The following is a 56,063-nucleotide window of genomic DNA, read 5'->3' on the forward strand; positions in this document are numbered from 1 at the left end:
TAAGAGGGCTCCGCGTTCGCCGCCTGAGGCTGAGGCTGCTCGGGGGCGATGAACTCGCCACGGTTCGCGTCGCCCGCCGGACTGTTGCCGCGCTGCACCGGATATCGGGTGACCGGATGTCCAGTGGCCTTCGGTGGTGCCGAGCCGCAAGGCGGTCAGTTTCTTCACGCCTGCCGACGGTCCTCCACGCCGGCGAGGGAGTGGGTACCCGGCGGAGAGAACGCAATGCTTCCCCTCTCAGGCCGGTCGGCCTGAGGGCGAAGATGATGCCGACGATCTCCCGGTTGGTTCAGGTGCCGGTCGACGGTGAGGCACTCGGCGGCGATCTCGTGGTGCCGACGTCGGCCCGGGCGGTCGTCCTGTTCGGCGCCGGAACCGGCGCGGCCGCGGCGCTGGTGGCCGCCGCGCACCGGCCGGCACGCGTACTCACCGTCGTCTCCCGGGGCGGGCGGCCGGACGGCTGTGCGGGGACGCATTGGCCTGCCGGGGTTGATGCCGACCCGCGGGCCTCAACGCTCCCTCCCCGTCGACGCCGATAAGAGCCCGCGGGCACCGGAGAGGCCGCGGGTACCGGAGAGGCCGCGGGTACCCGGGGACGCTGACGATGCGGGTCAGCTTCGTCGGTCGTTCGCGTACGTCGGTGAGACCCGGCTTTCTACCGGGTACTCGGCGGATTCGACGGCGTGTACCGCGTGTCCCGCACAGCAGTCGCGTACGCCGACCTGCGCGCACCCCGTACGGAAAGGACGTGAGTACCGTGCAGCACGACGAACTCATCGGGAAGGTACAGGCACTCGCCCAGCTCCCGGATCGAGGCTCCGCCGAGCACACGACCCGGGCCGTGCTCACCACGCTCGCCGAGCGCGTACCGCCGGGGCTCGCCGACCACTTGGCCGCGCAGCTGTCACCGGGGCTCGCCGAGTCCATCACAGCGACAACCGATGAGGCCGAGAGGGCCGGCGCGGGCCACGGCCATGCCGAACGCTTCGACCTGACCGCATTCGCGGGCCGCGTCGCCGCACGCGTCGGCACCACCGAGGAAGCCGCCATTCAGCAGTCCGCCTCCGTCCTGGAGGTCCTCGATGCGGCCGTCACCCCCGAGATAATGGAGAAGGTGGCGGCAGCACTACCGGCGGACATTCGCGAACTGCTCCCCATCAGCCGAGCCGACGATTCAGGAACCTGACGCCGCTCGGGCCGCCCTCCAGCCGGCGGTTCAACCGGGCCCGCGGCTCTTGCAAAGAACGGACTTGCACGCACACAGCACAGTACGGAGTGGGGGTGGCCCTCGGTGGGAGCCCGTGGAGGGCCTGGAGGCCGTGGAGGGCTACCGGCCTCCGGACGACGAGACGGTGATGGCCGCCGAAGGATGGACCGCGCCGACGGCTGAACCGCGCGACATCGGCGAGGCCTCGTTCGGACCGGCCCAGCCCTTGGCCGAGACCGTTCACGGACCGGACGACCGCGTCCGGATCACGGACACCTCGGCCTACCCGTGGCGCGCGACCTGATCCCTGCCCGTCACGGCCGCCGACAACTCCCGCTGGACAGGCAGCGGATGGTTCATCGGGCCGCACACGCTCGTGACCGCCGGCCACGTGCTGTACATCAAGGACAGCGGCGTGCCGGGACGTGACGGCCGGGTCAAGAGCATCCAGGTCATGCCCGGCCGCAACGGCACCACGCCGCCGTTCGATTCCGTCACGAGCACCAATTGCCGTTCGGTACTTGGCTGGACGAACTCCGGAGACGAGAACTACGACTACGGCGCGATCGTCATCCCTACCGAACTCGGCTCCATCACCGGCTGGTTCGGCTTCGGGGCATGGCCGGACGCCGACCTGCTGAAGACCACCGGCAACATCGCCGGCTACCCGGGCGACAAGCCCCCGAGCACCCTCTGGTACGACAGCCGGGGCATCAGCGCGGTGAACCCGCTGAAGGTGCACATCGACATCGACACCGCCGGCGGCCAGAGCGGCAGCGCCGTCTACCGCATCATCAACGGAAGCCGCTACGCCTTCGCCGTCCACGCCTACGGCGGAGCGACGACGAACTCCGGAACCAGGATCACCACCCAGGTCTATGACAACCTGGTGGCCTGGAAGGCATGACTCCGGCAGACACCTGGAGACGACGACCGTGCCACGCGGCGACGACACCATCTGCCTGATCACGGGAGTAGTCCGCGACGCGAGCGGCGCACCGGTCCCGGACGCCCGCGTCTACCTGACCGCGGGCCCGGGACCGTACCCCGACATCGCCGCCCTCACCGACACCGCCGGCACCTTCACCCTCTCGGTCCGCACCGAGAGCGACTACACCCTCCAGTGCAGGATCCCGGGCCTGCTCCAGTCCTACTCATACGCCGCGGCGACGATCCGCGCGACGACCCCGGCTTTGCCCGCTCGAGACCGTCGGCGAATGGGCCGACATGCGCCTGCAACGCATCGACCAACTCGGTGGCGCCCGTAGCCGCGCCGTGCAGTTCGTCATCGACGAGAGTGCCCTGTACCGGCCTATCGGCGGTCACGCGGTACTCGTCGACCAGCTCGAGCACCTGCTCACCGTGGCCGCCCTGCGGCCGTCCTTCACGGTGCAGGTCCTGCCGCAGGGCATCAAGGCCCACCCCGGGCTCGCCGCCTCCACCCTGTACCGGGCGGCTGGCCAACGGGCGGTGTTCGTCGAGTCGTTGACGTCCTCGGAGATCACGACCCGGCCGGACGATGTTGCCGCCTACAGTTCGGCATGGGACAGGTTGCTGAGCCTGGCGTTGCCGCCTGATCGGTCCCTCGATCTGATCGACGCTACGAGGGAGACGCTGTGCCGGAGACCCTGGGCGAGTCCTTGATCTGGACGAAGTCCACGTACACGGGCACTGCCTCGTGCGTGGAGTGGGCGTGGCCCGCGGCGGGCGTCCTGGTGAGGGACTCCAAGTGGCCAGCAGGCGCCCGTGTGCGGCTCACTGAGGGCAGCTGGCAGGGCTTCGTCGACTGGGTGAAGACTGCAGGTTGAACGACAGAAGGCCCCCGCCTCGACTGGCCGAGGACGGGGGCCTTTCGCATGTTCGCCGTGGCGCGCCCGCGGGTCGAGGCAGGACGGTCATACACTCCGCGGCATGGAGGGATGGAATTTCTGGTGGGGCATCGCGGCGTTCTTCCTCGGCGGTCTGGCGACGCAGCTGAATGGATGGCTCGCGTACAAGCGGCAGCGCACTGAGAGAGCCGAGGACGCTGCGGAGGCTGCCAAGCAGCGGCGCGATGAGTTCGAGCTGCAGCACCTGATCGAAACCAATCAGAAGCTCCACGACTACAGGGAGCTGTTCCTGAACTTCACCACTGCAGTCCGCAGGGAGCGTGAGGCTCATGAGCAGGGGCGGCCCACGCCGGACGATGACCTCACCGCAGCGAACGAGGCGCTCGAAGCCTCCGAGAGCGCCCTACACGGCCACGTCGGCTTCATCCTCGATGACACGGTGCGGGATTTAGTCCGGCAGGCAATGACAGCTATTGACCTCGCCATGGCCGACGCGCTGACGGCAGACGAGGTCAACTTCGGAACCGTAGGGTCGGCTGTCAACGAGGCCTTTGATGCCCTGAGCAGGCGCGTCCGAAGCCTGTACGCCGGCCAACCAGGACCGCGCTGAGGCCCCTTGCACGGTCACCGCGACCGAGCAGGGGGCCCTTTCGTGTTTGTAGGGCCATCACATGGCAAGGGCCCTGCCCCATACCCTGGCAGTGGTGAGCTGTACAGGAGAGGGGCAAGGCCCGTGACGTCTTCAGATGCTACCCCGGACCCGTTCGCCGAACCGGTGGCGTTCGGACAGAGAATGCAGATCCTCCGCCAGCGACGCGGCATGAGCCGCCCCGTCCTCGCCGGCCTACTCGGCAAGTCCCCGTCGTGGGTCAAGCAAGTCGAGGCCGGACAGATCCAGGTACCGAAACTGCCCGTGATCCTGCGCATCGCGGAAGCCCTCCGCGTCCGCGACCTCGCCGACCTCACCGGCGACCAGTCCATGCACGTCGACCTGTTCATCGGCCCCCGCCACTCCTGCCTGCCCGCCGTCCGCGCAGCCGTCGACGCCTTCCCGCTCACCGTCGACTGGCAGGCGCCTCCGGCCGAGCACCTGCAGCACAGGCTGGCCCGAGCATGGGCCGCCCGCCATGAGGCACCAAACCACCGTGAAGTCGTGGGCCGGCTGCTGCCGGATCTGATCCGGGACGCTCAACTCGCGGTCCGTCAGGCAGAAACGGGCGCCGAGCGACGCACTGCCCAAGCCGTGCTCTCCGAGGTGTACAGCCTCAGTCAGTTCTTCGTGGCCTACCAGCCCGACTCGGCGCTGCTGTGGCGTGTCGCCGAGCGCGGCATGGTGGCCGCCCAGGACAGCGAGGACCCGCACGCCATCGGCGTAGCCGCGTGGCTGACCGCGCAGGCCCACCGCGACAGCGGCCCGAACCACTTCGACGCGGCGGACGCCGTCACACGGGAAGCCCTGCGCTACCTCGAACCCCTGCTCCCCGACGCCGACGAGAAGGTGTTGGCGATCGCCGGAGCCCTGCAGTTCGAGGCCGGCTACACGGCGGCCCGCCGCGGCGAGAACGGCACGGCGTGGGGCTGGTGGGAGAAGGCGGAGAAGACCGCGAAGAAGATGCCCGCCGCCTACTTCCATCCGGTCACCAGCTTCGGGCAGGCCATCATGGGCGCCCACGCCGTCACCGTGGCGGTCGAGCTGCACCAGGGCGGGGAGTCCGTGCGGCAGGCAGCGAAGGCGGACAAGAGCGTCATCAAGTCGCGGCCCCGTCGCGCCCGGCACCGCATCGAAGAGGCCCGCGGATACCAGCTCGACGGGCAGCCCGACGTGGCGCTCGCGACGCTGGACAAGGCGCACGAGGCCGCGCCGGAGACCATCAAGTACAACGGGTACGCCCGCCGGATCGTGCTGGAGGAGACCGAGTCGAAGCGGCCGGAGCGCAGGCGTCGCGCCTCTGAACTCGCGGTGAAGCTGGGTCTGTTGGCCGCGTAGCCGTCGCACATGTGAGCGAGGGGCAGGATTCCTGCCCCTTCCCAACTCCCGGCGCTCCTACCGTCAGTGACACAACGATCACTGAAGTCGGGGAGCGCGTATGGCCAGCGGCAGGACAACCCAGGAACCGCCGGCAGCCACAGCACCGCCGGACATTGAGACGATGCGCGAGACCGCCGATCGTCTGCTCGGCCCGGACGCTGGCGCGGATGCCCTCCCGCCGACTGCCGACGAAGTGGACACGCTCACCCGCACAATGCGCGGCCAGCTCGAGCTACTCATGCCCGACGTCGAACGCGCAGTCGGGGGTCGACCCAAGAACGTGGCGCAGTACTGCGCACTGGCGTGCGTTGGCGAGGCCCGGGGAAAACTGAGCACTGAACCGGGCCCTGGAACATCCAGGGCGGTCGCCTACGCGCGGCGCCTGGCCCGCGTCCTGAACGCCCTGTGTGACCACTACGAGCGACTCGACGCCGAGCACGGGTGACGCGGACCCCCGCCCGTCCTCGTACCCCGTGAGCTCTGAGGGCGGGCGGGATCAAACCCACGTCAGGCTCCCTTCACGCGGTCGCCGCGCCCGTCCCGATGGCGGGCGACGTGGGACCCCGGCCGGGCATGTCCACCGGTCGAGGCCAGCGCCTCACCGTCGATGGCGGGGCGACGCGATCCGGCTGACGTTGTAGTAGTAGACGAGGTCATCGTGGCTAATCAGGATCGTTCCTCCCTTCCTTTCCTGACTGTGTGGGTATTCGGCGGCAATCCTCCGGCGGACCGTGTCGACGCTGCAGTGGAGCAGCCAGGCGGCTTCACGGAGGCTGAAGTACGGGGCGTTGAGGTCCGCCGGTCTGGTGGGGGTCCGGGGGGACTGCTTGATCGCCGGCATTCCTAAGCGCCTCCGCAATGGGTTGCCGGTAGACGTCTGGGGATGCGGGGCTCCGGGGGGCGCGCATCCTGGGCGCGCTCCGGGTCGGGCGCTATGGCCGCTGGTACTGGTCTTCGAGGTAGGCGTCGAGGTCGGCGATGCGGTAGGCGATGTGCCGGCCGATCTTGAAGCCGGTGGGGCCTTTCCCTAGCAGGCGCCACTTCCGTAGCGTCGTGAGCTTTAGGCCGAGGTAAGGGGCGGAGCCCTCGATCCGCAGGCAGCCCGCAGGCGCCTTCTGCTTGATGCGCGTTCGGATAGGCACTGGGCTACTCGCTTCTACGTGGTCCTGTGGGGCGCGGCTCGGCCGGGCGGGAGTCGTGGGCGCGCTCTTCGTCGTCGGCGTCGAGCGCGGTCTTCTTGTGCGCGTCAATGTCGGCTATCGCGTAGACGAGCCGGCCGCGGTAGCGCTTGGCCTTGGGGCCCTTGTCGAGCTGGCGGTAGTTCCAGAGCGTCCGGCGGCTGAGGCCGAGCCTGCGGGCTGCTTCGTCGCTCCAGACATAGCCGTCGGGCGGCGGCGGGGGGCCTTCCTTCGGGAGGCGGGGCATCGGGTCATTCCTTCAGGTCTTGGCGCCGCGTGAAGGGCTGGACCGTGAACTGCTCCGAGACGGCCCGGATGTTGATCCCGGAGAACCAGATCTTGTTGCCGTTGTTCACGTGGGGGATCTCGCGGGAAAAAGCCATCAGGCTGAGCTTGCGAGCGCTGAAGGGGAGCCAGATCTCAGCCTCGGTGGGCTGGAAGTGGAAGAGCTCTCCCTCGGGGGTGCCGGGGGTAGGGATGCCGTCCCGGACCGGAGGAAGCTTGCGGGGGCCACGGCTACTCCCGTCGATGAACACGCTGGAGTGGCTCAGGCGGCCGGCTTTCATGGATCTGCTGCGCGTCCGGGGCGGGGCCCGTCTGGATGGCCACGCCAGGCGGCCTTCCGGCCGACATTCGAGGACCACGGGCCATCGCTGCGGCCGGAGCGCTTCTGCTTCTGGCGGTCCTTGTAGAGGGTTTCGATGGTCCGGCCGCTGAGGCGGGATGCCTCGATGGCCTGCATGACGAGCCGCGCTCGGGCCGGCCGCCTTCGATCCTCCTCGACCAGGTCGAGGAGGTCATCGTGGCCACCCTGGAGTCGGTCCCGGGCCAGGACACACCGTTTTGCGATGAACCGGGCCCGCCAGCGGTCCACGGTCGACCTGTCGATACCGAGGTCGGCCGCGGCCTGCTGGTTCGTCCCGCCTTCCGCGCAACGCAGCACGATCTTGGCTCGCAACGCGAGGAACTGGGCGGTCTTCGCCCGCCGCGCCCACTGCGTCAACTGCCTGCGCTCAGCATCGTCGAGGACCAGGTCGGCCTTCGGCCGGCCAATCCAGCCGGCGTCCTCAAGCCCCGCCATCCGCTCCGCGGCGAAAGCCCGACGCCACTTGCCCACCGTCTTGGCCTGGACACCGACGACTCGCGCCACACCCGCGTTTGACATGCCGTCAGCGCACGCCAGGATGATGCGGGCCTTCTCGGCCGAGCGCCGGTGCGGTAATTGCGTCCGGCGCACCAACTCAGCGCGCTCAGCCTCGGACAGCGTGATCTCCACAGCAGAAGGCCCGGGATACGACATGCCAACAGGGTAGTAACTAATCCTCAGGATTTCTGGCGCATCACACTAGTAGGAGGATCGAGGACGCCAGGCACCGATTGGCATCCGCATCGATGGCGCCGCCGGAAGGCCCTGATGAGCGTCCTTGAGTTCATCGCCTCGCTGAAGTGGCCTCTCACTGTCGTGGTCCTCGCGTTGCTGGCCGCTCGAATGCTGACGCGCACCCCCGAGCTCAACAAAGATGCCCGGAGGATGTTCGGCAACAAAAACGTCCGCCTCAATATTGCTGGCCAAGAGATCGAGATGACGCACGCAGCAGTGAATGATTCTGTAGCCGCTGCCGCTCAAACCGATCAAGACCTGATTCAGCGGGCAGGTGCCATGCCGCCTGAAGACCAGCGAAACATCGTGCAGATACGCAGAGAAGCAATCGAGGATGTGATGCGCGGCGGCGCTCAATGGGGCTGGGATGCCGCCAAGGCAGGCTTTGAGGAGCCCCCCAAGTTGAAGATCAAATGGACGGCGGAGGGCGAACCTAAGATTGTCCTAGCCTCTGTGCTCGATGCAGGCTTGGAGTCAAGGTTCGCCCACCTAGCGATTAAAGCGCTGACTTGGGGTTCCCAGTCGCCAGCTCCAGCAGCAGTTCGATCTCCGCCGACAAGCGAAGAAGCCGATTCGCCATGAGGAGGCTGGCAGGCCTCATCCGGTTCATCGGTGATGATCTTTACGGGGTAGGCGTCGTTGCCGGTGTGGCGTGAGGCGGCGATGTATTTGCACGACACCCCCGCCGTCGTTGTGGCTGCGGGGGCGCAGTTTTACCTGCGAGCTTTGGTCCCTTCGAAGATGACGAGGAAGGGAGATATGAAGCCCGAGGCTTCAATGGGAGTTACGTGGCCGAGAATGACGAGCGTGACGCCAGCGAGAAGCGCTGCGCAGTACATGAGCACGTTGGCTGGAGGACTCGGCCCTTGGATGGGCGGTTCATCTTTGGGCATACTCCTATGGACTCCTGACTCTCGTTGAGGGCTGGTGGTGTCGGAGGGGCATCCGCGTCGTTTTCGCAGGCGCTGCGGGTGCCCTCCCCTTTGGGAGTCTCTTTCCGCGCTAGAGGAACGCTACTCGTCAAGTGGTCGAGAACAACCACACCCAGATCAGATATGCTCGGAAATGAAAAGATAACGAAAGGCCCGGTGAGGTCGATATGGCGGCCCGCGTCACCTCGCGGGCGTACTCAGGCGTCTGCTGGAGCCCCGGGACCACGGAGTTCTCCAGCGTGCGCATCGCGCTGGCCTGCGACTCCGGGCTGTCGAAGAACAGATATGCGGATACATCCCGGCCGGGGCGCCTCCTCACCAACAAGGGTCACAGGATGGCCACACGGGCAATACGGCCCTCCGGCACAGCGCATGATGCTGCATCACATCAGCACCACCAGGGGGAATTATGCGCACAGCGATAAGGGCCGGGGTCGTCGCGGGGCTGCTACTGCTTACCGCCTGCGGCAAGTCCGAAGCGGAGATCCAAGCTGACTGCGAGAAGGCTCTGGACAAGACCTCGACCAAGACCAACCGGCCCGACGCCTGTAAGGAACTCAGCCAAGAGGACTACGACACCCTCCTGATGGCCTGGGTCATGCAGACCCCGGACGATCGCCTGGCCGAGGGAGGAGCCACGGCCCGCGTCGGCACACCCAGTCCGGTGGAACTCCGGGTGGCGTGACCGCTGCTATGCGGCAGGCCGTGGAGCGGTCCGTCACGCGAGCGGGGTCCGAGGGCCGGCGTGCCCGGCGTGGGGGTCCGCCGGGCCGATGGCGCGCTGCCCCTCGGGTGAGGTCGCACAGGCGTCGAGGGACGGCATGCTGTGGCTCGGGCAGACGGCGGCCATGTAGCAGATGTGCGCGAGGAGTTCGGGAACAGCGTTGGCGACCCTGCCGACCAAGAGGCCGCCCATGCTGTGCCCGACAAGCGCCACAGGACCGCCGAGCCGTGCTGCCCGGCGTGCGGCGTTGTTGACGCGCCGCTCGAAGTCGAAGACCCCACGAGTCCACGCCGCGGAAAGCGATCCGGGCGACGCGTGACCGTGCTGAACCGCTCGCCATGGTGGACCTGCGCAATAGGCATGTCCCTTGCTCCGCAACACATTTCCCTCGCCCCACAGCAGCGGTCGGCTCAAACGTCCGTCGAGTTCCGGCCCGATGCGGTGTTCTGGATCACGGGTTCCGGATTGAGTGTGCGGCAGGGGTAATTTCCGTACCTCATCGTGACGACCGAACCGCAGATGCGAGGATGAGGCCCGTCATGATCGTTGGGTGGTGTTCCCGCACGGTTCGGGCCGCGGTGTTCGCGGCCGTCTGCGTGCTGCTCGCCGCCCTGGGCCACGTGATGATGTCCGGCAGCCGGGTGCCCTGGTGGGCGCTGGCGGCCGGTGCCGTGGTGACGGGTACGGCGGGTTGGTGCCTGGCCGACCGAGAGCGTGGGCTTCCGCTGATCGTGTCCGTCGTGGTCGCCGCACAGACAGCGCTCCACTCGGCGTTCTCCCTGGCGCAGTCCGGCGCGCCCTCATCGGTTTGGGGGGCAGCGGCGTCAGTGTCTGGGGACATGGCCTCGATGGACATGGGTTCCACGGGCCGCGGCATGGGTTCCATGATGATGAGCACCGTGCCGACGGATTCCATGGACATGGGGCGCATGGACCACACCGGCCACGCCACGGGTAGTACATCGTCGTTCGGGATGCTGTGCGCCCACCTGCTGGCCGCGTTGTTGTGCGGCCTGTGGCTCGCGTACGGGGAGCGCGCCGCCTTCCGCATTCTGCGGGCCGTGGCCGGCTGGCTGGCCTCGCCGCTGCGGCTGTTGTTGCATGCCTTGCCCGCGCCTGCGCACCGTCCCCGCATCCGCGTGCGCCGCCGCTCGGACCGGATTCCGCGGCGACTCCTGCTCGTCCATGTGATCACTTCGCGGGGGCCGCCCGTGGGGACCGCTGTCGTCTGACGACAGCCGGCATCCCGAGGCAGCCCCTGCGCGCCTCGGGTTTCGGCCGTACCTGCTCGTACGGCCGTACCCCACTCGCCGGACCGCCCCGCTCACGCGCGGGTGCCGGATCCAGGATGACCTGAGAAGGACACCAGGTGACCACTCCTGCCCTGCCCACCTCACGCGAGAAGACGGCGTCGGCCGACGACATGACAACGGCCTGGGCACTCGCCGCCCGCGGTGGTGACCCGGAGGCCGTCGAGCAGTTTGTCCGCGCCCTGCACCGTGACGTCGTGCGCTACGTAGCCCATCTTTCCGCGGACCCTCAGGCCGCCGATGACCTGGCCCAGGACACGTTCCTGCGGGCGCTCGGCAGCCTGCACCGGTTCGAGGGCCGTTGCTCGGCCCGGGCGTGGCTGCTGGCCATCGCACGGTGTGCGGTGATCGACAGCTTCCGGTACGCCGCCGCCCGGCCGCGGCTGTCCGATGCGGAGGACTGGCAGTTGGCGGTCGAGCGCGCTCAGCCGCACGACCTGCCCGGCTTCGACGACGGCATCGCGCTCCTCGACCTGCTGGCGGCGCTGCCCGACGAACGCCGTGAGGCGTTCACCCTGACCCAGCTGCTGGGCCTGCCGTACGCGGAGGCGGCCGAACTCAGCGACTGCCCCGTCGGCACCGTCCGCTCCCGCGTGGCCCGCGCCCGCATGACCCTTCTGGGCCTGCTGGCCGAGGCCGAGGAGCCCTGCCCGGATCGGGGAGTGACGGAGCAGGTCGGCCGAGGCCGCTCGGCGGCGGCCGCCCTGGCTGCCTGAGGCGAGGGGCTGGGGACCACCGGCCGGGCCCAGCCCTCATCACCGTCGACCGGGAGATCCGCTCCAAGCGGTCTTGGTTGAGTTCGGCGCGGTACCACGGCGCGGTACCGCGCCGCGTAAGGGGGGCGGGGCTGTGACATATGCGGCTCCGCCGCGAGGGGGGTACCCCGCTCATGGGGTCCCCCTCGAGCGAAGCCGAGCGTGGGGGAGAAGTCGAGAGTGGGGGAGCGACCAGCCCCCCCCACCGGCCCGCGCACGCGGCGGAGCCGCCTGTCGACACAGCATCACCGTTCTTCCAGCGGAGCGCTTGGCACGACTCCTCCAGGTAAGCGCGCGCCGGCGCACCGGCGCGCGCGAACCAGTCGGCGAGTACGGCGATCTCGTCCGGCGTGCAGTCCGTGAAGAGCTCGGAGAGGAGCCCGTGGTACGGCCCGTGAACGGCGGGCACTCGCTCGGCAGCGGCCGGGACGGCTGCGACGCGCACCCGGCGCCGGTCCGCGGGACCCGCCTGCCGGGTCACGAACCCGCCGCGCTCCAGGTGGTTGAGGATGCCGGCCACCGCCCCTGTCGTGACGTGTGCGCGCTCGGCCAGGTCGCCTCCGGTGACCGGTGAGTCCCGGCCTCCAGGATGTACGCGAAGCAGATGAGGTCCGTGACGCTCAGAGCCAGGTTCCGGGCGAACTCCTGCCGGCCGACGATGCTCGTCGCGATGAGGTCGTCCATCGCACTGAACGCGTCCGAGGCGGAGGCTGCGGGGCGGGGCTTGCCCTCCATTCCGGTGTGCCGACGGCGGCTTCTGGCGGCTTTGCCATTCCTTTGCAACCCGGCCTGCCGCTGTCTCGTCTCTCCGCTCGATCCATAACGCAGCCCGTCGGCTCATCGCGCGGGCGAACCGATGAAGGAGAGCGATTCATGCGCCGGACTGTCCTCAGTGCCATGGCACTCGGGTTCACCGCTGTACTGGCGGGCACGGTGCCCGCGTTCGCCGACGGGGCAACCCCAACCCCCGTCCCGGCCACCAAGGCTCCGGTTCCGAGCGCCTCACTGCCCCCGGCCGACTCCGTAGCCCCGACCTCGGTTCCGAGCGCCGAGCCGACCCTGGCGCCGACCGAGGGAGAGGTCTCCGTCGTGCCCAGTGGCGCGCCGGACACGGGTGTGGCGCCGGAGTCGGCGCAGTCCGGAGCGGAGGGCGGGCTGATCGGCGGGGGTGCTGCCGCGGTGCTCGTCGGTGGCGGCGCGGCGGTCTATCTCGTACGGCGTCGGCGGGCGACCGGGGCATGACCTTGCCCTCCAGGCGCGCCTTCGCCACAGCGGCGATGGCCTCTTTGCTCGTGGGCTGCGGTGGTGGCCACCAGGCCGGCCGGGCCACGACCGCAACCCCCCGGAGCAGCCCACCGTCTCCGCGGCCCTCCGCGAAGGCGGTGCGTGCCCTCGGGCGTTCGGTCCCGGTCAGGTTGCAGATCCCGGCCATCGAGGTCGACACTCCGGTCCTGCGGCTGGGGCTGGCCTCGGACGGGAGCGTGCAGGTGCCTCCGATCACGGCGGACGACCGGGCGGGCTGGTACCAGCACTCGCCGACGCCGGGTCAGATCGGCCCGTCGGTGATCCTCGGCCATGTCAGTGTCGGCGCTTACGGGGACGGCGTCTTCCGTCATCTCGCGCGGTTGCGCCGAGGTCAGCGGATCGTGGCGCGCCTGGAGAACGGCACAGGGGCGGTGTTCACCGTCAACGCTGTACGGACGGTCGCCCAGGCGGACTTCCCGACGGACGCGGTCTACGGAGACGTGGGCCGTCCGGAGCTGCGGCTCATCACGTGCGGTGGCCCCCGCACCGGTGACGGGTACCGCGACAGCGTGATCGTCTTCGCCGCGCTGAGCTCGGCGAGTCCCTGACCCGCCAACCCGCCCCCGGATCCTGGGCCGATGGAACCGAATGCCGACGGCCCGGGATCCTTCTTTACTGAGGCATCCGAGTGCCCTCACGACCATGGAGAGCGTTGAAACGGTCCCGCGAGCAGGCAGCGTCCGAGCTGTTCGCCGCCCTCTACCCGCGCCTGGCCGGCTGGTGCCGCCGTCTCGTCGACGACGACGAGACGGCACACGAGATCGCCTCGGAGGCGTTCACCCGGCTCTGGGCCCGCTGGACATCTGTCGCGGAGCCCCAAGGCTTCCTCTACGTCACCGCGGCCAACCTGGTGCGGGACCACTGGCGCAAACTCGAGCGCGAACGCAGAGCCGTGCACCGTGCCACCGCCGAAGTCGCCGTCCGCCCGCAGACCGAACAGGCCGACCCTTCGGTACGCCTGCTCGTGCAGTCGCTGCCGGAACGACTGCGCGTCCCGATCCTGCTGCACTACTACGCTGACATGCCGATCCGGGAGGTGTCCGTGCTGACCGGGCGCAAGGAAGGAACCATCAAGGCCGACCTCCACGCGGCCCGAGAACTGTTGCGCGCCCATCTGAGGAGGAGCCTTGATCACACACTCTGACGAGGGTCCGGACTTCGACCCCGAGGACCCGCTGGCCATCATCCTGCGGCCCACCTCCGACTATCTCGGCCCACCCCCTGGCCAGTACGAGGCGATCCGCCGGGGTGCGGCCCGCCGCCGTCTGCTGCGCGCCGCGGCCGGCGTCGGCGTGTCATGCGCCGTCGCCGCCCTCGTCGCGCTGCCGCTCCGCCTGGCGACACCGGAGACACCCGCGTCCCCGACGGTCCCCCTCGCCCCGCCACCAGCGAGCAGTCCTCCCACCACGCCCACCCCGTCGGCGTCGCCCGTGCCCGCCAGCACCCTCCCCACCGAGGCGCCCGGGACCGACAGTCCCCGCGACCCGACCAGCACGGCCGCTCCCCTCCCCGGCGTGCCGTCGGCAACACCGACTTCGCCATCCCTCGAGCCGTCTGCGGTTCCGACCGGGGCCGACGCCACGCCCGACAGCATCGCCCGGCCATAGGTCACGGTCTGCGCTGTCGCGGTTGTACGCATGTGCCGAGTGAGGTCCGTGACGCCGAGAGTCGTGACGCCGAAGGCACCGTGACGCACCGGCCGCGGTCGACGGAGGATGATGGCTGGTATGCGTATCCGTATCGACGCCGTTGACCTGCCGGGCCTCACCTGCTCGGTCCCCGCGGGCGGCGGTGTTTCCGTGTACGGCAACGTCCACGTCGCCGTACAGCGCCGTGACCGTCCCGCTGAGCTCCTCGAGCCGCAGCCCGGCGATGCCGCGTCCGCGTCTTGGACCCTGGAGTGCACCGCGGTGACCTCGCTGACGGGCACCGACGTGAAGGGACCGTACGTACAGGACCGTCTGGGGCGCCGCTTCATCTATCTGTCGTGGGGCACGGTCGACGAGTCGGGCGTCTTCACGATGTTCCGTCGCGCCAAGCTCTTGCTCGATGTCGTCCCTTCCGAGGTGCTCGCCGCAGCCGCGCGGGAGGGCTGGCTGCTCGGACGTCTCGGTCTTACGGACGCGTCCGGCGGTCCCCTGTGCGCACGGGTCGAGCCGCCGCACATCACTTGGAGCGCCGGAGTCGCCGCCTAGAAGGGCTGTCACCAGGCGCAGCAGCCGGATGGCCCCGCTCACGACGGCTGCCATGCCGCTGCCGGACGCGCGATTTTGTGAACCACGCAGGCGCTGAGGCCGACGGCGGCCATGCCGTCGGCCTCAGCTGGGGCTACTGCTAATTCAGGTTCGGTGCTTGTGTGCTGAACCGGGTCGTCGTTGCGTTGCTGCTGACGCGGTGCAAGCCGGCCTTCTCCAGCACGCGGATCGAGGCCGGGTTCGACAGTTCGGCATCGGCGTACACGCTATGGGTGTCCGGCGAGGTCAGGGCGAACTCCACGAGGGCCTGGGTGGCTTCGGGAGCGTAGCCGCGGCCTCGCCGTGATGCCACGATGCCGTAGCCGATTTCGAGGGATCCGTCGCTCGGCGGCCAGAGCAGGCTGATGCTGCCGACCACCAGGCCGCTCGCCCGCTCGACGATCTGCCGGTGGCCGTACGCGCCCCCGGCATCCGGCCCTTGGGCGATGACGCCGACGATGACCCGGTCACCCTCGGCGGGGAAGTCCTCAGCCCAGTGCACCAGCCGCCGGTCGTTGAGGGCGGCGTCGAGATCGTCGGTGGGCCACTGCCGCAGTACAAGGCGGTCAGTGTTGAGGTCCGTACCGGACAGGAAAAAAGTAGATGACACGCGACGCTCCTGGTCGTTTCAAGACGACCGGGCCGCTCAGTGTACTTGCGCGGCCCGGACAAGGGCAGGCTGATGAAGCGCCTGGCGGCCCATATTCATCAACCCCCCTTGTCGCAGTGGTAGTCACGCAGATCGGCTGCCAGTGCAACCTATCAATCGCCGGCCGGCAGCAGGGCCTGATCCGGCTTCTTGCCCGTCAGTCCCTGCGCCAGAGCGGCGTCCCGCGTGGTTCTGCTCAGTTCTTGCGGGCGGTCACCAGCGCGAAGGAGAGGAACGCCCCGTTGTCTGCGATGAGCATGTCGATCACGGCCTGGTTCGTCCTGCGGCCGTCCGGCTGGTGCTCGGCGCAGGCCTGGGCCCACAACAGCCAGTCCCGCCAGGCGTCCTGCTGCAGCCGTGCGGACGTGATCGTCACCAGCTCGGTGATCTCCCACTGGAAGCGCCACCACTCGGCCGTATGCCAGGCGATCGCTTCCCAGCCGACCACCTCCTTGATGTGGGGCGGGATGGCGCCGAGCTCGCGGACCTCCTGGGTCATGGCGGGAGTGGCCATGCTCAGTTGTCCGCCCGGACGCAGGAACCGCACCAGGTAGGGCAGGTAGCTGTCCGCCGTGCCGAAGTACTCGAACGCGTCGACGCTCACGATGGCGTCGAAGCTCTCCTCCTCGAACGGCAGACCGTGCGCCTCCGCCCGCACGGCCTCCACCCGGTCGTCGACACCCGCCTTGGCGAAGACGGCTTGCGCTTCCTCGGGGGCGATCCACCAGTCGGCAGCGACGACCTGGGCCCCGTACTCGCGGGCCAGGAACACCGACGTGGCACCCTTGCCGGAACCGAGGTCAAGAATCCGCATTCCCGGGCGCAGGTCAAGGTCCCGGGCAAGGTCCTCCAGCAGCCACAACGGGTTCGGCCCCATGTCAAGGTCGAGCAACCAGGCGGGGTCGTAGCCGGAGGAACGCGGATAGCGGTCCGGACGGATGAGATCACTTAAGGCAGGCACGAACACGGAGCCAAGCCGATCACCCGCGCATGCACAACCCGTTTCCGGTGCAGTTCCTCTTGAGCGGAGATCAGGAGCGGTTGACATGAGCCTCACCGACATCATTGACCGGGTACGGACACACGACTGACCGGGTACGGACCCACGTCGGATGCTGACTCACGCCGCGCGCTCGCCCGAGGTGTAGGCACCAGAGGGTGGGTGGCGACACGGCGTGAGTGGCGGCCCGGCGCGGTCCCACGCCTGGCGACCGTGATTTCGCTCCGCAGTTGCCATGCGTCAGTTGTGATTCGGCAGTTGTGATGCGTCCGAGCGCGCATTTTCTCGCAGGGGCACCCTGTCGGTCCCGGTCAAGGGAGGGGTCGGAAGTGCCTCTCCAGTGCCCAGGCGGCGATCTGTCGGCCGATGACGTTGCCGACCTGGTCGGCCGTTCTGGTGTGGATGCCGCCCCAGACGCGGGAGTCGACGACGTCACGGTTGTACTCGTGGGCGTACCGGTAGTACCGGGGCGCGGAGCCGCCCTCGGAGGTGACATGGAGGTCGACGTGGGAGGTGCCGAAGAGTCCGGTGAGGGTGCGCATCAGCGCACCACCCGTGGTGGCGTGGCCGCTGAGGTAGTCGGGGTGCGCGGGAGTGGTGAGCAACGGTTCCCAGTGTCGGTCCGCTGTGGTCATGGGGTTGTTGTCGGTGTGCGCCAGCCGGATGGCGGTGACGGGTCGCCAGGTTGCGTAGTGGAGTTTGGCGTCCCAGGAGGCGATGACGGCGTCCATCTGGGTCGTGTTCGCCGCGGCGTACAGGCGTGCGGTGTCGGCGACGTCCAGACCGTGCCGGGCGGCGTAGTCACCGAAAGCCTCTTGCAAGTCGATGGTGGCGAAGAACCGTGCTGTGTCGGTCTGTTCGGGTGTCCTGAGGGAGCTGGTCCGCCCGCCGTAGGCCTTGAGCTCGTTGAGGTCCTTCGCGTAGCGGGTGGAGGTGAGCGCGGGCGGCGGGCCGGGCCGGAACTGGTCGGAGGATTCCAGCAGCATCGGCCGGACCTTGGCGACCCAGGCGGTGCCGAACGGCTCGTATCCGGGAGGGGTCGGCCTCCAGACGCCGGGGCGTGGCCGCGCGGGAAAGGGCACCGACGCGCCGACGCCGTCACCGTGGCGGAGACGGATGACGTGCGCGGCGGCGCGCTTGCCGAATGCCACCCCCTCGTCCTCGGCCCTGCCGTCCGGGATCTTCGCCAGGGTATGCGCGAGGGCGGCGTCCAGCCGGAGTCCCGCTCCTGGGAAGTAGTGGCTCAGCAGATGGTGTGCCGCCGAGGCGGCCGCCGCCTCGGAAGAGGCCGGCCGGGGCGCCCGTGCCTGCCATTTGTACGGGGTGTAGCGGCCCTCGATTCCGACCACCGCGTTGTAGACGGCAGTCGAGACGCGGGCGTCCCAGATCAACGCCTCAGGCGGGGTGGGCCGGGCCTCGGCGGCGACGGTGGACGCCGCCGTACGCATCCACTCGATGACGACCGCCGTTCCCGCGGGCAGATCCCGCTTCGCCGCCGTTCCCGCATGGAGATCCGGCTTCGCCGCCGTTGCCCCGCCCGTCCGTCCCGCCCCGGCGGCGTGGGGACTTGCCAGCGCAAGCGTGAGCAAGCCGCAGGTCAGGCCTGCGACCACCGTTCGTGCCCCGAACCAGACGCGCGGATTTCGCACGTGGACTCCTCTCGGCCGATGCCATACCGGGAGAACCATGACCGCCAGGCGCGTCCGGCGGCGCCTGTTCGGCGGCAGGTTGACCCGTCCGAGCGACGGCTGCCACACGTACGGCTTGCCGGGGGCAGGAGTGATGGCGCACCGAACTCGGGCGTGTCGGCAGCGTGCAGCGCCGACAGCTCACGCCCGAGCCGGACCGTTGACCGGCGCTCACCTCGAGTTGAGCCGGTCGCGGCCGCGCCGACCGGGCCGGACCGGGAACACGAGGGGTCTCCGTAGGCGAGCGACCATCCGGTGCCGTGGAGTCCGTGCCTGTCCGCTGCGGAGTGGAGTAGACCGCCGAGTGAGGCCCACGTCATGGTCATGTGCTCTTCAGGAAGGTGCCTGCCCGCCCCTAGTGTGGCCGCCGGACAAGGTGGCCGGACTGCCCGCCGCGTGCCTTACGCGTGCGGGAACTGGACGACACGTGGCAGGGCAGAGGCGTCGCCGACACGATGGTGTACGTCACCGGCAGGCTGAAGGGATCGGACATGTTCCGCAAGGTGCTGGTCGCCAACCGTGGAGAGATCGCCATTCGCGCGTTCCGTGCCGGCTATGAGCTGGGTGCGCGAACCGTCGCGGTCTTTCCCCACGAGGACCGCAACTCGTTGCACCGCATGAAAGCCGACGAGGCCTACGAGATCGGCGAGCCGGGACATCCGGTGCGGGCCTACCTGTCCGTGGAGGAGATCGTCCGGGCGGCCCGCCTGGCCGGCGCGGACGCGGTCTACCCGGGCTACGGCTTCCTGTCCGAGAACCCCGAACTCGCACGCGCGTGCGAGGAGGCGGGCATCACGTTCGTCGGTCCGGGCGCCCAGGTCCTGGAACTGACCGGGAACAAGGCGCGTGCCGTGGCGGCCGCCCGCGCGGCCGGTGTGCCGGTGCTCGGCTCCTCCGAGCCCTCCAGCGACGTGGACGAACTGGTCCGCGCTGCCGAGGACATCGGGTTTCCCTTGTTCGTCAAGGCCGTGGCCGGCGGCGGTGGGCGCGGTATGCGGCGGGTGGACAACCCGGCGGTGCTGCGCGAGTCCATCGACGCGGCGGCCCGTGAGGCCGCGTCCGCGTTCGGGGATCCGACCGTCTTTCTCGAGAAGGCCGTGGTCGAACCCCGGCACATCGAGGTGCAGATCCTCGCCGACGGGCAGGGAAACGTCATTCACCTCTTCGAACGCGACTGCTCGTTGCAGCGCCGCCACCAGAAGGTGATCGAGCTGGCGCCCGCGCCGAATCTCCACCCGGATCTGAGGGAGCGGATGTGTGCCGACGCGGTGCGGTTCGCCGAGCAGATCGGCTACCGCAACGCGGGGACCGTGGAGTTCCTGCTCGACCGGGACGGCAATCACGTCTTCATCGAGATGAACCCGCGCATCCAGGTCGAGCACACCGTGACCGAGGAGGTCACGGATGTCGATCTCGTACAGGCGCAGTTGCGGATCGCCGCGGGGGAGACGCTGGCCGACCTCGGGCTTTCGCAGGAGTCCGTGGTGCTGCGTGGTGCCGCCCTGCAGTGCCGGATCACCACCGAGGACCCCGCGAACGGCTTCCGCCCGGACACCGGCAGGATCAGCGCGTACCGCTCACCGGGCGGCTCGGGCATCCGTCTCGACGGCGGTACCACCCACGCCGGTACGGAGATCAGTGCGCACTTCGATTCGATGCTGGTCAAACTCACCTGCCGCGGAAGGGATTTCACGACCGCGGTCAACCGGGCCCGGCGGGCCGTGGCCGAGTTCCGCATCCGTGGTGTGGCGACGAACATCCCGTTCCTGCAGGCCGTGCTGGACGATCCGGACTTCCAGGCCGGGCAGGTCACCACGTCGTTCATCGAGCGACGGCCCCATCTGCTCACCGCACGCCACTCCGCCGACCGGGGCACCAAACTGCTCACCTACCTGGCCGACGTCACGGTGAACCGGCCGCACGGTGAGCGGCCCGAGCTGATCGACCCCACCACCAAACTGCCGCGGACCGGCGAGACGGAGCCGCCCGCCGGCTCGAAGCAGCAGCTCACCGCACTCGGCCCGGAGGGTTTCGCACGCCGGCTGCGCGAGTCGCCGACGATCGGCGTCACCGACACCACGTTCCGGGACGCCCATCAGTCGCTGCTCGCCACCCGGGTGCGTACCAAGGACCTGCTCGCCGTCGCCCCGGTGGTGGCGCGGACGTTGCCGCAGTTGCTGTCCCTGGAGTGCTGGGGTGGCGCCACGTACGACGTCGCGCTGCGCTTTCTCGCCGAGGACCCCTGGGAACGGCTGGCCGCTCTGCGTGAGGCCGTACCGAACATCTGCCTGCAGATGCTGCTGCGGGGCCGCAACACCGTGGGCTACACGCCGTATCCGACCGAGGTGACCGACGCGTTCGTGCAGGAGGCCGCGGCCACCGGCATCGACATCTTCCGGATCTTCGACGCGCTGAACGACGTGGGGCAGATGCGGCCCGCCATCGACGCCGTACGCGAGACGGGAACGGCGATCGCCGAGGTCGCCCTGTGCTACACGGCCGACCTCTCCGACCCCGCCGAGCGCCTGTACACCCTGGACTACTACCTCCGCCTGGCCGAGCAGATCGTGGACGCGGGCGCCCATGTCCTGGCCGTCAAGGACATGGCCGGGCTGCTGCGTGCGCCGGCCGCCGCGACGCTCGTATCCGCGCTGCGCCGCGAGTTCGACCTGCCGGTGCACCTGCACACCCACGACACCGCGGGAGGACAGCTCGCCACCTACCTCGCGGCGATCCAGGCGGGCGCGGACGCGGTGGACGGCGCGGTGGCGTCCATGGCGGGCACCACCTCCCAGCCGTCGCTGTCGGCGATCGTGGCCGCCACCGACCACTCCGAGCGGCCCACGGAGCTGGACCTCCTGGCCGTCGGGGACCTGGAACCGTACTGGGAGAGCGTCCGCAAGATCTACGCCCCCTTCGAGGCGGGCCTCGCCTCGCCGACCGGGCGCGTCTACCACCACGAGATTCCCGGTGGACAGCTCTCCAACCTGCGGTCCCAGGCCATCGCGCTGGGCCTCGGCAACCGCTTCGAGGACATCGAGGCGATGTACGCGGCCGCCGACAGGATGCTCGGCCGCCTGGTCAAGGTCACTCCGTCGTCCAAGGTGGTCGGTGACCTCGCCCTGCACCTGGTCGGCGCGGGCGTGCCGCCCGAGGACTTCGAGGCGGCCCCGAACTCGTTCGACATCCCCGACTCCGTCGTCGGCTTCCTGCGCGGAGAGCTGGGCACCCCGCCGGGCGGCTGGCCCGAGCCCTTTCGCAGCAAGGCACTCCAGGGACGCGCAGACCCCAAGCCCGCGCAGGAACTGACGGCGCAGGACCGCACCGGGCTGGACAAGGACCGACGCGCGACGCTCAACCGTCTGCTGTTCCCCGGGCCGACGCGCGACTACGAGACACACCGTCAGAACTTCGGCGACACCAGCGTGCTGGACAGCAAGGCTTTCTTCTACGGGCTGCGCCCCGGGAAGGAGTACGCCGTCGACCTCGAACCCGGTGTACGGCTCCTCATCGAGCTGGAGGCCATCGGCGAGGCCGACGAACGCGGAATGCGTACCGTGATGTCCGCCCTGAACGGCCAACTGCGGCCGATCCAGGTACGCGACACCGCGGTGGCCTCCGACGTACCGGCCACGGAGAAGGCCGACCGGTCCAACGCCGGGCATGTCGCCGCGCCCTTCGCCGGAGTGGTGACCCTCTCGGTCGCCGAGGGCGACGACGTCGAGGCCGGTGTCACGGTGGCCACCATCGAGGCGATGAAGATGGAGGCCGCGATCACCGCCCCGAAGGCCGGGAAGGTGTCCCGACTGGCCATCAACCGGATCCAGCAGGTGGAGGGTGGCGATCTCCTCGTCGAGATCGGCTGAGCCAGACCCCTGCGGGCGGCACGTGGGGCGAGGAGACATCGCCTTTCTCCTGCGAGCCGGACCTCGCAGGAGGAAGGAGGAGGCAGGTCAGCAGGTGGAGTTGGTCTGGGTGAGCAGGCCCAGGCGGTAGGGGAGTTGGGAGTAGTCGCCGCCGGCTGAGGGGTTCAGGCCCTGGTACAGGAACTGCAGTCGGCAGGGGTTGATGGTCATGGTCTGGTCGTTTCCGCTGCGGATCAGCTCGCCGTGGCTGATGTCCTGCGTCCAGGCGCCGGAGGGGAAGGTGACGTTGGTGCTGCGGGCGAACGGGTTGGCCTCGGTCGCGGCGAGCGGCTGCCACTGGCCGTTGAGACCCTCGGCGGTGAAGGAGCGGTAGTAACGCCTGCCGTTGCTGCCGATGGCCTCCATCACCAGGAGGTAGGTGTTGGTTCCTTGCACGCGGTAGACGGCCTGGCCTTCGAACAGCGCGAACTTGGAGTCCTGCAGGACGACCTTGGTGTTGCGGAAGCCGTTCGGGAACTCACCCACGGTCGTCTCCGCCCGGTACAGGCGGCCGTCGTCGTTGGCCGAGAAGAGGTAACACATGGCGCTGTCGCAGATGACCCAGTAGTCGAGCGAACCGCCGGACAGCGGGTTCTGGAAGTTCTTGGGCGCCGACCAGCTACGGGGATTGGCCGGGTCGCTTGAGGTCGAATACGAGGGCAGGCCGGTCTGGTAGACGAGGTACCACTGGTTCTTCGGCGCGAAGTAGAACACCTGGGGCGCGGCTCGGTAGCCGGTGCCGATGTTGGGGTTGGTGTCGAGGTAGGTGATCGGAGCCGAGGAAGCCTGCGACCAGTCGGTGAAGCTGGTGTAGGCCATGCTCCAGGCACCCGACGTGTTCGCGGTCGTCATGTAGACGTGCCACTTGCCGCCTGCCTGGATCACCGACGGGTCCTTGACGGAGACGACGGGATGGGTCGCGTCGGGCTTGGGGGCGATCAGCTGCCCGGTGGAGGACCACTGGAAGCTGCTCGGCAGCGGCGCGGCTGCCGAATCCGATGCGGGTGCCGAGGGCATGGAGAGCAGCACCATCGCCAGACCCAGCACGAGGGTCAGGACTGCCTGTCGGGTGCCGCTCGGACGTAAGTGCAAGTGCAGGCGTTGTGCGAGTGGACGCATGCCAAGCTCCAGGAGTCGGCCGGGGGCTCTCCGCGCGCACGCCGTTCTACGCGATTGTGGAACCGGCACGGTGACGCCGTGGGGGAGAGCCTTACCGGTACGGACGGTGCGGGTGCGGGTGCGGGTGCCGTCGTGCGTGGCTGAGCAGTGTGCATGACTAACGCTGCGAATGTTCGAAATATCGAATCTCGACCGGGAAGCCGGACGTCAAGGATGATAGGAGACCCTCAGTACACGTCAATACCTCGCGTACCATCCGGCGATCTGACACCAGACGTGGCCACTGATCTCGCCGTCTGGCTGACTGTCGCTGTCGCGCCTGGTTGTCGCCGCCAAATGTGAAGGCTTACCTGCGGTATTCAGCCGAGCTGTTTTATGGCTGCGCCGTGGTTGTTTCCTCAATGAGGTGTGTGGCTGCACAATCGGCGGCGTATTTAGCGTCATTTGTGCGCGTCCAGCCCGCCGTCGCCGGGCACGATCACCCCCGGGGGCGGATGTCGGAATTCGGATAGCTTCCGTCGCCGGTCGCGTCGAATTAGTGGAGCTGTATCGCCTGACCGCCATCCTGCGAACGCTGCGCTCACTCCTCATTCCACCGGCCCCTCTGCGACAACACGCTTTCCGTGACCATCCTGCGTGTTCTGCTGCCGTTCCCGGTCGCGGGGATCGTGGTCGCCCCCGCGTCGTCGGTGGCGCTCGATCACGCCATCGCGGTGTGCGCCGCATTGCGGGCCGTTGCCCTCGGCCTGGCCTTCTTGAGGCTGCGTACCGACCCGGTCGTGCGCGCTCCCGGCAACTCCGCCCAGGTAGTGGGCTGATGGCGAAGCCGCCCCTCGGGGGTCAGGAATCAGGTACCCAAGTGCTGCGGAACTCAAGGAGCGTCGGGCATCTTCAACCCGTCCACGGACACAAGTCGCGCCCCCGCCTCGGCCGATGAGCTACCGTGCGGTAGGGTTCCCCACCATTTCGTAGTCACCGAGCGACCATGCGCCGGTACGGGGAGTGTTGGAGGGCGGTAGGGCGATGGGTACTCACCTGAGCGACGGCGGGTTCGCGGATCTGGACGACACGCGGTTGGAGGAAATGACCTGCGAACCGCTGCTGACCCGGGACTACGAGACGCGGCCCTCGCTCGTCTACGAGCGGTTGAGGCAGCGGCACGGCCCGGTCGCGCCGGTCGACCTGCTCGGAGTGCCGGCCTGGCTGGTGCTGGGTTACCGCGAAGCGCTTGAGGTGCTGCAGGACGACGAGCGGTGGCCGAAGGGGCTGGAGAACTGGCGGGCCCGCTCCGAGGGCAGAGTACCGGCGGACTGGCCACTGGGGCCGTCGCTGGAGGTCAACCACATCCTGATTCAGGGCGGTTCCGGACACGGGCCGTTGCGCAGGGCGTGGGAGGTGGCACTCAAGCCGTTCCAGGACCCTCGCCACCCCCAGGCGAAGCGGCTGAAGGCCGCCGTCACCGCCTACGCCGATGATCTGATCACCCTCGTGGGGCAGGGCGGCAGCACGGGCGTCGCGGACCTGTCCGCGCAGTTCTCGCGACCGCTGCCGCTGATGGTGGCCAGCCATCTGCTCGGCTTCCCCGGTTCGCAGGGCGACGACGCTCTCATGGACATGTGGCGGGTGCTCGACGCGGGTCCGGACGCGGAACCCGCCCTGGAGCGGCTGCTGGTGACACTGGCCGATCTGGCAGCGTTGAAGATGGAGAAGCCGGGCAACGACTTCCCCTCGTACCTGCTGGCCGCCCACCCGAATCTCTCGCTCGACGAGTTGGCCCGCGAGCTGTTCATGCTGCTCGGCATGACGTCCGACCACGTCGGCATCCTCATATCCAACACCGTGGTCGAGGTCATCTCGGGCGAGGACGGCGTACGTGCCAGTCTGTCCGCGGGGATGCTCAGGGAGACCATGAACCGGGTGGTCATGCGCAAGCCGCCCCTGGTGAACTTCGTGCCGCGGTTCGCGGCCGAGGACACCGAGCTCGGGAACTTCACGATCCGTGCGGGCGACCCGGTGTGGGTCTCCTCCGCCGCCGCACACGCGGACCCTGTCTTCGCCGACCATGTGGCGTCGAACTCCACGATCAGCACCCGGGCGCACCTTTCCTGGGGTGCGGGGCGCCGCCAGTGCCCGGACCCGGCGCGTGAACTCGCGTCGACGGTCGCGGCGGTGGGTGTGGGCCGGCTCTTCGAGCGGTTCTCCCACCTGGACCTCGCGCTTCCGGTCGACCAACTGCCGTGGCGCTCTTCCCCGTTCATGCGCGGGCTGCGATCTCTGCCCGTACGGTACGAACTCGCGTCAACGCCCGAACCGCCGGCGGTGTACGCCCCTGGACCGCTGACGCCCGGGCCCGAGCCGGTGGTGCCGGACCCGTCCGCTCGTCAACGCTCATCGCTGTGGCGGTACCTGACGGGCCTGATCCGCGCCGGCCGCTGACCTCCGTACGACGCGGTTGGACGACCTCGGTGCGGTTGGACGGCCACGGTTTCGAGGGCCCGGTGGTCGGTGTCCATCACGAGGTGCGGCGGTGGTACCGGCAGCGACAGGCGGCTGAGTGCCATGCGTTGCCGTTGCCGTTGCTGCTGCCCTGCCCGGCGGTCTGCCGCCGGCGAGGTGGTGTCCGGGCGCAGTCGATGCCGGGCCGGTCCTGAGCGACCCTGGGGACTTCAGGTACGCCCCGACGCCCCCCCGGCCCGCACGCCGCCCGGCGGACCTCTCGCCAGAACGCGTCGACCGGCCTCGTGGTCGCGGAACAGGTTCGTCTCGTCCTCCCGTGTTGAGCCATGCCGTCTTCCTCGCTGTGCCGACCGGACCGGTCGCCCTCCGTGGTGGCGGCGCGTTCGGGCGTTTGGCCGCCGTGGGCAGGGCCACCCGGAGGGCAGCAGGAGGGGGGCCGTGCCCGGCCAGGAGGCGACATGGGATCAGCCAACATCTTCGTGCTGGGGCTCGATGAGCGGAACCTGAAGACGCTGCGGGACGTGCCGCACGCCGAGGAGTATCGGTTCCACCCGCTGCTGAGCCGGGAAGAGCTGCAGGGAGGCGAGACCCCGGTGCCCGAGCTGCTCGAGAAGGCGGAGCGGGAGCTCGAGGGGGCCTCGGGAAGAATCGACGCGATCATCGGGTACTGGGACTTCCCGGTGAGCACCATCATGCCGATTCTGTGCCGTCGTTTCGGATTGCCGTCCGCCGACCTCGAAGCGGTGGTGAAGTGCGAGCACAAGTACTGGAGCAGGCTCGAGCAGCAGAAGGTGACCGACGCGCACCCCCGGTTCGCGCTGCTCGACCTCGATGAGCCCGTCCGGCCGCCGGAAGGCCTGCGCTATCCGATGTGGATCAAGCCGGTCAAGTCGTACGCCTCCCAGCTCGCCTTCCGGGTGACGGACGACGCCCAGTTCCAAGCGGCGGCGGAGGAGATCCGGGAGGGCATCGGCCGGATAGGCAAGGCATTCGAGTACATTCTCCGGCGGCTCGACCTGCCGCCCGAGATCGCCGCGGCCGGTGGCGGGGCGTGCCTGGTGGAGGAGGCGCTCTCAGGGGCGCAGGTCACCGTGGAGGGATACTCCCAGGCGGGGAACATCAGGATCTACGGGGTGGTGGATTCCATCACCTATCCCGACAGCTCCAGCTTCCTGCGGTATCAGTATCCGTCTACTCTGCCGCCGCACATTCTGCGCCGGCTGGAGGACGTCTCCCAACGGGTGATCGCGCAGATCGGGCTGGACAACTCGACGTTCTGCATCGAGTACTTCTGCCGGCCCGAAGATGGCACCGTCAGCCTTCTGGAGATCAATCCACGGCATTCGCAGTCGCATGCCGAGTTGTTCGAGCAGGTCGACGGTTTCCCGAACCACCACTGCATGATCAGCCTCGCGCTCGGCCGGGACCCTCGCCTGCCCCAGCGACGGGGCCCGTACAAGGTCGCGGCCAAATGGTTCCTGCGCCGCTTCCAGGACGGACGGGTCCGGCACCGAGCCAAGGACGCGGACATCGACCGCCTGCGGCACACGATCCCTGGAGTGGTGGATGTGGTCCCGGTGGTCGACGCGGGCATGCGGCTGTCCGAGTCGCCACAGACCCACAACAGCTACAGCTACGAGCTCGCCCACATCTACGTCGCGGCCGACGACGAACAGGAACTGCGGCAGAAGTACGACCGCTGTGTGGCAGCGCTGGACTTCTGCGTCGAGACCTCCGAGACCCCGGAGACCACCGAGCACGACGAATGAGGAACGAGGAACGAGGAATGAGGAGGTGAGTTGTGCGATGCGTGAGGTGACCTCACTGCCGTATGCGATCAGGGAGGAAGAGCACCTGTGGATTCCGCTGTCCGACGGCACTCGGCTCTCGGCACGCATCTGGCGCCCGGTCCGCTCGGACGACGAACCGGTGCCCGCGATCCTGGAGTACATCCCGTACCGCAAGCGGGACTTCACCGCGGTCCGTGACTCCATCCACCACCCCTACATGGCAGGCCACGGATACGCCTGCGCACGCGTCGATCTGCGCGGCAGCGGTGAATCCGAAGGGGTGCTCACCGACGAATACCTGGAACAGGAGCACGTCGATGCCGAGGAAGTCCTCGCCTGGCTCGCCGACCAGTCGTGGTGCGACGGGCGGACAGGGATGATGGGCATCTCCTGGGGCGGCTTCAACGCCTTGCAGGTCGCGGCCCGACAGCCACCGAGCCTGCGCGCGATCGTCATCGCCTCCTTCACCGATGACCGCTACGCCGACGACATGCATTTCATGGGCGGCTGCATGCTGTCGGACAACCTGTCGGAGGCGTCCACCATGTTCGCCCACACCTCATGTCCGCCCGACCCGGCGGTGGTGGGCGAACGCTGGCGGGACATGTGGCTGCAGCGCCTGGAGGGCAGCGGTCTGTGGCTGCACGAGTGGCTGAAGCACCAGCGCCGGGACGAGTACTGGCGGCACGGCTCGGTGTGCGAGAACTACCAGAACGTGCAGTGCCCCGTGTTCGCCGTCAGTGGGTGGGCCGACGGGTACTCCAATACGGTGTTCCGGCTGATGGAGCACCTGGATGTACCGCGCAAGGGTCTGATCGGACCGTGGTCGCACAAGTACCCGCATCTGGGGGAGCCGGGACCGGCGATCGGGTTCCTGCAGGAAGTGGTGCGCTGGTGGGACCGCTGGCTGAAGAAAATCGACAACGGTGCGTCCGAGGAGCCGATGCTGCGCGTCTGGATGCAGGAGAGCATGCCTCCCTTCACCGCGTACGAGGAGCGTCCGGGCCGTTGGGTCGGGGAGCTCTCGTGGCCGTCCCCGCACATCCGTAGGGAAGAGTTCCCGCTGGCCCAGTACCGCATCTGCCGGCGGGGGGAGCAGGTCGACGAGCAGGAACTGACCGTCGAGTCGCCGCTGTCGGTGGGGCAGTTCGCCGGAAAGTGGTGCTCCTACGCGGCTCCGCCCGACCTGCCCTACGACCAGCGGGAGGAGGACGGCGGTTCCTTGGTCTTCAACACCGACGTGCTGCCCGAGCGGTGCGAGATCCTCGGTGGGCCTGTCGCGGAGCTGGACCTCGCGGTGACCGAGCCCGTGGCGATGGTCGCCGTCCGGCTGTCCGACGTGGCGCCGGACGGCCGCGCGACCCGGGTCACGTTCGGAATGCTGAACCTCACCCACCGCGACGGCGACGAGGCCCCGGAGCCCCTGGTCCCCGGCCGACGGTACCGGGTGCGCGTCCAGCTGAACGGGGTGGCCCAGGTGTTCCCCGCCGGCCACCGGATCCGGCTGTCATTGTCCACCTCGTACTGGCCGCTGGCCTGGCCGCCGCCACGGCCGGTGCGGATGAGCGTGTTCACCGGGACCAGTCACCTGGAGCTTCCGATACGGCCGGTCGCCGAGACCGACGAGGTGATGCCGCTCCCGTTCGACGAGCCGGAAGGCACGCCGCCGATCCGCACCACACGGATTCGGCCGGGCGAGGAGCGGTGGACGGTATCGCGTGATCTCGTCACGTACCAATCGGAGCTTCGAGTGGTGAAGGACAGCGGAGTGGTGCGCTTCGACGACCTCGGCCATGAGGTGGGACGCCATGTCCACCAGCGCTATGGCTGGGTGGCCGACGACTTCGAGTCGGTGTGGGGCAAGGTGGAGGCGACGATGTCGTTCCGCAGGGACGGCTGGGACGTCCATACCGTGACGTCCACCGTCCTGACCTGCACAGGGGAGGATTTCCTGCTGCACGCCCGGCTCGACGGATTCGAGGGCGAGCGCAGGGTCTATTCGCGCAACTGGGCGCACACCGTGCCCCGGGATCTGCTGTGAGGGCGGGACGGATGCCGCGGAGCGAAAGCGTGGGCCCGTGGACCTGGGGGGCCCGGTTCTTGATCCTTTCAGGCGGCCGGGGTGTCCAGGGGGCGCAGTTCGTCCGCGTACGAGACGGAGATCCGGCGCATCAGGCCGTCCTCGGTGATGTCGTACTGGCCAAGACGCCACAGCGGCGGTGAGTACGCGTGGATGGAGACCGCGTCGTCGGTGGCGCCGGTGAGGCGGTGGATGTGCTCGGGGCCGAAGCAGAAGGACTCGCCCGCGCCGATGGTGACGGACAGGTGGCGTCCGCCTATGCGCGGGTTGGACTCGTTCAGCGCCCCCTGGACGACGGCGACCGCGCCGGAGGAGAGGTCGTGGTCGTGCCAGCCGGTGTCGTTCTGCCGGGTCCAGCACAGCAGCCAGACGTCGACGTACTCGTCGCGGTGCAAGGAGGCGTAGTGCCGCTCCTCGTCGGAGAAGGCGACCTGGTCGCGCCACTGCTCGGGGCGGGCGGCGAGGTTGTCTACGAGCGCTTGGAGCTCGTGCTTGTCGAGCGTGCGGTCCGGCAGGGCCTGGTACGTCATGGAGTGGCTCCCTTCAGCAGACGGGCGGGGTTGGCGGTGCGCAGGGCGTGGACGGCGGCGTCCGCGCCGAGGTCGGGGATGACGGGGGACGCGTAGGGGCGGTCGCTGCCGGTGACGACGACGTCGATGCCGACGGCTCGTACGATCGCGTCCACGGCTCGCGTTCCGTACGACGAGGTCTCGTAGAAGGCGTCGAAGTCGACTTTGCCGCGTCCGCCGCCGCGGGCCGCGAGCCGCTCGCCGTGCAGCGGAGCCAGACCCGCGAGGGCGGCGAAGCAGACGCGCAGGCGCGGATGGCGGGCGCGGCCGAACGCGCGGAAGGCGAACCAGGACGCGTGCATCTGGTGGAGGTACGGGACCAGAGCGGGCCACCACGGTGGGGCGTCAGGGGTGTGCGGGGCCGCGCCCGGGTGGATGAATAGGGGAAGGCCGAGGCGGGTGAGGACGTCCAGGAGGGGCGCGCACTGGTTCCAGCCGGTCGCGTCGAGCAGTGCCGTGGCGGGGAGTTGGAGGCCGGCGCAGCCGCGCCGCAGTTCGCGTTCGACGGCCTCGGGGTCAGGCGACGACAGGCAGGGCGAGGCCCAGACGCCGAAGGGCTCGGGGAGGGCGAGCGCGCCGTCGTGGAATGCGGTCAGCAGCGGGGTGGCCTCGGCGGGCGGCAGGTGTTCGATGCCGAGCGGGCTGGAGAGGGAGACCAGGACCAGGTCGAGGCCGTCGGCGGCGGCCAGACGGGTGCGGGCGGCGATGTCGTGGTCGGCCGGGTCGACCTCGTACGGCGGCTCGCCCGCCAGGTGCAGCGTCCAGCCGTCGAGGTGCGGCGGCGCCGTGCGGGCGCGCAGCAGCTCGGTGAACTCGGGCGGCCAGATGTGCTGGTGGACGTCGGTGGGCACGCGGTAGTCCTTGGAGATCCTCAGGGGGGGAGGGTGGTTCGGGCCTGGTCAAGCTGCTCAAGCAGGTCAAGCGTGGTTAACCGCTTCACTTATGCGCTTAACTTAAGCGCTTAACAAGATGGCATGTCAAGGGCCCGCCCACAGTGCGGACGGGTTCACATGCCCGTAACGCGGACGTGTCCCGGTAGGCTTCCGGCATGGTCAGGCCCAATAAGCGCACCACCCTTCGTGAGGTGGCCGAAGCCACGGGCCTCTCCACCGCCGCCGTCTCCTACGCCCTGCGCGGCAAACACGTCTCGAAGGAGACCGAGGAACGGGTACGCAAGGCTGCGGCCGAGCTCGGTTACGAGGCCGATCCCATCGCCCGCGCCCTGGCCAGCGGCCGCACCAGCATGGTCGGTGTCCTCGCCGGTGACCTCCAGGACCTCTGGCAGCAGCAGCTGATGGCGGCCATCGGCCGTGAACTACTGGCCAGCGATCGCTATGCGCTGATCCTCGACGCGGGCGGCGACCCCGACCGCGAGCTGTCACTCGCCAAGCAGCTGCGCGACCAGCGAGTCGACGCGCTTCTCGTGTCGCCTGTGAACCCGGCCGCCGACGGCTGGGCCGCCATCGCCGACGCGCTGCCGGTGGTGGCTGTCGGGGACTCCCTGCAGAAGGCCCGCACGGCTGGGCAGGTCATTTTCGACAACCGGGCCGGAATCGACGCCGTACTGGACTATCTGCACGAGCTCGGCCACCGCCGGGTGACCGTGCTGACCCCGACCCGGCCCAGCACGCCCGACCGGCCCGCCGACGTGTATGTGCGCGAGGCGGCCGACCGGCTCGGGCTGCTGGCCGAACTGGTGCCCTGTCCACAGGAGTTGGGGGAGGCGACGGCGGTGGCGCGGCGCGTCCTGGACGGTTCTCGGCCCGCGACCGCCGTCTTCTGCTTCTCCGACTCCCTCGCATACGGGGTGTACGCGGCCGCGGCCGAGGCCTCGCTGGTGGTCGGGCGGGACGTCTCCGTGGTCGGCTTCGACGATCACCCCGTCTCGCGGGTGCTCGCACCGCCGTTGACCACCGTTGACTGGGGGCTCACCGAGATCGCCGTGGAGGCGGCCCGGTTGACTGTCGCGGCGATCGAGGGGAAGCGGGTGCGGAAGACACGGATTCTTTGTGCGCCGCGGATGAGCGAGCGGGGGTCGGCTGTGCGGGTGTAGCTGGAGATCACCGTGTGGTCTGTGGAACAGTTCTACGTGCTCAGCGGAGAACCGGAGGGGCCGGTGACCTCGCCCACATTCCCCGTAAGACACGGCGCCGGTTTCTGAATGTCGGCCTCCACCCAGCCCAACTCCCATCGACGCACCGGCCGCGGCGCGGCGCCACGCAAAGCTTCCCACCGGGGGTTTGGCGAACGGGATGCTCCGGAAGACCGCGAGACCGTCCTCGTGGCGGCCGCGCACCACTGCATGGTTCTTCAGGGTGCCGGACGGCCGCCGGGTGCCCAGGTGCCCGGGCACCCGGGCACTCGGACAGGCGGGCGGACAGGCGGATAGGCCGCGCATCATTTTGAGGAACGTGCGGTCCGAACCCGCGGGGGCCGCCTGTCCGCGACGGGCGCGCACCTCAGGCGAGCGAGGTCCACACGCTCTTGACCTCCGTGTACGCGTCGATGGCTGCGCTGCCCATCTCCCGGCCCCAGCCGCTGGCCTTGAACCCACCCCATGGGGCGGAGGCGTCCACGGGGTTGGGCATGTTGATGAACACCGTGCCCGCCCGGATGGAGCCCGCCACGCGGTGCGCCGCGCCCACGTCGCGGGTCCATACGGCCGCCGCCAGGCCGTACTCGGTGTCGTTGGCGCGGGCGACGGCCTCGTCCTCGTCGTCGTACGGCAGGATGGACAGCACCGGGCCGAAGATCTCCTCGCGGGCGATGCGCATGTCGTCCCGTACACTCGTGAACACGGTCGGCTGGTAGAAGAAGCCCGGCAGGTCGTCGACGGGGGCCCCGCCGGCGAGCAGCTGGGCGCCTTCCTGGACCCCGCTGCGCACGAGTGCGTGGACGTGGTCACGGTGTTCGCCGGTGACCAGGGGGCCGAGTTCGGTGTCGGGCGCGCTGCCCGCGCCGAGTCGCATCCCGCTGACGGCCTTGGCGCAGCGCTCGGCGAACTCGTCGGCGAGGGAGCGGTGGACGAGGAACCGGGTGTAGGCGGCGCACACCTGGCCGCTGTTGAGGAGCGCGCCCTGAAGGCAGCCCGCCACGGCCGCGTCCAGGTCGGCGCCGGGCAGTACGAGGCTCGGTGCCTTGCCGCCGAGTTCGAGCGTGACCCGCTTGAGGTTGCCCGCGGAGGCCCGGACGATGTCCCTGCCGGTCTCGGTCGAACCGGTGAAGGAGACCTTGTCCACGCCGGGGTGCTCGACGAGGGCCCGGCCGGCCTCGGGACCACCGGTCAGCAGGTTGATGGCGCCGTCCGGCACACCGGCCGCCCGGCACAACTCGACGAGCCGCACCGTGGTCATGGGGGTTTGTTCCGCGGGTTTGACGATCACGGTGTTCCCGCAGGCGAGGGCCGGTGCGATCTTCCAACTCGCGATCATGAGAGGGAAGTTCCACGGGGTGATCAGCGCGCACACTCCCACCGGCTCGCGCTTGGTGTACTGCAGCACGCCGGGGATGGACAGTGGCGCCGTCTCGCCGTAGATCTTGGTGACCCAGCCGGCGTAGTAGCGGAAGTGCTCGGCAGCCGCGGCGACGCTGACCGCCATGGAGATGCCGAGCGGCTGGCCTTGGTCGCGCGTCTCCAACTCGGCCAGTTCCTCGGCGTGCTCTTCGATGAGGTCGCCGATGCGCCACAGGATCCGGGCACGCTGGGCCGGGACGAGCCCCGCCCACTCCGGGTTCTCGAGGGCGGCGCGGGCGGCCCGTACGGCCGCGTCGGCGTCCGCGGTCCCCGCCAGGGACACCTGGGCGTGGGGTTGCCCCGTCGCCGGGTCCAGGGTCTCGAACTCCGCTCCGGAGGCCGCGGCTTGCCACTCGCCACCGATGAAAAGGGTGTTGGTCACAGCTGTGCTCCCAGGATGAGGTCGGCGCAGCGCTCGCCGATCATGACGGCAGGTGCGTGGGTGTTGCCGGAGGTGACGGAGGGCATGACGGAGGCGTCCGCGACGCGCAGCCCGGCCACGCCGTGTACGCGCAGCTGCGGATCGACGACTGCCATACGGTCGATGCCCATACGGCAGGTGCCCACCTGGTGGTGATAGCTGAGGAGGGTCCGCTTGATGTACGCGGCGACCTCCGCGTCCGTACGCACGTACGGTCCGGGTGCGACCTCGCGGGCCCGCCAGTCGCCCAGCGACTTCTGCTCGCCGATCTCCCGCACCTGCTGCACGGCCCGCACCATGGCCGCGAGGTCCGAGGGCTCGGAGAAGTAGCCAGGGTCCAGGGCAGGAGCCTGGGTGGGGTCGGCCGAGCGCAGCCACATGCGGCCCCGGCTGAGCGGACGGATCGTCCCGGCGAGGACGGAGAAGCCGTGGCCCTCCTCCGGAACGTCCATGTCGGGCACCGGCAGTGGCAGGTGAGACATCAGCGGCTGCAGGTCAGGCACGGCCAGCGCCGGGTCGGACTTGGCGAAGTAGTGGGCCTCCAGTGCGTTGGCCGTACCCTGCGGCACCGGCCGTGCCGACTCCCACACCACCGGAGCGAGGGTGTGGTCGTGCAGGTTCTCGCCCACGCCCGGAAGGTCCGCGGTCAAATCGATACCGAGGGCCCGCAGCTCGTCCGCCGGCCCGACACCGCTGAGCAGGAGCAGTTGGGCCGATCCGATGGTGCCGCCGGACAGGATCACGTCCCCTTCGCAGCGGATCTCCGTCGTACGGCCTTCGCGCAGCACCTCGACGCCCCGCGCCCGGCCGTCGGCCACCAGGACGCGCGTGACCGCCGCGCCGGTCATCACTGTCAGCAGCGCACTGTCGAGCACCGGCTCCATGAAGGCGGTCCACGCGCTGACGCGCTTGCCGTCGCGGATGTTGCGGTGCAGCAGGTTCACGCCGAGCTGGTCCTGGCCGTTGCAGTCGTCGTTGTACGGGATCCCGTAGTCCTGGCATGCCTCCACGAAGGCGGTGGTCACCGGGTTCGGGGAGTGGTTCCGGCTGACGGGCAGCGGACCGCCGGCCCCGTGGTAGTACGACGCGCCGTCCTCGAAGTCCTCCGAGCGTTTGAAGTACGGCAGCACCTCGTCGTACGACCAGCCCGCCGCTCCCTGGTAGGCCCAGCTGTCGTAGTCGGCCCGGTTGCCGCGGACGTAGATCATGCCGTTCAGGGCGCTGGAGCCGCCGAGGACCTTGCCGCGCGGCCAGAACACCTGGGTTCCCGAGGCGTGCCGCTGGGGTTCAGTGGTGTACGCGTGGTCCTGCGGGGAGTTCCACAGCTCCCACAGGCGCCCGGGGTCGTGGATGGCCGGGTTGTCGTCCCGGTCGCCCACCTCGATCAGCAGGACGGTCCGGCCGGCGTCCACGAGTCTGCGCGCGAGCGCACAGCCCGCCGACCCGGCGCCCACCACGATGTGGTTGTAAACGGTGTGTGTTGCTCGCATGACGGGAGGGTCACAGACGGACGGGCTGCCCGCTTGTGCCGTCGTGCACGGGCTGTTGCGGAGGCGGGCACGAAGGCGGTGCACGAGCGGATGGACCGGCCCTTGGCCGGGCGCACGATTCCCCTGCGGGCCTATGGGCGACCTGGCAGCCGCGGTGGGTGACCGGGCCGGACCGTGCGGGCGGACGGCTGGTCCGAGGCAGCACGCGACGGGCCAGGACCACCGAGGTGGTCCTGGCCCGTCGCGGGAGTCGCGGAAAGGGGGGCGGGGTCAGGACACGGCGGGTGCGCTCGTGGTTCGCTCCGTGGCGCCGACGCGGACCGCCGGCCGTGTTCTTCCTGCGCAGGACGGCGGGAGCCGTCTCCTTCAGCCCGAGCGCGAGCAGGACGACCAACGCGGCACCCGCCGCCGAGATGTAGATGTTCCTGCGTAAGCCGCTCACTGGCGCCCGTGAGGCGGGCCCGTGAGGAGTGTGCGGTTCTCTCTCACGACCGGAGGGTGCACTTCGGCGGCCCACTCCGGCTTGCGTGATGGTGCACCGGCCCTCGCTGGGGCGGGCACGATCGGCAGATCCACCGTTTTCTGGACGTACTACGACAGGAAACGAAAGGGCCCCCGAAAGCGAAGCGAAACCGTGTGACCGCCGCTAAGCGCCCAGCGCCGTGCGCCCGGCCCCGCGTGCCTCCGACGGGCTCATGCCGTAGGCGCTCTTGAAGGCGTGGCTGAAGTGGGCGGGGTCGGGAAGGCCCCAGCGGCTTCCGACGGTGGCGACGGGCATATGGGCGAGCGCGGGGTCCCCGAGGTCGCGCAGGCACTCGGCGAGGCGACGCTCCCGGAGCCAGCCCGAGACCGTGTATCCCCGCTCGGCCAGCAGCTTGTAGAGGAAGCGCCGCGATATGTGGTGGGCGGCCGCGATCCGGTCGGGGCCGAGCCTCGGGTCGGAGAGCCGCTGCTCCATGTACGTGAGGATCCGCTGGGCCAGCAGCTCCCGCCCGTCGTCCTGCTGCGTCACGTGCACGGCACCCCGGTCCGAGAGCATCGCGCCGACCAGGTCGACCACGCTGTCCGCGAGCCGAGGCGTGCCGAGAGCGTCCAGTTGCCGCACCTGCCCGGCCAGTCCGCGCAGGAACGGGTGCACCACGGGCCCCAGTCCGTCGCTGCACGACACGGTGGTGGCGATCACGCGGGTCAGGTCGCGCTCGGGCAGCCGGAGCATAACCCGCGGGAACATCAGCACGAGTGTGCGGTACGGCTGGTCGAAGTCGAGTGTGTACGGGTGCCGGGTGTCGTAGATGGCCAGCTCGCCCGGCTTGAGCAGGGCCTGGCGATCCGCCTGGCTCAGCATGCACTGCCCGGCCAGCTGGAGACTCACCTTGACGAAATCGGCCGGGTCGGAGGCGATGTGCCTACGGGTGTGGGCGACGACGTGCGGATCCGCGGCCACGACAGACACCTGCACCGCGCCGAGCTGGGCGGTGTGCAGGGAGGCGCGGAAGTCGGGAACCTCGTGCGGCAGTGCTTCCAGCGGCACGAAACTCTGGCCGACCACTTCCCTCCAGAACTCGAAGCGTCCTGCGGAGGTGTCGTCCGACGGAGTCGTCATCGAGGGCATGGGTCTCCTCTGCGAGCCCTTCGGCAAGCCGGCAGGTAGGCGTGCCGCCGGATACTAACTGTCGTATCCGGTTTTTACAAAGTGTGATGAATGGGTTGTATGGGAAGATCCCGTGTCTGTCGAGGGCGCGGCGAGGGGGTCCCGGAAGGGCGCGAGGCACCTCCGGGTCCCCCCACCGCCGGGAGCATCAGCCGAGGCCGTCCGCACCCACCTGAACCGCGGACTCGTCGAGGACGGTGTCGGTCACGGGCCGCGGGCGTCCGTCCAGGTCGAGGACGGGGACGGCCTCCTTGTACCAGGACTCGATGACGGCGTTGCCCCAGAAGTCGCGGCGGCGGTCGTCGCGCACGTTCCAGCGGTACGTCTCGTGGTCCGGGTCGCCGGTGTAGTAGTCCGAGGTGTAGATCTCCACGCGGTGGCCGTCGGGGTCGCGCAGGTAGAGGTAGAAGGCGTTGGAGACGCCGTGCCTGCCGGGGCCCCGTTCGATGTGGTGCTCTTTGTGCAGTGAGCCGAAGATGTCGGCCGCGCGCAGTACCTGGTGGGACTCGTGGGTGGCCACCCCGACGTGGTGCAGGCGCGGCCCGGCACCCCCTGTGAAGGCGACGTCGTGGACGGTCTGCTTGCGGTACATCCAGGCCGCGTACAGCTCGTGCTCGTCCCCCTCGATCGTTTCCGAGCAGCCGAAGCCGAGGGACTGGTAGTGGGCGTAGGCGGCCGGGATGTCGGGGGTGCAGATGTTGAAGTGGTCCAGGCGGGCGATCTCGGCGCCGTGGCGGATGTCGTAGCGCTGGATGAGGCGCTCGGCGCGCTCGATCTCGTGGAAGAACTCCACGGGGAAGCCGAGGGGGTCGATGACGCGGACCGCGTCGCCGATACCGTGCGTTCCCTCGCCCTTCTTCAACCGCTTGACCGGGCAGCCGAGTCCGGCGAAGAACTTCTCCGCCTTGTCGACGTCCTCGGGGGTGCGGACGCGATACGAGATGTGGTCGAGGGCCGCCAGGTCGCCCTTGCGCAGCACCAGCGAGTGGTGGGTGAGTTCGTCCGTGCCGCGCAGGTACAGCGACTCGGCGTCCTCGTACTGCACGTGGAAGCCGAGCATGTCGACCCAGAACCAGCGGGCGGCACCGAGGTCGGTGACGGCGAGCTGGGCGTAGGCGGACCGGACGACGTCGGGGGCGTTCGAGGCGGTCATGAGGTGGCTCCGAAGCGGGGGGTGTGCACCTCGGCGAGGGCGACGTGGACGATCTTCGATTCGGTGTAGAAGTCGATGCTGTGGGCGCCGCCCTCGCGGCCGACGCCGGAGGCCTTGACCCCGCCGAAGGGAGTGCGCAGGTCGCGGACGTTGTGGGAGTTGATCCAGACCATGCCGGATTCGACGGCGTGCGCGATGCGGTGGCCGCGCTTGAGGTCCGAGGTCCAGATGTAGGCGGCCAGGCCGAACTGCGTGGCGTTCGCGAGTTCCACGGCCTCGGTCTCGTCGTCGAAGGGGGCGACGGCCACGACCGGGCCGAAGATCTCCTCCTGGAAGATACGGGCGTCGCGTTCGACGTCGGCGAAGACGGTGGGCTGGAGGTAGTTGCCTTCGGCGAGGTGGTCGGGGCGGCGGCCACCAGCGACGAGGCGGGCCTCCTTCGTGCCGATCTCCACGTAGTTCAGGACGCGCTCGTAGTGTTCGGGGTGTACCAGTGCGCCGACCTCGGTGGCCGGGTCGGAAGGGAGCCCGACGCGTACGTTGGCGGCCCGCTCCGCCAGTCGCCGGGTGAACTCCTCGTACAGCGGGCGCTCGACGAGTACGCGTGAACCCGCCGTGCAGCGCTCCCCGTTGAGGGAGAACACGCCGAACACGACCGAGTCCAGCGCGGCCTCGAGGTCGGCGTCGGCGAAGACGACGACCGGGGACTTGCCGCCCAGCTCCATCGACACCGTCTTCAGGTGCTCGGCGGAGGACCGGATGATGTGCCGGCCCGTTTCGGAGGAGCCGGTGAAGGAGATCAGCGGTACGTCCGGGTGGTCGACGAGGGCTTGGCCGGCCTCCTCGCCGATGCCGTGGACGATGTTCACCACCCCGGCCGGGACACCTGCCTCTTCGAAGATCTCCGGCCACAGCGACGCGGAGAGGGGGGTCCACTCGGCCGGCTTGAGGATCAGCGTGCAGCCCGACGCCAGGGCGGGGGCCAGCTTCCAGCTCTCCAGCATGAACGGGGTGTTCCACGGCGTGATCAGTCCGGCGACCCCGACGGGGGTGCGGACGACGTAGCTGAACTGGTCGTCGCCCTGCCGGAACGCCTCCTCGCCGAGGGCCACGATGACATCCGCGAAGTAACGGAAGTTCTCGGCGGCCCGCCGCGCCTGGCCACGGGCCTGCGTGATCGGCAGCCCGGAATCGTACGACTCGAAGGCGGCGAGCCGGTCATGACGGGCCTCGACGGCGTCGGCGATCCGGTACAGGACACCCGCGCGTGCCCGGTTGGAGAGCCCGGCCCACTCCGGGAACGCGACCCGGGCAGCCGTCACCGCCCGGTCCACGTCGGCCGCGGAGCCACGCGCGGCCTGTGCGTAGGCCGTGTTGGAGACCGGGTCGGCGACGTCGAAGGTGCGTCCGTCCGCGGCGTCGACGAGGGCACCGCCGATCCAGTGCGGGATCACGGACGGAAGGTGCTCAGGGGTGGAGGGAAGGTGCTCAGGGGTGGTGCTCACTGCGCGGCTCCGATCTGCTGGGTGAGGTCTCCGCCCTCGCGGAGCAGCGCGCGGATCTTCGACAGGCCCGCGTCGGTGGGAGAGATGAGCGGCGGGCGGACATGGGACGACGCGATACGTCCCTGCTGGTGCAGCACCCACTTCGCCGGCGCCGGGTTCGTCTCGACGAACAGGAGGTCGACGAGCGGGTGCAGGCGGTAGTGGATATCGCGGGCACCGTCGAAATCGCCCGCCTCCCACAGCTCGTACATCCGAGCCACCGCGCCGGGCGCGAGATTGGCGACGGCCGAGACGAACCCCGCACCGCCGAGCGCGAGCAGCGGCAGGCACAGCAGCTCGATGCCCGACCACACCAGCAGTGAGCGCCCGCAGGCGTGCAGCACGCGCGAGAAGTGCTCGAAGTCCTTGGTGGTCTCCTTGACCCCCACGAAGTTCTCGAAGTCGGTGAACAGCCGCTTCACTGTCTCGGGCGCGATGTCGACGGCCGTGCGCGAGGGCACGTTGTAGGCGACGATCGGCAGGTCCGGGAACTCCCGTGCGACGGTCGCGTACCACTGGTACAGCGCCTCCTGCGTGGGGCGCGCGTAGTACGGCGTGATGACGAGCGCGGCATCCGCGCCCAACTCCTGTGCTGCTGCGGTCATTTCGAGGGTCTCGTCGAGCTTGGCCGAGCCGGTGCCGGGCAGGAACGGGACGCGGTCGCCGATCTCCTCGACCGCCGTCCGCATCCCCGCGATCCGCTCGCTGACGCTCTGCGCGCTGGGCTCCCCGGTGGACCCGCCCAGCGAGATGCCGTGCGAACCGGACTCCAGCTGGAAGCGGATCAGCGCGCGCAGGCTGTCGTGGTCGACGGCTCCGTCCGCGGTGAAGGGGGTGATGGCGGGAGCGATGGATCCGCGGATGGCGGACGGGTCGCTGCGGAATTTCATGTGGGCTCTCCTTGCGTGCTGCGTTGCTTGCGCCACCGCTCGTACATCTCGTGCCAGTCGGGACCGAGGGGATACAGGCCGTCGATGTCGTGCCCGGCGCGCACCTGTTCGGTGATGAAGTGCTCCCGCTGTTCCTGCTCCCGGCAGTCGGTGATCAGGTCCTCGGCCAGCTCGGGCGGCACGACGACCACGCCGTCCGCGTCTCCCACCAGCAGGTCGCCGGGCTGCACGAGGGCTCCACCGCAGGCGATCGGTACTCCCGTGTCCCACGGCACATGGCGGCGGCCGAGGACAGAGGGGTGGGCTCCGCCGTGGTAGACGGGCAGCCCCAGTTCGGTGACGGCGACGCTGTCGCGCAGGCCTCCGTCGGTGACCACCCCGGCCGCGCCGCGCTGTTGGGCGCGCAGGGCGAGGATGTCGCCGAGCGTGCCGGCGGATGTGTCCCGGCGGGCGTCCATGACCAGCACATGGCCGGGTCGCAGCTGCTCGATGGCCTGCTTCTGGGCGTTCATGCCGTTGCCGTACCGCTTGAACAGGTCCTCGCGCAGCGGCAGGTAGCGCAGCGTGTGGGCGACGCCGACCATCTTCGTGTCCGGCCGTGTGGGGCGTACCCCGTCGATGGACATGTGCGGCAGTCCGCGCCCTCGCAACTGTGCGCTGAGTGTGGCGACCGCGACCGAACGCAGTCCCTCCTCGATGCGTTTGTCGAGTAGTGGCTCGGGGATGAACGCGGCTCCGTGGGCGGCCTCGCGTTCGGCCGCGTCCGTCCTCGGCATCGCTCCGTACGTCTCCAGGGCGGGCCCGGAGGCGATGGGGTTGCGCAGCCGCCCGGTGGACTGCCCGCTGCCGGTGACCTCGACCTCCACCGTGTCGCCGGGGGAGACGACGGACGCGCCGGCGGGAGTGCCCGTAAGGATGACGTCCCCGGGCTCCAGCGTGACCAGTCTCGACAGATCGGCGACGAGCTGTCCGAAGGGAAAGAGGAGCGTGTCGGTGGTGTCGTCCTGCACGAGTTCGCCGTTGACCCAGGTTTGCAACCGGAGTGCGGCCGGGTCGAGCCGACGGGCATCGAGCAGCCGCGGCCCGATCGGGGTGAAGCCGTCCGCGCCCTTGGAGCGGAGGTTGGAGCCGCGGTCGGCATACCGCAGGTCGTAGACCCCGGCGTCGTTCGCGGCGGTCACCCAGCGCACGTGGGACCAGCCGTCCTCCGGCCGCACCCGCTGGGCCCGGGTGCCGACGACCAGGGCGATCTCGCCTTCGAACCCGAGAAGTTCACATCCCTCCGGGCGGACGATGGCTTCCTTGGTGCCTGCCAGCGACGAGGGGGGCTTGAGGAAGTAGGAGGGCTGCGCCGGGATCCGGCCGCGCTCCTTGGCCCGGCTGGGGTAGTTGAGATGGACAGCGATGATCTTCGAAGGGGGGTTCCCCAGGGGGTGCGTCATCAGGAGCGCTCCAGGAACGCCTGGACCTTCGCCTTGTGCGGCTCACGGTCGTACGACTTCACGTACGCGCCGGCCATGCGGACGGGATCGCCGAAGAAGTAGTACTCGTACAGGGCCTGGCGGCTGGAGAAGGCGGAGATGCAGGTGTCCCAGACGAGACGGAACAGCTTCACGCGTTCGGCGCCGGTGAGGGTGGCCGACTGGAGGTAGGCCTCGATGTCGGCGGCCGCCGGGCCTGTGATGTCGAGTTCGGTCGGGGTGGCCATCAGGCCGGATGCGCCGAGCTTGCGCAGGATCTGCGGGAAGCGCTGGTAGAGCTTGGGGTAGAGGTTGCGGGCGGCGTTGAGGGGGGCCCAGGCCGGGGTCAGCACCCCGTACTCGTTGACCTCGGCGTCGGCTTCCGCCGCGCGCAGGAAGGCGCGCAGCGTCTCCAGCGTGGTGATGATCTCGGCGATGTCCTCCTGGACGTGCTGGAACTGCTCGATGCCGATGGCCTCCGTGAGGAGTGTCACCAGTCCGAGGATGTACTCGGTCTTGGCGGTGGTGCGGGTGACGACCTGGTGGGTCATGTGCACCACGGAGGCCGTCTGGGAGTAGAAGCCGTTGCACAGCTCGGCGTCACCGAGCGCGAAGCAGCGCTCGAAGGGCACGTGCACGTCGTCGAAGACGACCACACAGTCCGATTCCTCGAAGCGGGAAGCGAGGGGGTGGTCGTGGCGCGGGCGGTCGTAGTCGAGGGGCTCGCGGGCGATGTAGCGCAGGCCGGGGGTGTCGTTGGGGATGGCGAAGGCGTACGAGTACGGCTTGTCCTCGGGGGTGCCGCGGAGCACGGTCGAGGGGAAGACGAGCATCTCGTCGGCGAAGGGGGCGATGGTGGCGAGCATGCGCGCCCCGCGGATCACCACGCCGTTGTCGTCCTCCTTCACGATGCGTGCCGCGAGCTTGCCGCCCGCCTGCTGGGTACCGGCCACCGCCCGGTTGACCTGCGGCGGGATCAGCGTGTGCGTGCACAGCAGATCCTCTTCGCGGGCCTTCTCGTAGTAGCGGCGGATGTTCTCGCCGAAGGCGGGATTGGCCTGGGCGAACCAGTCGGCGGCCGAGGCGAGCGCCATCAGGGAGCTGTTCATGTAGTCCCCGGTGCGGCCCAGCATGCCGTTGCTGTGGTCGGCCCACACCTTGAACGCCTTACGGCGCTTGACGAGATCGTCGGGGGTGCGCGGAGTGAGGAAGGACGTGCCGACCGGCTCACCGGAGGTGGGGGAGGCGTACGTGAGGACGTCCTTGTGTTCGTCGCTGTGCTGGAGGTCGTACAGCTCGGCGTAGGTCTGCACCACGTTGCGGAAAGCGGGGTGTTCCTGGATTCCTCCGGTGAGCGTCTCGCCCTGGATGTGCACGGTGGGGCGGGACTGGGAGAGGCGCTCGAGGAATTCCTTGCCGGTGCGTGCGGCCATGCTGGTTCTCCTGGGGAGTGGGGTGGGGCTTGAGAGGGGGCGGGACGGGCGGAAGAGCTTCAGAAGAGGTGCTCGATGCCGTCGGTCGACTCGGTCGTGGACGCGAAGCGGCTCCAGGCGTAGGTCAGGGCGTCACCGTCGCGGTGACCGAGGTCGGTGACGCGGCCGAGGACCAGGGTGTGGTCGCCGCCGTCGTACGCCCGCCAGGGCTCGCACTCCACCCAGGCGAGCGGGTCGGCCAGCCGGGGGACGCGCGCGCCCTCCGTCCAGCGGGGCTCCGCGGTGCTCGGGGCCCCGGCGAACAGCCGGGCCAACTGCTCCTGTTCGGCACCGAGGATGTTCACGCAGAAGGGCCCGTCGGCCAGCTGGTCGTGGCAGCGGGCCCGGCGGGCGACGCTGACCAGGACCAGCGGCGGTTCGGCGGACACGGACGTGAAGGAGTTCATGGTGGCGCCCCGCGGACCGCTGTCGGTCGCGTACGACACCACCGTGACGCCGGTGGCGAAACGGGACATGCAGGCACGCAGCGCGCCGGGACTGGGGGGAGCGAGTGCTTCGGGCATACGAGGTTCCTTCGGATCGATCGCCCGCCACACCGTCCCCGTCGACGGGGGAGGAACGGCCGGGGCTACCCGGCCGCGCATCGGAACGCACGGCCGGGAGGAGACCTGTCCCCTGACAGACCCAGGGGACAACGCAGAACAACTACTGCTCAGGGCATATAATCAATGCTTTGACTAATTGCGACCGTACCCCCGCCGGCATCTCTGGGGAAGCCCTCGCGCGAAGGTTTTTTACGGTACGGAAACCTGGACGGGGTGCCGAGGCGTGCCCGCTTCCCGAGTTCGGTCCGGGGTGCCGCCCGACCTACACTCCGACTGTGACCCAGGAACCGGAACCGCTGGATGCCGACCACCTGCACTTCTGGTCGTTCATCGACCACGCCGTCGACCGGGCCTCGCGGGAACTCCCCGACATCGACCCGCTCGCCATGCGGCTGGTGCTCACCCTCCACCGCGCGGCCAACATGCTCGTCTACGACCTCGAATCCGCCGTACACAGGCCTCGCGGCTGGTCATGGCCCGGCTTCCGAGTGCTGTTCGCCGTCTGGCTGTCGGGCCCGGTCGAGGCGAAGAAGGTCGCGGAGCTGTCCGGCATGAGCCGAGCCGCCGTGTCGGCACTGGTGAACACGCTGGAACGGGACGGCCTGGTGAGCAAGGAGCGCGCCTCCTACGACGGGCGCGCGGTCCAGCTCGGCCTCACCGAGGCCGGCCTGCATGCGATCGCCACTGCCTTCCAGGCACACAACGCACGTGAACAGGAGTGGGCGGGCGCTCTCAGTGAGGACGAGCAGCAGACCCTCATCGAGTTGCTCGGCAAGCTGACCGCGCACTCCGCGCACTCCGACGTCCGGCATCGGACCTGAGTGGGTCTTCCCAGGGCGACGAGTCAGTGGCAGGCGTCCACCTGGCGGACGCGACTGCTTCGCCGCCCAAGCCGCCTACCAGCGCCGACCGCAGTTGCGGCACGGGCGCCCGAAACCGTCGGCCGGCGGGGCACATCCCTTCTCCGCGTCGCCCGTATTCGGCTCAGTGCTGAGCCGGTGGGCCGGCTGGGCGTCGCCTCAGGTGGGGCACGGGCACGCCTCGACGATCTGCTTCATGGCGATGGCGGAGATCAGCTTCTGTACACCCGGCAGTCTGGTCAGCTGCCCTTCGTAAAAACGGCCTGCCGCGGGAGCGGCAGGATGCCGACGTCAGGGTGTGGCCTTAACCCGACTGAGCGCCCCGAATGGTGTCACGGTGAGGAATGGCTGACGGTGGATCACGTCAAGGCCGGGTCAGGTCAGCTGACAAAGCGCCAGCTGCCCGGCTGCGACGGAAGGAATGCCAGATGCGTTCTGCCCGCATGCTGCTCGTCACCGGAGCGGCCACGGCCGCCCTCGCGATCTCCGTGCCCATCGCCTACGCGGATGCGTCGGGTGACCGGGACCACAAGGACTCTGCCCACAGCAAGGAGCACGACAAGGACAGCAGGCACGACTCCCCCCGCGGTGGGATGCACACCGGTGGCGGAGCACTGACCACGGTGAGCGAGGACGACGGGGGCGCCGGCAGAGACGCCAGGCACGACCCCCAGACCTACGAGGAAAGGGACGGCGGGCGCCACGCCGATTCCTGGAGCGGCGACCACGACAAGGATCGCTGGAAGCCGGAGCACGACAAGGACCGCTCGAAGCCGGAACACGACAAGCCGCGCGGCGGCATGCACACCGGAGGCGGTGCGCTCGCCACGCCGGGTGTCACCTCCGGCGGGCTGGCCGTGCTGGCGGTGGCCGGCACCGGTCTGTACGCGCTGCGGCGCAAGAAGGCTTCGGACAGCGTGGCCTGACCGATGCCTGACGCCATAGCAGCCGGGCCCGCCGCACATGCCTCGCGTCGCGGCGGCCCGGCTCGCCTTCCCGCGTGTTGTGTCAGCCCCGCTGCCGTGCCCGAGAGAGGTGGTGTCCGATGGCAGCCAGTCCTCCTTCCCCTACCGATGCCAGCCCAATGCCGCCCGAGCGGAGATCACGCACCGGTGTGACGGTGTTCTGGGGCGTGGCCGTCCTGGTCATGGTGGTGAGCTTCGTCGTCGGTCATGACGAGCCGTCCGATGTCGGCCGCGCGCCGCATGCTCCGCCGGCCGTCGCCTCGACCTCGTCGTCCGCCGTGCACGGGGCGGGAAAGCATCTGCCGTGGTCAAGGCCGACCCGCCTGCTCATCCCCAGAATCTCGGTCGACGCGCCCTTCACCGACCTCGCCATCGGCCGGTCGGGCCAGCTCGAACCCCCTCCGGCCGACGACGTCAACCTCGTCGGCTGGCACGCCAAGGGCGTGTCCCCCGGTGAGACAGGCACCGCGATCATCGCCGGGCACGTGGACACGGCGACGTCTCCGGCCGTGTTCGCGGACCTCGCCGAACTGAAGAAGGGCGACCGTTTCCAGGTCGCCAGGGCGGACGGACGCAAAGCCTCCTTCGTGGTCGACAGCGTGGAGACGTTCGACAAGGAGCGCTTTCCCGACCGGCGCGTGTACGCCGATACCTCCCAAGCCCAGGTACGGCTCATCACCTGCGCGGGGGACTACGACCGCGACGCGAAGGACTACACCGAGAACCTGGTGGTCTTCGCGCACCTCACCTGAGAGGTCTGTTCCCGATGCCCGCCGCAACGGCCTTGGCGGACTCCTCCCGCCGCCCCTGATGCGCGGCCACTTGAGAATGGGCAGCTGGATCTGTGCAGAGCCGCGTACGACCCGGATGCCAAGGAGGCCGCCTTCTACAGCGCTACGGCAGCGCCCTGAGCGACAGGCACCCACGCGCCGTTCCCGGGAGAACCGGGGGGCGGCGGTGGCTCCCGCGCCCGGGCCGGTCCGAGCCCCGCCCTATGACTTCCGAGGGTCACAACTGTCTCCCTCTCCTCTTCTAATGGGAGCCGAGCCGACGGGGGAGTCGGGGAGTCGGAGGACGACTGATCCGGTCTGTAGGACCGGACGGGCAGGGGGTGGCCACGGTGCGGGCTTCGAGGTTCGTGTCCACGGTGGCGCTGTCGATGTGCGTGGTGGCCATGGGCGGCTGCGCGGAAGGCGCGGGCGGGAATGACGCGGGGGAGTCGCGGCCCGTACCGCGGTCCACCCGGGCCCAGGACGATCTGCTGAAGAGCGCCGAATCCGCGCTCGTACGGCGCTGCCTGACGGAACGTAAGGTGGCGCTGCCACCGGCGCAGCGCGGGTCGGCGAACCGGACCGGAACCGGCAGCGGTACCGCGCAGGACCAGGGAGCCGCACGACAGCGCCAGTTCCCGTACGGGATCGACGACCCCGCCTGGGCCGCCGAGCACGGCTTCGGCAGCGCGGCGGCGACCGGAGGCGGCCCGGACCGAGGTGACGGAGCCCGCGACGCCCCGCAGGCACAGCCGACACAACAGGCACAGCCGACACAACAGGCACAGCAGCAGGCAGGGCAGGCGCCGGCATCCAAAAGGCAGGCGGCGGAGCGGCAACAGCGGCTGGCCGACGCGTTGTTCGGCATCGGACGCCGTGAACTGTCCACCCGGACGGCCACCGGACTGGTCGTCACGGCCAACAGCGACGGCTGCCTCGCTGAAGCACAACGTGTCCTCTACGGCGACCAGGCGCGCTGGTTCCGTGCCGAGGTCGCGGTCAACAACCTCGAGGCCGCCGCTCACCACCGCGTGACCCGGGACGCGGCGTACCGGGCCGCGCTCGCCCGGTGGGCGCGCTGCGTAGCCCCGGTGCAGAAGGCCGAGGACCCGGGAGAGCTGCGCAACGCATGGCAGCGCCGTGCCCGCGACCTCGAGCCGCGCCAGGCCACGGGTCTACAGCGGCGGTACGCCGTCGCCGAGGCACGGTGTGTGCGGAGCACGGACCTCGCAGGCACCGGCGCCCGGCTGGAGAAGCGCCACGCGGCCGACGTACGGGCCGAGTACGCCGACCTGGTCGCCGACCACCGGCGGATGCGTGAACGCGGCCTGCGCCATGCCGTCCGGCACGGCCTCTGAGCGCATCTCCCTGCGACCGACACCACCGACATCACCGAGGCCCGCGGCCCAGCCGGTGCTTCACCTATGAGGTTTCCCCGCAGACCGCTGCACCGCCTTCAAGCCCAGCAAACGCCGCCTCGCCGCCTCCGCAGCCGCGCTGTCCCGCGGTGCCGCGCGCCGCGTCACCACAACCAGACTCCCGGAGCCATGGCCGGTCGACCGGTCGACCAGAGCACCGGGTTCAGCGAGTGCGTCCCGTCGGGGGCCACTCGGCTTCACGCACCAAGATCACCGAAGCACCGAAATCACCGAAACATCGAGATCGCCCAACCGCACGGCGTTCCCTATCGAAAGGACCGACATCATGCGCAAGACCTTCATCTCCGCGGCCGGCGCGCTCCTCGCCGCCGGTGCCGCCCTGGCCGCCGTACCGGGTACGGCCCAGGCCGCAGCTCCCTGTGCCGAAGGGAGTTTCTGCGCCTACACCGACGCCAATTACGGCGGCCTGTCCGTGGGCTGGACCGGCGACGACGGCTGGTGGGAGGGCAACATCGCGGACGAGGACAGCTCGTGGGCCAACCACGGGATCTCGGGCCCGGGTATCAAGGACCACGTCAAGGTCTACGCGAGCGCATGGCAGGGCGGCGGCGTCACCATCTGCCTGACCCCCGGCCAGGAGGTCCCCTCCAACGCCACCGCCAACGACCGGGGCGACTCCCACACCTGGACATCCAGCTGCTGAACGCACAAAGGAGGCCGGCTCACCACCTGGGTGTCCCCCGGGTGGTGAGCTTCGCCGCTGGGGCACCGCGATACTGCACGCACGAACCGCCGAAGAAATGAAAGCGCGACCGACACCGCGCCGTTCACCTTCGTCGGCGGCGTCGAGGCAGCCATCAGCGCCGCACTGGAGTACGCCTGCGACCGGGTCGTCGGAGGGTTCGGCGTTCTTTCGCGACCTGCCCCCTGGCCGACCCGATCCGTCTCGACAAGCCTTCTCCGGTCGTCCGCGGCGACCGCGTGACACACCTCGTGTACAACGTCGCGAAGGGGTGATCGCGGGCCAGAACCGGTGATACGCCGGCGCGACTCGGGCAGCCTGGTCCGGCACCGGCCCCTGCCGGACCACCGAAATGACAGGGCCACGGACAGGTGCAGAGGTCGATCACCGCGAGGTGGGTCACGGTGGATCACGCTTCAAGGGCGGACGAGGACGGCCTGAGGCGGCAGGTGAGGCACTCGGCAGTTCTGATGCCGGTGCGCGACCGCCCCACGGACGAGGTCGGCACCGCCAGCCCGCCGTTCACCCGAACCGAAGTTCTGCCCACCCTCACGCCTGTCCGCGGTTGGATGGCCTCATGACCGACGCGAGTATGCGACAGGAGCCGTTGGACCCCGCCGACGAGCAGATGATGCGGGCCAATCAAGCGAACTGGGACGCCCGGACGCCCGTCCACCTGGCCAGCCAGTTCTACGGCCTGGACAAGCCCCTCGAGCCGGCCCGGTGGTTCGCCGACTGGGAGTGGGAGGACCTCGGCGATCTGTCCGGCCGCGACGTGCTGCACCTCCAGTGCCACCTCGGCACCGAGACGATCGCCTTGGCTCAGCGCGGGGCCCGAGCGGTCGGCCTCGACATCTCCGAGGCATCGGTCAGGGCCGCGGCCGGCATCGCCCAACGAGCGGGCGCCGACGTCGAATACGTACGGGCCAATGTGTACGACGCAGGTGAGGCCCTTGGCGAGCGGCGGTTCGACGTCGTCTACACCGGCAGGGGCGCCCTGTGCTACCTGCCCGACCTGGACCGCTGGGCCGCGACGATCGCTCGACTCCTGCGACCCGACGGCCGGTTGTACATCGCCGAGTTCCATCCGCTCCTCAACTCGCTGGGGCCCAAGCCCGCCGAGGGCGAAGGCTCCGAACTCCTGCTGCGCCACGACTACTTGGGGAGCGGGACAGCCGTGCACCGGGACGCCAGGTACACGTACACGGACGGCCCGGCCGTGGCAGGCGCCACCGACAGTTTCGAGTGGATGCACGGCGTGGGCGAGGTCGTCAACGCCCTGGTGGGGGCGGGCCTGCGGATCGAGCGGCTGCGAGAGAGTGACGAACTGCCGTGGCCGCGCTGGCCCGAGATGCGCCGCACCTCCTCCGGCTGGTGGCGCCTGCCGGACAGTTCCGCACGCATTCCTCTCCTGTACGGGCTCCTCGCCCGCCGCTGAACAACTGCAGTCACCCCGGCCTCGATGGGCAACAGGCCGCAGGGCGGGGTCATTGGTGACGGGCGACATGTCGTGATCGGTGCTTGAAACACGTGCACCCGCAGCGTGAGCGGTCTCCGAGGGAGGTCGATCATACGGCGAATGGCGGTCCCTCATGACAGTGGCCGAGTCCCGCCAGTGGGAGCACGGCGGCATTCGGCCACCCCTCCGCATGGTCAGGGCTGGTCAGGGCTTCTCCACCGTCGTCAGCCACAGCATCACGTACCGCTCCACGTCGACGCCCAACGCCACGTCCACCAGGGCCTGTTCGCGTGCGCCCTCATGGATCTCGGCCTCGCCGGGGCGCGGGCGGCGGTCGACGATCGTCTGACCCCGGGCGGGGCCGGGGGCCAGGCTCACCTCGACCGGCAACGGCTCGGTGGTGATGCCTTCCGGGTCGACGACCGCGCAGATCGCGCCCGCGTCACCGAGGCCGCCCATGGGGGTGGGGTCGCCGGAGGTGGCCGGGTCGCGGTGGGCGAGCAGTTCGCCGGCCAGCCGCAGCCGGGGCTCCGAACTCGCGCGCAGCCTCTGGACATCCGCGGCCGGGACGAGGACCTGCTGGAACACGTCGAGGCCGTACATCGTGATCGGCACTCCGGCGGTGAGCAGGATGGCGGCGGCCTCCGGGTCGTGCCACACGTTGAACTCCGCGACCGGCGTGGCGTTCCCGGCCGCCACCGCGCCGCCCATGAACACGATCCGCTCGATGTTCCGTACGACTTCCGGGTGCGTACGCAGGAGCAGCGCGATGTTGGTCAGTGGCGCGGTGGGAATCAGGGTGACCGGTCTCGGCGAGGCGAGGATCTCCCGCCGCAGCAGCGTCACCGCGTCCACGTCGACCGGCACCCGGGTCGGCGCGGGCAGCCCGAGGTCGCCCATCCCGTCCTGGCCGTGCACGTGCCGCGCCGTCCGCACCGGTTCGATCAGCGGCCGCTCGGCACCCCGGGCCACCGGAATGCCGGGCGCCCCGGCCTGCTCCAGCACGGTCAGGGTGTTGCGGACGACCCCGTCCACATCGGTGTTCCCGGCCACGCAGGTCACCGCCCGCACGTCGAGACCGGGATGTCGTACGGCGAACAGCAGGGCCAGGGCGTCGTCGACACCGGTGTCGCAGTCGATGATCACCGGGATGGGCTGACCGGTCACGGCGGCGCTCCTCCGTCCAAGAGTGTCTGTACGACATTGACCTTACGCAGCCGCCCACAGTCCGGACCCGCGAGCCCCGACCCGGGCGCCGACCCGGCCCAGGGGCTTCGCGACGGGCGCCGCCCCCGACGGCTCATGTTCGTCATCAAGGGCTGACGAGACCGACGTTCGTGAGCGCGGATTCGGCGCGCGCGTCGGCCGCATACCGCATGGTGTACGGCCGAAGGTTCCAGGCGGCGACCGTGTAGCCGAGGCTTCCCTCGTCTCCGGCTCGGGCCTCGATCCGCCAGGGGGTGCCGCCGGTGGGGTAGAACCGCAGTGTCAGCGTCCGGCCTGACGGCAGGTAGAGCTCGGCGACGGACCGGTCCACGACCAGACGCAGTTCGATCGGGGCTGCGGACGCTGTCGTCGCCTCGGGGCAGGGGAGGCGATACGTGCCGCCGTGCGCGCGCGGGTCGAGGGAGGCGTGGTCACGGTCCACGACGAGCTCACCGGCGGCAGGGTCGATCCTGATGTCGAGGTACTCGGCGCCGTCGGCGGAGGTCACCAGCCGCAGCCCCGCTGTCGTCCCGGCGGCGCGGGGCTCCAGACGGGCCGTCAGGTCGAAGCTCGGGCCTACCGTCCCCAGCGCGGCCGTTCCGGCGGTCTCGCCGGCAGCGGTCACCGCGCGCGCGTCGCGCAGCGAGAGGAGTTCCACGGCAGGTCGCTGTCGTACGGAGCCGTCCTCGGCGAGTGTCACCTCGCGCGGCAGTGTCAGCAGCCCGGCCCAGCCGGCCTCCCGTACCCACCCCGGGTCGCGGGCCTCCCACGACCAGCCCCACAGCAGCCACCGGCCATCGGGGGCGTGCAGCAGCGCCGGGGCGTAGAAGTCGGGGCCGTGGTCGAGCAGGGCCGGGGCGTCGGCCAGGAAACGGCCGTCCTGCTCGCGCCCGGGATAGACGACGGTCCGGCGCGGTCCGAGCTGCGGATCCCAGGCGCCCAGGAGCAGCGCGCCGCGTCCGTCCGCGTGCAGGTACTGGGGGCACTCCCAGCCCAGCTCCGTGTCGGCGCCCGGCGCCACCGGCTGCGGGGCCCGGTCAAGGAACGGGCCCTCGTACTCCCAATGCTCCAGGTCCCCGGACTCGTACAGCAGTGCCGCCGCCCGGCCGTCCGCCTGGGCGGAGCCGACCAGCATGCGCCAGCGGCCGGCCTCGCGCCATACGTAGGGGTCGCGGTACATGGTCGCGCCCTCGGGCAGCTCCGGTATCAGCAGGCTGCCGCGCGGTGTCCAGGTGACACCGTTGTCCCGGGACTCGGCGGTGGTGACCGGCTGGGCCCAGCGGTCGGTGCGGAAGGCGGAGTAGAAGGCCACCATGCGGTCGCCGTCGGAGACGGCGTTGCCGGAGAAGCAGCCGTCGGCGTCCTCTCCGCCCGGCGTGGGGGTCAGTACGAGGGGAAGTTCCTGCCAGGTCAGCAGGTCGGTGCTGCGGAAGTGGCCCCAGTGCATGTTCGCGTGCTCGGGTCCGTACGGGTTGTACTGGAAGCACACGTGGTAGTGGCCGTCGTGGAAGGCCAGCCCGTTGGGGTCGTTGATCCAGTTGCGGGGCGGGCGCAGGTGCGCGACGGGCAGGTGGGGGTCTGCGGGCATGACGGACACGCAGGTGTCCTTTCGGTGTGGGGGCGAAGGAGTGCGGTCAGCCCTTGACGCCGGTGGAGGCGATGCTGTTGACGAACGATCGTTGGAAGGCCACGAACAGGGCCAGGATCGGCACGGTGATCATGGAGGAGTACGCCATGATCTGGCCCCAGCCCACGTTCAGTTGGAAGAAGTAGGAGATGCCCACCATCACCGGCCGCAGGTCCTCGCTCTGCACGACCATCAGCGGCCACAGGTAGGAGTTCCAGGCGGGCAGGAAGGTGAGGATGGCGACCGTGGCGATGGCCGGCCCGGACAGCGGCATGACGATGCGGCGGTAGATGGTGAACCAGCCCGCGCCGTCCACGATCGCCGCCTCGTCGAGTTCCTTGGGGATGCTCTGGAAGTACTGGTGGAAGAAGAAGATCGAGAACGCGTTGGCGACGAACGGCACGATCTGGACCTGGTAGGTGTCCATCCAGCCGGTGGTCCACTCCAGGTGGAAGCCGTTGAGGCGGAGCAGCGGCAGTTGGTTGACCCACCACACCAGCGGCAGGGCGAAGGTCTCGAACGGCACGATGAGGGTGGCGATGACAGCCGTCAGGACGAGCTTCCTGCCGGGCCAGCGCATCCGTGACAGGGCGAAGGCGGCCAGGCTGTTGACGATGATGCCGAGCACCACGGTGATCGACGAGATCAGCACGGAGTTCAGCAGGAACCGTGCCGCCGGGACGCGCTCGAACACGCCCGTGTAGTTGTCCAGCGACAGGGCGCCGACCGGCAGGAAGGCGCGCGGGGAGCCGAGGTCGCCGAAGATCTGGTCGTCCGCTTTGAACGACGAGACCAGCATGAAGACGAGCGGAAGCGCGAAGACCAGGGCCAGGACGACACGGCCGGTGTGACCGCCGAGGTGCTTGAGGAGGGAGGTCATGTCAGTCCTTCTCCCGGGTCAGGAAACGCTGGACGAGGGACACGGTCAGCACGAGCACGAAGAAGACCAGCGAGATCGCCGCCGCGTACGCGGTCTGCTGCTGGTCGTAGCCGGTGTGCACCGCCTGGTAGACGACGGTGGTGGTGGAGTCGAGCGGGCCGCCTTGCGTCATCACCCTGATCTGGGTGAAGAGGCTGAACGCCGCGATGGTGATGGTGACCAGCACGAACGTGCGGGTGGCGCGCAGTCCGGGCCAGGTGACGTGGCGGAAGCGGTGCCAGCGGCCGGCCCCGTCCAGGTCGGCGGCCTCGTACAGCTCGGCGGGGATGGTCTGCAGGCCGGCCAGCCAGATGATCATGTGGAAGCCGACGCCCTGCCAGACCGACATCAGGATGATGACGGGCATGGCGGTGGCGGGGTCGCCCAGCCAGTCCGGGCCGTCGACGGCTCCGAAGGTGAGCGTCGAGAGCACGTTGTTGACCAGGCCGTCCTGCCGGTAGAGGAAGGTCCACAGGAGGGACACGACGACCATCGAGGTGACGACCGGCAGGAAGTAGACGGTGCGGAAGAAGTTGACGCCGCGCACCTTCGTGTTGACCAGCAGCGCGAGCACCAGGGCGAGCCCGGCCTGGAGCGGGACGACGACGGCCGCGAAGTACGCCGTGTTGCGCAGGGACTTGTAGAAGACCGGGTCCTGGAGGAGCAGGGTGAAGTTCCGAAGGCCCACGAAGCGGGCCGGGGTGGGCGAGATGAGCCGTGCGTCGGTGAACGCCAGGGCGAAGGCGAGGGCGACCGGTACGACGAGGAAGACGATCAGCAGCACGACGGCCGGTGTGGCCATGCCGAAAGCGGTGAGACTCTCACGGCGACGGGCGTGCGTCGTTCGGGTTCGCCGGACCGGACGCAGCCGCGCGAGGGCTGCGATCATGGTGGTCACGGTAACTCCAGGGGGAGACGGTCCGGTTCAGGCGGCGCGGCTGAGCAGGTCTGGCGAAGTCCGCTGCGGTTCGGCAGCGCCCCGAAGGGACGCGGGGCCGTGACACATGCGGCTCTGGCGCGATGGGCGTCCCCCCGCTCTTGGGGGTCCGCCCGCTCGAGCGAAGCCGAGAGTGGGGGAGAAGCCGAGAGTGGGGAGCGACCAGCCACGATGGTGCCGCAGCCAATCGACGGCATATCGCGGCAGTTCAGCGGAGCGCTTGGGCGCGGTCGGGGGCCCGAACCGGACCGGGGCGGGTCAGCCTGAGTAGTGGTTGTTCGTCTTCAGGTTGTTGTCGATGTCCTTCGCGGCCTGGCCGAGCGCGCTCTTGGGGTCGGCCCCGGCCAGGATGTCCTGGGCGGCCTTCTGGAATTCGGTGGAGATGTAGGGGTAGGCCGGAGTGACGGGGCGCACCACCGCGTACTTGCGCGCGAACTGGACGAGTACGTTGAACTTCCCGCCTGGCTGGTAGTCCTCGACCTGCTTGGCGGCGGCGTCGGTGGCCGGGATGGTGCTGGTGGCCTCGGCGTAGTCGACGAAGTACTTGGTCTGGCGGGAGAACTTCAGCCACGCCTGCGCGCCGGCCTTGTTGGAGCAGGTGGAGCTCATTGCCCACTGCCAGGAGGCGCCGCCGATCTTGGGTCCGTGACCGAAGTCGACCGGCGGGATGATCGCCAGGTCCTCGCCGAGCTTCTCGGCGTTCTTGGCCGCGTTCCAGCTGCCGTCCCACTGGATGGCGCTCTTGCCGCCCAGGAAGTCCTTGTTCGGGTCGGCTCCGGACTTCTTCGACAGGTAGCCCTTGGTCACCAGCGAGCGGAACCAGGATGCCCACTCCACGGAGCTCGTGCCGTCGAGGGTGCCCGAGGTGGTCTTGTAGCCGTCACGGTCGATCAGATC

General features: G+C 69.5%; 56 protein-coding genes and 2 pseudogenes (1 of these 58 running past the window's edge). 31 read left to right on the forward strand and 27 right to left on the reverse strand.

Translation table 11 applies throughout. The annotated features are described in order from the left end of the window. Positions 1 to 284 precede the first annotated feature (284 nt). From ACTWQR_RS06895 to ACTWQR_RS06940, 10 genes are all read left to right on the forward strand, one after another. Entirely contained in the window at positions 285 to 539 is a 255-nt protein-coding gene (locus ACTWQR_RS06895; RefSeq protein ID WP_443226010.1) for a hypothetical protein, read from the forward strand. Between the two features lie 209 nt (positions 540 to 748). Beyond that, positions 749 to 1,186: a DUF2267 domain-containing protein gene (locus ACTWQR_RS06900; RefSeq protein WP_443226011.1), complete on the forward strand. Its 438-nt coding sequence runs from the start codon at positions 749 to 751 to the stop codon at positions 1,184 to 1,186. 115 nt (positions 1,187 to 1,301) lie between these two features. After that, positions 1,302 to 1,511 carry a hypothetical protein gene (locus ACTWQR_RS06905; protein ID WP_443226012.1) on the forward strand — a complete coding sequence of 70 codons (210 nt, stop codon included), beginning with the start codon at positions 1,302 to 1,304 and terminating at the stop codon, positions 1,509 to 1,511. 72 nt (positions 1,512 to 1,583) lie between these two features. Then, positions 1,584 to 2,114, forward strand: a complete 531-nt coding sequence (locus ACTWQR_RS06910) for a trypsin-like serine peptidase (RefSeq protein ID WP_443226013.1) — start codon at positions 1,584 to 1,586, stop codon at positions 2,112 to 2,114. A 28-nt stretch (positions 2,115 to 2,142) separates the two neighbouring features. Further along, a complete protein-coding gene (locus ACTWQR_RS06915) occupies positions 2,143 to 2,475 on the forward strand; it encodes a carboxypeptidase-like regulatory domain-containing protein (RefSeq protein ID WP_443226014.1) in 333 nt (110 codons plus the stop codon). Beyond that, a complete protein-coding gene (locus ACTWQR_RS06920) occupies positions 2,435 to 2,851 on the forward strand; it encodes a DUF5753 domain-containing protein (protein ID WP_443226015.1) in 417 nt (138 codons plus the stop codon). The genes ACTWQR_RS06915 and ACTWQR_RS06920 overlap by 41 nt, the downstream gene beginning before the upstream one ends. Further along, a complete protein-coding gene (locus tag ACTWQR_RS06925; protein WP_443226016.1) occupies positions 2,824 to 3,015 on the forward strand; it encodes a DUF397 domain-containing protein in 192 nt (63 codons plus the stop codon). The genes ACTWQR_RS06920 and ACTWQR_RS06925 overlap by 28 nt, the downstream gene beginning before the upstream one ends. A 103-nt stretch (positions 3,016 to 3,118) precedes the next feature. After that, entirely contained in the window at positions 3,119 to 3,646 is a 528-nt protein-coding gene (locus tag ACTWQR_RS06930) for a hypothetical protein (protein WP_443226017.1), read from the forward strand. Between the two features lie 165 nt (positions 3,647 to 3,811). Beyond that, positions 3,812 to 5,023: a helix-turn-helix domain-containing protein gene (locus ACTWQR_RS06935; protein WP_443226099.1), complete on the forward strand. Its 1,212-nt coding sequence runs from the start codon at positions 3,812 to 3,814 to the stop codon at positions 5,021 to 5,023. 163 nt (positions 5,024 to 5,186) lie between these two features. Then, the gene (locus ACTWQR_RS06940) at positions 5,187 to 5,510 is read left to right on the forward strand and encodes a DUF6415 family natural product biosynthesis protein (protein ID WP_443226018.1); all 324 of its coding nucleotides are present in this window, start codon (positions 5,187 to 5,189) and stop codon (positions 5,508 to 5,510) included. A gap of 487 nt (positions 5,511 to 5,997) precedes the next feature. On the opposite strand, the gene ACTWQR_RS06945 is transcribed toward ACTWQR_RS06940, so the two are convergent. From ACTWQR_RS06945 to ACTWQR_RS06960, 4 genes are read right to left on the reverse strand one after another with little or no spacing between them, the layout of a single operon-like run. Next, a complete protein-coding gene (locus ACTWQR_RS06945; protein ID WP_443226019.1) occupies positions 5,998 to 6,207 on the reverse strand; it encodes a helix-turn-helix transcriptional regulator in 210 nt (69 codons plus the stop codon). Between the two features lie 4 nt (positions 6,208 to 6,211). Continuing rightward, complete coding sequence (locus ACTWQR_RS06950; RefSeq protein WP_443226020.1) at positions 6,212 to 6,490, reverse strand: helix-turn-helix transcriptional regulator; 279 nt, start codon at positions 6,488 to 6,490, stop codon at positions 6,212 to 6,214. Positions 6,491 to 6,494: 4 nt separating this feature from the next. Further along, positions 6,495 to 6,809, reverse strand: a complete 315-nt coding sequence (locus ACTWQR_RS06955) for a hypothetical protein (protein WP_443226021.1) — start codon at positions 6,807 to 6,809, stop codon at positions 6,495 to 6,497. Next, on the reverse strand, positions 6,806 to 7,519 hold the full coding sequence (locus ACTWQR_RS06960) for a helix-turn-helix domain-containing protein (RefSeq protein WP_443226022.1): 714 nt from the start codon (positions 7,517 to 7,519) through the stop codon (positions 6,806 to 6,808). Before ACTWQR_RS06960 ends, ACTWQR_RS06955 begins: the two co-directional genes overlap by 4 nt. Positions 7,520 to 7,657: 138 nt before the next feature. On the opposite strand from ACTWQR_RS06960, the gene ACTWQR_RS06965 reads away from it, so the two are divergent. Then, on the forward strand, positions 7,658 to 8,206 hold the full coding sequence (locus ACTWQR_RS06965; RefSeq protein WP_443226023.1) for a hypothetical protein: 549 nt from the start codon (positions 7,658 to 7,660) through the stop codon (positions 8,204 to 8,206). 409 nt (positions 8,207 to 8,615) lie between these two features. Here the strand turns inward: ACTWQR_RS06965 and ACTWQR_RS06970 are convergent. Then, positions 8,616 to 8,842 (reverse strand): annotated as a pseudogene (locus ACTWQR_RS06970) (Scr1 family TA system antitoxin-like transcriptional regulator); the annotation flags it as partial. A 123-nt stretch (positions 8,843 to 8,965) separates the two neighbouring features. Here ACTWQR_RS06970 and ACTWQR_RS06975 point away from each other — a divergent pair. Beyond that, a complete protein-coding gene (locus tag ACTWQR_RS06975; RefSeq protein ID WP_443226024.1) occupies positions 8,966 to 9,241 on the forward strand; it encodes a hypothetical protein in 276 nt (91 codons plus the stop codon). Between the two features lie 33 nt (positions 9,242 to 9,274). Here ACTWQR_RS06975 and ACTWQR_RS06980 read toward each other — a convergent pair whose 3' ends face one another. Next, on the reverse strand, positions 9,275 to 9,661 hold the full coding sequence (locus ACTWQR_RS06980) for an alpha/beta fold hydrolase (RefSeq protein ID WP_443226100.1): 387 nt from the start codon (positions 9,659 to 9,661) through the stop codon (positions 9,275 to 9,277). Between the two features lie 158 nt (positions 9,662 to 9,819). Between ACTWQR_RS06980 and ACTWQR_RS06985 the strand changes: the two genes are divergently transcribed. Further along, complete coding sequence (locus ACTWQR_RS06985; RefSeq protein ID WP_443226025.1) at positions 9,820 to 10,512, forward strand: hypothetical protein; 693 nt, start codon at positions 9,820 to 9,822, stop codon at positions 10,510 to 10,512. Between the two features lie 137 nt (positions 10,513 to 10,649). After that, positions 10,650 to 11,306 (forward strand): sigma-70 family RNA polymerase sigma factor, encoded by a 657-nt coding sequence (locus tag ACTWQR_RS06990; RefSeq protein ID WP_443226026.1) that lies wholly within the window; start codon positions 10,650 to 10,652, stop codon positions 11,304 to 11,306. Between the two features lie 313 nt (positions 11,307 to 11,619). On the opposite strand, the pseudogene ACTWQR_RS06995 reads toward ACTWQR_RS06990, so the two are convergent. Next, positions 11,620 to 12,080 (reverse strand): annotated as a pseudogene (locus ACTWQR_RS06995) (MarR family transcriptional regulator); the annotation flags it as partial. 138 nt (positions 12,081 to 12,218) lie between these two features. Between ACTWQR_RS06995 and ACTWQR_RS07000 the strand changes: the two are divergent. The 5 genes from ACTWQR_RS07000 to ACTWQR_RS07020 all read left to right on the forward strand — a co-directional run bounded on the left by ACTWQR_RS07000 (position 12,219) and on the right by ACTWQR_RS07020 (position 14,845). Then, on the forward strand, positions 12,219 to 12,587 hold the full coding sequence (locus tag ACTWQR_RS07000; RefSeq protein WP_443226027.1) for a sortase-dependent protein: 369 nt from the start codon (positions 12,219 to 12,221) through the stop codon (positions 12,585 to 12,587). Beyond that, positions 12,584 to 13,198: a class F sortase gene (locus ACTWQR_RS07005; RefSeq protein WP_443226028.1), complete on the forward strand. Its 615-nt coding sequence runs from the start codon at positions 12,584 to 12,586 to the stop codon at positions 13,196 to 13,198. The genes ACTWQR_RS07000 and ACTWQR_RS07005 overlap by 4 nt, the downstream gene beginning before the upstream one ends. Positions 13,199 to 13,302: 104 nt before the next feature. Continuing rightward, a complete protein-coding gene (locus tag ACTWQR_RS07010; protein WP_443226029.1) occupies positions 13,303 to 13,794 on the forward strand; it encodes an RNA polymerase sigma factor in 492 nt (163 codons plus the stop codon). Beyond that, positions 13,778 to 14,257, forward strand: coding sequence for a hypothetical protein (locus ACTWQR_RS07015; protein ID WP_443226030.1), 480 nt, complete (start codon positions 13,778 to 13,780; stop codon positions 14,255 to 14,257). Before ACTWQR_RS07010 ends, ACTWQR_RS07015 begins: the two co-directional genes overlap by 17 nt. A gap of 120 nt (positions 14,258 to 14,377) precedes the next feature. Next, positions 14,378 to 14,845: a DUF5990 family protein gene (locus ACTWQR_RS07020; protein ID WP_443226031.1), complete on the forward strand. Its 468-nt coding sequence runs from the start codon at positions 14,378 to 14,380 to the stop codon at positions 14,843 to 14,845. A gap of 139 nt (positions 14,846 to 14,984) precedes the next feature. Here ACTWQR_RS07020 and ACTWQR_RS07025 read toward each other — a convergent pair whose 3' ends face one another. The 3 genes from ACTWQR_RS07025 to ACTWQR_RS07035 form a co-directional block, all read right to left on the reverse strand. Next, positions 14,985 to 15,494 carry a GNAT family N-acetyltransferase gene (locus ACTWQR_RS07025; protein ID WP_443226032.1) on the reverse strand — a complete coding sequence of 170 codons (510 nt, stop codon included), beginning with the start codon at positions 15,492 to 15,494 and terminating at the stop codon, positions 14,985 to 14,987. Between the two features lie 235 nt (positions 15,495 to 15,729). Next, complete coding sequence (locus ACTWQR_RS07030) at positions 15,730 to 16,494, reverse strand: SAM-dependent methyltransferase (RefSeq protein WP_443226033.1); 765 nt, start codon at positions 16,492 to 16,494, stop codon at positions 15,730 to 15,732. Between the two features lie 350 nt (positions 16,495 to 16,844). Next, the gene (locus ACTWQR_RS07035) at positions 16,845 to 18,182 is read right to left on the reverse strand and encodes a vanadium-dependent haloperoxidase (protein WP_443226034.1); all 1,338 of its coding nucleotides are present in this window, start codon (positions 18,180 to 18,182) and stop codon (positions 16,845 to 16,847) included. A gap of 530 nt (positions 18,183 to 18,712) precedes the next feature. Between ACTWQR_RS07035 and ACTWQR_RS07040 the strand changes: the two genes are divergently transcribed. Further along, complete coding sequence (locus ACTWQR_RS07040; protein ID WP_443226101.1) at positions 18,713 to 22,087, forward strand: pyruvate carboxylase; 3,375 nt, start codon at positions 18,713 to 18,715, stop codon at positions 22,085 to 22,087. An 87-nt stretch (positions 22,088 to 22,174) separates the two neighbouring features. Here the strand turns inward: ACTWQR_RS07040 and ACTWQR_RS07045 are convergent, their stop codons facing one another. After that, a complete protein-coding gene (locus tag ACTWQR_RS07045; RefSeq protein WP_443226035.1) occupies positions 22,175 to 23,245 on the reverse strand; it encodes a non-reducing end alpha-L-arabinofuranosidase family hydrolase in 1,071 nt (356 codons plus the stop codon). 623 nt (positions 23,246 to 23,868) lie between these two features. Between ACTWQR_RS07045 and ACTWQR_RS07050 the strand changes: the two genes are divergently transcribed. The 4 genes from ACTWQR_RS07050 (at position 23,869) to ACTWQR_RS07065 (ending at position 29,533) form a co-directional block, all read left to right on the forward strand. Continuing rightward, on the forward strand, positions 23,869 to 24,063 hold the full coding sequence (locus ACTWQR_RS07050) for a hypothetical protein (RefSeq protein ID WP_443226036.1): 195 nt from the start codon (positions 23,869 to 23,871) through the stop codon (positions 24,061 to 24,063). Between the two features lie 205 nt (positions 24,064 to 24,268). Then, a complete protein-coding gene (locus ACTWQR_RS07055; protein ID WP_443226037.1) occupies positions 24,269 to 25,681 on the forward strand; it encodes a cytochrome in 1,413 nt (470 codons plus the stop codon). A 479-nt stretch (positions 25,682 to 26,160) separates the two neighbouring features. Then, positions 26,161 to 27,471, forward strand: coding sequence for an ATP-grasp domain-containing protein (locus ACTWQR_RS07060; protein ID WP_443226038.1), 1,311 nt, complete (start codon positions 26,161 to 26,163; stop codon positions 27,469 to 27,471). Between the two features lie 37 nt (positions 27,472 to 27,508). Next, on the forward strand, positions 27,509 to 29,533 hold the full coding sequence (locus tag ACTWQR_RS07065; RefSeq protein WP_443226039.1) for a CocE/NonD family hydrolase: 2,025 nt from the start codon (positions 27,509 to 27,511) through the stop codon (positions 29,531 to 29,533). A gap of 68 nt (positions 29,534 to 29,601) precedes the next feature. On the opposite strand, the gene ACTWQR_RS07070 is transcribed toward ACTWQR_RS07065, so the two are convergent. Both ACTWQR_RS07070 and ACTWQR_RS07075 read right to left on the reverse strand, forming a co-directional pair. Beyond that, positions 29,602 to 30,102, reverse strand: coding sequence for a cysteine dioxygenase (locus ACTWQR_RS07070; RefSeq protein ID WP_443226040.1), 501 nt, complete (start codon positions 30,100 to 30,102; stop codon positions 29,602 to 29,604). After that, positions 30,099 to 30,992, reverse strand: coding sequence for an amidohydrolase family protein (locus ACTWQR_RS07075; RefSeq protein WP_443226041.1), 894 nt, complete (start codon positions 30,990 to 30,992; stop codon positions 30,099 to 30,101). The genes ACTWQR_RS07070 and ACTWQR_RS07075 overlap by 4 nt, the downstream gene beginning before the upstream one ends. A gap of 197 nt (positions 30,993 to 31,189) precedes the next feature. Between ACTWQR_RS07075 and ACTWQR_RS07080 the strand changes: the two genes are divergently transcribed. After that, positions 31,190 to 32,194 carry a LacI family DNA-binding transcriptional regulator gene (locus ACTWQR_RS07080; protein WP_443226042.1) on the forward strand — a complete coding sequence of 335 codons (1,005 nt, stop codon included), beginning with the start codon at positions 31,190 to 31,192 and terminating at the stop codon, positions 32,192 to 32,194. Between the two features lie 406 nt (positions 32,195 to 32,600). Here ACTWQR_RS07080 and ACTWQR_RS07085 read toward each other — a convergent pair whose 3' ends face one another. From ACTWQR_RS07085 to ACTWQR_RS07125, 9 genes are all read right to left on the reverse strand, one after another. Then, entirely contained in the window at positions 32,601 to 34,037 is a 1,437-nt protein-coding gene (locus ACTWQR_RS07085; protein WP_443226043.1) for an aldehyde dehydrogenase family protein, read from the reverse strand. Continuing rightward, complete coding sequence (locus tag ACTWQR_RS07090) at positions 34,034 to 35,566, reverse strand: GMC family oxidoreductase (RefSeq protein WP_443226044.1); 1,533 nt, start codon at positions 35,564 to 35,566, stop codon at positions 34,034 to 34,036. The genes ACTWQR_RS07085 and ACTWQR_RS07090 overlap by 4 nt, the downstream gene beginning before the upstream one ends. Positions 35,567 to 36,212: 646 nt before the next feature. Then, complete coding sequence (locus tag ACTWQR_RS07095; protein ID WP_443226045.1) at positions 36,213 to 37,169, reverse strand: AraC-like ligand-binding domain-containing protein; 957 nt, start codon at positions 37,167 to 37,169, stop codon at positions 36,213 to 36,215. Between the two features lie 196 nt (positions 37,170 to 37,365). Beyond that, on the reverse strand, positions 37,366 to 38,370 hold the full coding sequence (gene hpaD / locus ACTWQR_RS07100; protein WP_443226046.1) for a 3,4-dihydroxyphenylacetate 2,3-dioxygenase: 1,005 nt from the start codon (positions 38,368 to 38,370) through the stop codon (positions 37,366 to 37,368). Next, complete coding sequence (gene hpaE / locus ACTWQR_RS07105; protein ID WP_443226047.1) at positions 38,367 to 39,875, reverse strand: 5-carboxymethyl-2-hydroxymuconate semialdehyde dehydrogenase; 1,509 nt, start codon at positions 39,873 to 39,875, stop codon at positions 38,367 to 38,369. Before hpaE ends, hpaD begins: the two co-directional genes overlap by 4 nt. After that, positions 39,872 to 40,804, reverse strand: coding sequence for a 4-hydroxy-tetrahydrodipicolinate synthase (gene dapA / locus ACTWQR_RS07110; RefSeq protein ID WP_443226048.1), 933 nt, complete (start codon positions 40,802 to 40,804; stop codon positions 39,872 to 39,874). The genes hpaE and dapA overlap by 4 nt, the downstream gene beginning before the upstream one ends. Continuing rightward, complete coding sequence (locus ACTWQR_RS07115; RefSeq protein WP_443226049.1) at positions 40,801 to 42,246, reverse strand: fumarylacetoacetate hydrolase family protein; 1,446 nt, start codon at positions 42,244 to 42,246, stop codon at positions 40,801 to 40,803. Before ACTWQR_RS07115 ends, dapA begins: the two co-directional genes overlap by 4 nt. Then, positions 42,246 to 43,697 (reverse strand): 4-hydroxyphenylacetate 3-monooxygenase, oxygenase component, encoded by a 1,452-nt coding sequence (gene hpaB, locus ACTWQR_RS07120; RefSeq protein WP_443226050.1) that lies wholly within the window; start codon positions 43,695 to 43,697, stop codon positions 42,246 to 42,248. Before hpaB ends, ACTWQR_RS07115 begins: the two co-directional genes overlap by 1 nt. 59 nt (positions 43,698 to 43,756) lie before the next feature. Beyond that, positions 43,757 to 44,260, reverse strand: coding sequence for a flavin reductase family protein (locus tag ACTWQR_RS07125; RefSeq protein WP_443226051.1), 504 nt, complete (start codon positions 44,258 to 44,260; stop codon positions 43,757 to 43,759). A gap of 317 nt (positions 44,261 to 44,577) precedes the next feature. Between ACTWQR_RS07125 and ACTWQR_RS07130 the strand changes: the two genes are divergently transcribed. The 6 genes from ACTWQR_RS07130 (at position 44,578) to ACTWQR_RS07155 (ending at position 50,456) form a co-directional block, all read left to right on the forward strand. Beyond that, the gene (locus ACTWQR_RS07130) at positions 44,578 to 45,123 is read left to right on the forward strand and encodes a MarR family winged helix-turn-helix transcriptional regulator (protein WP_443226052.1); all 546 of its coding nucleotides are present in this window, start codon (positions 44,578 to 44,580) and stop codon (positions 45,121 to 45,123) included. 467 nt (positions 45,124 to 45,590) lie between these two features. Beyond that, the gene (locus ACTWQR_RS07135) at positions 45,591 to 46,088 is read left to right on the forward strand and encodes a hypothetical protein (RefSeq protein ID WP_443226053.1); all 498 of its coding nucleotides are present in this window, start codon (positions 45,591 to 45,593) and stop codon (positions 46,086 to 46,088) included. A 119-nt stretch (positions 46,089 to 46,207) separates the two neighbouring features. Further along, complete coding sequence (locus ACTWQR_RS07140) at positions 46,208 to 46,879, forward strand: class F sortase (protein WP_443226054.1); 672 nt, start codon at positions 46,208 to 46,210, stop codon at positions 46,877 to 46,879. A 368-nt stretch (positions 46,880 to 47,247) separates the two neighbouring features. Further along, positions 47,248 to 48,255 (forward strand): hypothetical protein, encoded by a 1,008-nt coding sequence (locus ACTWQR_RS07145; protein WP_443226055.1) that lies wholly within the window; start codon positions 47,248 to 47,250, stop codon positions 48,253 to 48,255. Positions 48,256 to 48,601: 346 nt separating this feature from the next. Next, positions 48,602 to 48,979, forward strand: a complete 378-nt coding sequence (locus ACTWQR_RS07150; protein WP_443226056.1) for a peptidase inhibitor family I36 protein — start codon at positions 48,602 to 48,604, stop codon at positions 48,977 to 48,979. 616 nt (positions 48,980 to 49,595) lie between these two features. Beyond that, positions 49,596 to 50,456: a class I SAM-dependent methyltransferase gene (locus tag ACTWQR_RS07155; protein ID WP_443226057.1), complete on the forward strand. Its 861-nt coding sequence runs from the start codon at positions 49,596 to 49,598 to the stop codon at positions 50,454 to 50,456. A 225-nt stretch (positions 50,457 to 50,681) separates the two neighbouring features. Here ACTWQR_RS07155 and ACTWQR_RS07160 read toward each other — a convergent pair whose 3' ends face one another. From ACTWQR_RS07160 to ACTWQR_RS07180, 5 genes are all read right to left on the reverse strand, one after another. After that, a complete protein-coding gene (locus ACTWQR_RS07160; protein ID WP_443226058.1) occupies positions 50,682 to 51,644 on the reverse strand; it encodes a nucleoside hydrolase in 963 nt (320 codons plus the stop codon). A 145-nt stretch (positions 51,645 to 51,789) separates the two neighbouring features. After that, positions 51,790 to 53,271 (reverse strand): glycoside hydrolase family 32 protein, encoded by a 1,482-nt coding sequence (locus tag ACTWQR_RS07165; RefSeq protein ID WP_443226102.1) that lies wholly within the window; start codon positions 53,269 to 53,271, stop codon positions 51,790 to 51,792. A 46-nt stretch (positions 53,272 to 53,317) separates the two neighbouring features. Continuing rightward, positions 53,318 to 54,190: a carbohydrate ABC transporter permease gene (locus ACTWQR_RS07170; protein WP_443226059.1), complete on the reverse strand. Its 873-nt coding sequence runs from the start codon at positions 54,188 to 54,190 to the stop codon at positions 53,318 to 53,320. A gap of 1 nt (position 54,191) precedes the next feature. Further along, complete coding sequence (locus ACTWQR_RS07175; RefSeq protein WP_443226060.1) at positions 54,192 to 55,118, reverse strand: carbohydrate ABC transporter permease; 927 nt, start codon at positions 55,116 to 55,118, stop codon at positions 54,192 to 54,194. A gap of 306 nt (positions 55,119 to 55,424) precedes the next feature. Next, positions 55,425 to 56,063, reverse strand: partial view of an extracellular solute-binding protein gene (locus ACTWQR_RS07180; protein WP_443226061.1) — the 3' portion only. The gene runs 666 nt beyond the window's last position; only the last 639 of its 1,305 coding nucleotides appear in the window; the start codon falls outside the window, past its right edge; its stop codon occupies positions 55,425 to 55,427.

The organism is Streptomyces sp. 2A115, assembly GCF_052245575.1.
GTDB lineage: Bacteria > Actinomycetota > Actinomycetes > Streptomycetales > Streptomycetaceae > Streptomyces.

Bases quoted from the DNA above. Each gene is read 5' to 3' on its own strand.
- ACTWQR_RS06985 (WP_443226025.1), top strand. From the start codon at position 9,820: ATGATCGTTGGGTGGTGTTCCCGCACGGTTCGGGCCGCGGTGTTCGCG.
- ACTWQR_RS07170 (WP_443226059.1), bottom strand. From the start codon at position 54,190: ATGACCTCCCTCCTCAAGCACCTCGGCGGTCACACCGGCCGTGTCGTC.
- ACTWQR_RS07040 (WP_443226101.1), top strand. From the start codon at position 18,713: ATGTTCCGCAAGGTGCTGGTCGCCAACCGTGGAGAGATCGCCATTCGC.
- ACTWQR_RS07005 (WP_443226028.1), top strand. From the start codon at position 12,584: ATGACCTTGCCCTCCAGGCGCGCCTTCGCCACAGCGGCGATGGCCTCT.
- ACTWQR_RS06940 (WP_443226018.1), top strand. From the start codon at position 5,187: ATGCGCGAGACCGCCGATCGTCTGCTCGGCCCGGACGCTGGCGCGGAT.
- ACTWQR_RS07065 (WP_443226039.1), top strand. From the start codon at position 27,509: ATGCGTGAGGTGACCTCACTGCCGTATGCGATCAGGGAGGAAGAGCAC.
- ACTWQR_RS06950 (WP_443226020.1), bottom strand. From the start codon at position 6,490: ATGCCCCGCCTCCCGAAGGAAGGCCCCCCGCCGCCGCCCGACGGCTAT.
- dapA (WP_443226048.1), bottom strand. From the start codon at position 40,804: ATGAAATTCCGCAGCGACCCGTCCGCCATCCGCGGATCCATCGCTCCC.
- ACTWQR_RS07080 (WP_443226042.1), top strand. From the start codon at position 31,190: ATGGTCAGGCCCAATAAGCGCACCACCCTTCGTGAGGTGGCCGAAGCC.
- ACTWQR_RS07090 (WP_443226044.1), bottom strand. From the start codon at position 35,566: ATGCGAGCAACACACACCGTTTACAACCACATCGTGGTGGGCGCCGGG.
- ACTWQR_RS07135 (WP_443226053.1), top strand. From the start codon at position 45,591: ATGCGTTCTGCCCGCATGCTGCTCGTCACCGGAGCGGCCACGGCCGCC.
- ACTWQR_RS07000 (WP_443226027.1), top strand. From the start codon at position 12,219: ATGCGCCGGACTGTCCTCAGTGCCATGGCACTCGGGTTCACCGCTGTA.
- ACTWQR_RS07150 (WP_443226056.1), top strand. From the start codon at position 48,602: ATGCGCAAGACCTTCATCTCCGCGGCCGGCGCGCTCCTCGCCGCCGGT.
- ACTWQR_RS07020 (WP_443226031.1), top strand. From the start codon at position 14,378: ATGCGTATCCGTATCGACGCCGTTGACCTGCCGGGCCTCACCTGCTCG.
- ACTWQR_RS07140 (WP_443226054.1), top strand. From the start codon at position 46,208: ATGGCAGCCAGTCCTCCTTCCCCTACCGATGCCAGCCCAATGCCGCCC.
- ACTWQR_RS07055 (WP_443226037.1), top strand. From the start codon at position 24,269: ATGGGTACTCACCTGAGCGACGGCGGGTTCGCGGATCTGGACGACACG.
- ACTWQR_RS06920 (WP_443226015.1), top strand. From the start codon at position 2,435: ATGCGCCTGCAACGCATCGACCAACTCGGTGGCGCCCGTAGCCGCGCC.
- hpaD (WP_443226046.1), bottom strand. From the start codon at position 38,370: ATGACCGCCTCGAACGCCCCCGACGTCGTCCGGTCCGCCTACGCCCAG.
- ACTWQR_RS07070 (WP_443226040.1), bottom strand. From the start codon at position 30,102: ATGACGTACCAGGCCCTGCCGGACCGCACGCTCGACAAGCACGAGCTC.
- hpaB (WP_443226050.1), bottom strand. From the start codon at position 43,697: ATGGCCGCACGCACCGGCAAGGAATTCCTCGAGCGCCTCTCCCAGTCC.
- ACTWQR_RS07060 (WP_443226038.1), top strand. From the start codon at position 26,161: ATGGGATCAGCCAACATCTTCGTGCTGGGGCTCGATGAGCGGAACCTG.
- ACTWQR_RS07115 (WP_443226049.1), bottom strand. From the start codon at position 42,246: ATGACGCACCCCCTGGGGAACCCCCCTTCGAAGATCATCGCTGTCCAT.
- ACTWQR_RS06965 (WP_443226023.1), top strand. From the start codon at position 7,658: ATGAGCGTCCTTGAGTTCATCGCCTCGCTGAAGTGGCCTCTCACTGTC.
- ACTWQR_RS07165 (WP_443226102.1), bottom strand. From the start codon at position 53,271: ATGCCCGCAGACCCCCACCTGCCCGTCGCGCACCTGCGCCCGCCCCGC.
- ACTWQR_RS07095 (WP_443226045.1), bottom strand. From the start codon at position 37,169: ATGACGACTCCGTCGGACGACACCTCCGCAGGACGCTTCGAGTTCTGG.
- ACTWQR_RS06955 (WP_443226021.1), bottom strand. From the start codon at position 6,809: ATGAAAGCCGGCCGCCTGAGCCACTCCAGCGTGTTCATCGACGGGAGT.
- ACTWQR_RS07155 (WP_443226057.1), top strand. From the start codon at position 49,596: ATGACCGACGCGAGTATGCGACAGGAGCCGTTGGACCCCGCCGACGAG.
- ACTWQR_RS06930 (WP_443226017.1), top strand. From the start codon at position 3,119: ATGGAGGGATGGAATTTCTGGTGGGGCATCGCGGCGTTCTTCCTCGGC.
- ACTWQR_RS06975 (WP_443226024.1), top strand. From the start codon at position 8,966: ATGCGCACAGCGATAAGGGCCGGGGTCGTCGCGGGGCTGCTACTGCTT.
- ACTWQR_RS07175 (WP_443226060.1), bottom strand. From the start codon at position 55,118: ATGATCGCAGCCCTCGCGCGGCTGCGTCCGGTCCGGCGAACCCGAACG.
- ACTWQR_RS07045 (WP_443226035.1), bottom strand. From the start codon at position 23,245: ATGCGTCCACTCGCACAACGCCTGCACTTGCACTTACGTCCGAGCGGC.
- ACTWQR_RS07125 (WP_443226051.1), bottom strand. From the start codon at position 44,260: ATGCCCGAAGCACTCGCTCCCCCCAGTCCCGGCGCGCTGCGTGCCTGC.